General features: G+C 62.1%; 56 protein-coding genes and 3 pseudogenes (2 of these 59 only partly in view). 41 read left to right on the top strand and 18 right to left on the bottom strand.

Features of this window, described 5'->3' with window-relative positions:
- Nucleotides 1–2,349, top strand: the 3' portion of a protein-coding gene (gene cobN, locus AC25BC_RS11835; protein WP_487778556.1) for a cobaltochelatase subunit CobN. The gene continues 1,821 nt to the left of window position 1, outside the view; 2,349 of the gene's 4,170 nt are visible here — the last part of the coding sequence; its start codon lies beyond the left edge, outside the window; the stop codon is at nt 2,347–2,349.
- Nucleotides 2,346–2,996: a cob(I)yrinic acid a,c-diamide adenosyltransferase gene (cobO, locus tag AC25BC_RS11830; protein WP_012757838.1), complete on the top strand. Its 651-nt coding sequence runs from the start codon at nt 2,346–2,348 to the stop codon at nt 2,994–2,996. Before cobN ends, cobO begins: the two co-directional genes overlap by 4 nt.
- Before the next feature lie 5 nt (nt 2,997–3,001).
- On the opposite strand, the gene AC25BC_RS11825 is transcribed toward cobO, so the two are convergent.
- From AC25BC_RS11825 to AC25BC_RS11815, 3 genes and pseudogenes are all read right to left on the bottom strand, one after another.
- Complete coding sequence (locus tag AC25BC_RS11825; protein ID WP_017994374.1) at nt 3,002–3,796, bottom strand: helix-turn-helix domain-containing protein; 795 nt, start codon at nt 3,794–3,796, stop codon at nt 3,002–3,004.
- On the bottom strand, nt 3,796–4,209 hold the full coding sequence (locus AC25BC_RS11820) for a nuclear transport factor 2 family protein (RefSeq protein WP_017988609.1): 414 nt from the start codon (nt 4,207–4,209) through the stop codon (nt 3,796–3,798). The genes AC25BC_RS11825 and AC25BC_RS11820 overlap by 1 nt, the downstream gene beginning before the upstream one ends.
- A 51-nt stretch (nt 4,210–4,260) precedes the next feature.
- A pseudogene (locus AC25BC_RS11815) lies at nt 4,261–4,527 on the bottom strand (TSUP family transporter); the annotation flags it as partial.
- A gap of 100 nt (nt 4,528–4,627) precedes the next feature.
- Here AC25BC_RS11815 and AC25BC_RS11810 point away from each other — a divergent pair.
- The 8 genes from AC25BC_RS11810 to AC25BC_RS11775 all read left to right on the top strand — a co-directional run bounded on the left by AC25BC_RS11810 (nt 4,628) and on the right by AC25BC_RS11775 (nt 11,261).
- Nucleotides 4,628–5,047 carry a cobalamin biosynthesis protein gene (locus AC25BC_RS11810; RefSeq protein ID WP_026157385.1) on the top strand — a complete coding sequence of 140 codons (420 nt, stop codon included), beginning with the start codon at nt 4,628–4,630 and terminating at the stop codon, nt 5,045–5,047.
- 70 nt (nt 5,048–5,117) lie between these two features.
- Nucleotides 5,118–6,071: a nucleoside hydrolase gene (locus AC25BC_RS11805; protein WP_012757836.1), complete on the top strand. Its 954-nt coding sequence runs from the start codon at nt 5,118–5,120 to the stop codon at nt 6,069–6,071.
- 185 nt (nt 6,072–6,256) lie between these two features.
- The gene (cobA, locus tag AC25BC_RS11800) at nt 6,257–7,096 is read left to right on the top strand and encodes a uroporphyrinogen-III C-methyltransferase (RefSeq protein WP_012757835.1); all 840 of its coding nucleotides are present in this window, start codon (nt 6,257–6,259) and stop codon (nt 7,094–7,096) included.
- Nucleotides 7,093–8,403 (top strand): cobyrinic acid a,c-diamide synthase CobB, encoded by a 1,311-nt coding sequence (locus AC25BC_RS11795; RefSeq protein WP_012757834.1) that lies wholly within the window; start codon nt 7,093–7,095, stop codon nt 8,401–8,403. The genes cobA and AC25BC_RS11795 overlap by 4 nt, the downstream gene beginning before the upstream one ends.
- Nucleotides 8,400–9,422, top strand: a complete 1,023-nt coding sequence (gene cobD, locus AC25BC_RS11790; protein WP_012757833.1) for a threonine-phosphate decarboxylase CobD — start codon at nt 8,400–8,402, stop codon at nt 9,420–9,422. The genes AC25BC_RS11795 and cobD overlap by 4 nt, the downstream gene beginning before the upstream one ends.
- Nucleotides 9,419–10,399: an adenosylcobinamide-phosphate synthase CbiB gene (gene cbiB / locus AC25BC_RS11785; RefSeq protein ID WP_012757832.1), complete on the top strand. Its 981-nt coding sequence runs from the start codon at nt 9,419–9,421 to the stop codon at nt 10,397–10,399. The genes cobD and cbiB overlap by 4 nt, the downstream gene beginning before the upstream one ends.
- Before the next feature lie 93 nt (nt 10,400–10,492).
- On the top strand, nt 10,493–10,693 hold the full coding sequence (locus AC25BC_RS11780; protein ID WP_012757831.1) for an ECs_2282 family putative zinc-binding protein: 201 nt from the start codon (nt 10,493–10,495) through the stop codon (nt 10,691–10,693).
- Between the two features lie 139 nt (nt 10,694–10,832).
- Nucleotides 10,833–11,261: a L,D-transpeptidase gene (locus AC25BC_RS11775; RefSeq protein ID WP_012757830.1), complete on the top strand. Its 429-nt coding sequence runs from the start codon at nt 10,833–10,835 to the stop codon at nt 11,259–11,261.
- Between the two features lie 86 nt (nt 11,262–11,347).
- On the opposite strand, the gene AC25BC_RS11770 is transcribed toward AC25BC_RS11775, so the two are convergent.
- Nucleotides 11,348–12,070 (bottom strand): Crp/Fnr family transcriptional regulator, encoded by a 723-nt coding sequence (locus AC25BC_RS11770; protein WP_012757829.1) that lies wholly within the window; start codon nt 12,068–12,070, stop codon nt 11,348–11,350.
- Between the two features lie 146 nt (nt 12,071–12,216).
- On the opposite strand from AC25BC_RS11770, the gene AC25BC_RS11765 reads away from it, so the two are divergent.
- From AC25BC_RS11765 to AC25BC_RS11730, 8 genes are all read left to right on the top strand, one after another.
- Nucleotides 12,217–12,450 (top strand): hypothetical protein, encoded by a 234-nt coding sequence (locus AC25BC_RS11765; protein ID WP_017994367.1) that lies wholly within the window; start codon nt 12,217–12,219, stop codon nt 12,448–12,450.
- A 52-nt stretch (nt 12,451–12,502) separates the two neighbouring features.
- The gene (locus AC25BC_RS11760) at nt 12,503–12,781 is read left to right on the top strand and encodes an acyl carrier protein (RefSeq protein WP_003540486.1); all 279 of its coding nucleotides are present in this window, start codon (nt 12,503–12,505) and stop codon (nt 12,779–12,781) included.
- 203 nt (nt 12,782–12,984) lie between these two features.
- Nucleotides 12,985–13,467 (top strand): 3-hydroxyacyl-ACP dehydratase FabZ family protein, encoded by a 483-nt coding sequence (locus AC25BC_RS11755; protein WP_012757827.1) that lies wholly within the window; start codon nt 12,985–12,987, stop codon nt 13,465–13,467.
- Nucleotides 13,464–14,669, top strand: coding sequence for a beta-ketoacyl-ACP synthase (locus AC25BC_RS11750; protein ID WP_012757826.1), 1,206 nt, complete (start codon nt 13,464–13,466; stop codon nt 14,667–14,669). Before AC25BC_RS11755 ends, AC25BC_RS11750 begins: the two co-directional genes overlap by 4 nt.
- 12 nt (nt 14,670–14,681) lie before the next feature.
- Nucleotides 14,682–15,968: a beta-ketoacyl-ACP synthase gene (locus AC25BC_RS11745; protein ID WP_012757825.1), complete on the top strand. Its 1,287-nt coding sequence runs from the start codon at nt 14,682–14,684 to the stop codon at nt 15,966–15,968.
- 56 nt (nt 15,969–16,024) lie between these two features.
- Nucleotides 16,025–17,053 (top strand): zinc-binding dehydrogenase, encoded by a 1,029-nt coding sequence (locus tag AC25BC_RS11740; RefSeq protein WP_012757824.1) that lies wholly within the window; start codon nt 16,025–16,027, stop codon nt 17,051–17,053.
- Nucleotides 17,054–17,057: 4 nt separating this feature from the next.
- A complete protein-coding gene (locus AC25BC_RS11735; protein WP_012757823.1) occupies nt 17,058–17,993 on the top strand; it encodes a lipid A biosynthesis lauroyl acyltransferase in 936 nt (311 codons plus the stop codon).
- A gap of 263 nt (nt 17,994–18,256) precedes the next feature.
- Nucleotides 18,257–18,973 carry a PAS domain-containing protein gene (locus AC25BC_RS11730; RefSeq protein WP_012757822.1) on the top strand — a complete coding sequence of 239 codons (717 nt, stop codon included), beginning with the start codon at nt 18,257–18,259 and terminating at the stop codon, nt 18,971–18,973.
- Between the two features lie 55 nt (nt 18,974–19,028).
- On the opposite strand, the gene AC25BC_RS11725 is transcribed toward AC25BC_RS11730, so the two are convergent.
- The 3 genes from AC25BC_RS11725 to AC25BC_RS11715 form a co-directional block, all read right to left on the bottom strand.
- Nucleotides 19,029–19,391, bottom strand: a complete 363-nt coding sequence (locus AC25BC_RS11725) for a VOC family protein (protein ID WP_003540467.1) — start codon at nt 19,389–19,391, stop codon at nt 19,029–19,031.
- Nucleotides 19,392–19,790 carry a polyketide cyclase gene (locus AC25BC_RS11720; protein ID WP_012757821.1) on the bottom strand — a complete coding sequence of 133 codons (399 nt, stop codon included), beginning with the start codon at nt 19,788–19,790 and terminating at the stop codon, nt 19,392–19,394.
- 70 nt (nt 19,791–19,860) lie between these two features.
- Nucleotides 19,861–20,652 (bottom strand): helix-turn-helix domain-containing protein, encoded by a 792-nt coding sequence (locus AC25BC_RS11715; RefSeq protein WP_012757820.1) that lies wholly within the window; start codon nt 20,650–20,652, stop codon nt 19,861–19,863.
- A gap of 211 nt (nt 20,653–20,863) precedes the next feature.
- On the opposite strand from AC25BC_RS11715, the gene gndA reads away from it, so the two are divergent.
- Both gndA and AC25BC_RS11705 read left to right on the top strand, forming a co-directional pair.
- On the top strand, nt 20,864–22,315 hold the full coding sequence (gene gndA, locus AC25BC_RS11710; protein WP_171815688.1) for an NADP-dependent phosphogluconate dehydrogenase: 1,452 nt from the start codon (nt 20,864–20,866) through the stop codon (nt 22,313–22,315).
- Nucleotides 22,316–22,399: 84 nt separating this feature from the next.
- Complete coding sequence (locus AC25BC_RS11705; protein WP_012757818.1) at nt 22,400–23,164, top strand: carbon-nitrogen hydrolase family protein; 765 nt, start codon at nt 22,400–22,402, stop codon at nt 23,162–23,164.
- A 75-nt stretch (nt 23,165–23,239) separates the two neighbouring features.
- Here AC25BC_RS11705 and AC25BC_RS11700 read toward each other — a convergent pair whose 3' ends face one another.
- Entirely contained in the window at nt 23,240–23,617 is a 378-nt protein-coding gene (locus tag AC25BC_RS11700) for a VOC family protein (protein ID WP_012757817.1), read from the bottom strand.
- A 251-nt stretch (nt 23,618–23,868) separates the two neighbouring features.
- Between AC25BC_RS11700 and AC25BC_RS11695 the strand changes: the two genes are divergently transcribed.
- From AC25BC_RS11695 to AC25BC_RS11685, 3 genes and pseudogenes are all read left to right on the top strand, one after another.
- On the top strand, nt 23,869–24,363 hold the full coding sequence (locus tag AC25BC_RS11695) for a GNAT family N-acetyltransferase (RefSeq protein WP_012757816.1): 495 nt from the start codon (nt 23,869–23,871) through the stop codon (nt 24,361–24,363).
- Between the two features lie 53 nt (nt 24,364–24,416).
- Nucleotides 24,417–24,925, top strand: a pseudogene (locus AC25BC_RS11690) (GNAT family N-acetyltransferase).
- A 104-nt stretch (nt 24,926–25,029) separates the two neighbouring features.
- Complete coding sequence (locus AC25BC_RS11685; RefSeq protein WP_012757815.1) at nt 25,030–25,647, top strand: class I SAM-dependent methyltransferase; 618 nt, start codon at nt 25,030–25,032, stop codon at nt 25,645–25,647.
- A 43-nt stretch (nt 25,648–25,690) separates the two neighbouring features.
- On the opposite strand, the gene AC25BC_RS11680 is transcribed toward AC25BC_RS11685, so the two are convergent.
- Genes AC25BC_RS11680 through AC25BC_RS11670 form a run of 3 tightly spaced genes read right to left on the bottom strand, consistent with a single transcriptional unit; the run spans nt 25,691 to nt 27,977 of the window.
- Entirely contained in the window at nt 25,691–26,236 is a 546-nt protein-coding gene (locus AC25BC_RS11680; protein ID WP_012757814.1) for an AAA family ATPase, read from the bottom strand.
- Between the two features lie 15 nt (nt 26,237–26,251).
- Nucleotides 26,252–27,328: a D-alanine--D-alanine ligase family protein gene (locus tag AC25BC_RS11675; RefSeq protein WP_012757813.1), complete on the bottom strand. Its 1,077-nt coding sequence runs from the start codon at nt 27,326–27,328 to the stop codon at nt 26,252–26,254.
- Nucleotides 27,329–27,362: 34 nt separating this feature from the next.
- Nucleotides 27,363–27,977, bottom strand: coding sequence for a C39 family peptidase (locus AC25BC_RS11670; RefSeq protein ID WP_012757812.1), 615 nt, complete (start codon nt 27,975–27,977; stop codon nt 27,363–27,365).
- A gap of 174 nt (nt 27,978–28,151) precedes the next feature.
- Here AC25BC_RS11670 and AC25BC_RS11665 point away from each other — a divergent pair, with 174 nt between their 5' ends.
- Nucleotides 28,152–29,060 carry a LysR family transcriptional regulator gene (locus AC25BC_RS11665; RefSeq protein WP_012757811.1) on the top strand — a complete coding sequence of 303 codons (909 nt, stop codon included), beginning with the start codon at nt 28,152–28,154 and terminating at the stop codon, nt 29,058–29,060.
- A gap of 394 nt (nt 29,061–29,454) precedes the next feature.
- Entirely contained in the window at nt 29,455–31,971 is a 2,517-nt protein-coding gene (leuS, locus tag AC25BC_RS11660) for a leucine--tRNA ligase (protein WP_012757810.1), read from the top strand.
- 57 nt (nt 31,972–32,028) lie between these two features.
- On the opposite strand, the gene AC25BC_RS11655 is transcribed toward leuS, so the two are convergent.
- Nucleotides 32,029–33,072: a LacI family transcriptional regulator gene (locus AC25BC_RS11655; RefSeq protein ID WP_012757809.1), complete on the bottom strand. Its 1,044-nt coding sequence runs from the start codon at nt 33,070–33,072 to the stop codon at nt 32,029–32,031.
- Nucleotides 33,073–33,525: 453 nt separating this feature from the next.
- Between AC25BC_RS11655 and AC25BC_RS11650 the strand changes: the two genes are divergently transcribed.
- From AC25BC_RS11650 to AC25BC_RS11585, 14 genes and pseudogenes are all read left to right on the top strand, one after another.
- Nucleotides 33,526–34,761: an ABC transporter substrate-binding protein gene (locus tag AC25BC_RS11650; protein ID WP_012757808.1), complete on the top strand. Its 1,236-nt coding sequence runs from the start codon at nt 33,526–33,528 to the stop codon at nt 34,759–34,761.
- Between the two features lie 183 nt (nt 34,762–34,944).
- Entirely contained in the window at nt 34,945–35,850 is a 906-nt protein-coding gene (locus AC25BC_RS11645) for a carbohydrate ABC transporter permease (protein ID WP_012757807.1), read from the top strand.
- Nucleotides 35,843–36,787, top strand: coding sequence for a carbohydrate ABC transporter permease (locus AC25BC_RS11640; RefSeq protein WP_012757806.1), 945 nt, complete (start codon nt 35,843–35,845; stop codon nt 36,785–36,787). The genes AC25BC_RS11645 and AC25BC_RS11640 overlap by 8 nt, the downstream gene beginning before the upstream one ends.
- 4 nt (nt 36,788–36,791) lie before the next feature.
- Nucleotides 36,792–37,883, top strand: a complete 1,092-nt coding sequence (locus tag AC25BC_RS11635; protein WP_012757805.1) for an ABC transporter ATP-binding protein — start codon at nt 36,792–36,794, stop codon at nt 37,881–37,883.
- Nucleotides 37,884–38,110: 227 nt separating this feature from the next.
- Nucleotides 38,111–40,570: a beta-mannosidase gene (locus AC25BC_RS11630; RefSeq protein WP_012757804.1), complete on the top strand. Its 2,460-nt coding sequence runs from the start codon at nt 38,111–38,113 to the stop codon at nt 40,568–40,570.
- A 37-nt stretch (nt 40,571–40,607) separates the two neighbouring features.
- Nucleotides 40,608–41,369: a sugar phosphate isomerase/epimerase family protein gene (locus AC25BC_RS11625; RefSeq protein ID WP_012757803.1), complete on the top strand. Its 762-nt coding sequence runs from the start codon at nt 40,608–40,610 to the stop codon at nt 41,367–41,369.
- Nucleotides 41,370–41,378: 9 nt separating this feature from the next.
- Nucleotides 41,379–42,512 carry a Gfo/Idh/MocA family protein gene (locus AC25BC_RS11620; RefSeq protein ID WP_012757802.1) on the top strand — a complete coding sequence of 378 codons (1,134 nt, stop codon included), beginning with the start codon at nt 41,379–41,381 and terminating at the stop codon, nt 42,510–42,512.
- A 358-nt stretch (nt 42,513–42,870) separates the two neighbouring features.
- A complete protein-coding gene (gene mgrA / locus AC25BC_RS11615; RefSeq protein ID WP_012757801.1) occupies nt 42,871–43,902 on the top strand; it encodes an L-glyceraldehyde 3-phosphate reductase in 1,032 nt (343 codons plus the stop codon).
- Nucleotides 43,903–43,996: 94 nt separating this feature from the next.
- The gene (locus AC25BC_RS11610; RefSeq protein ID WP_017994343.1) at nt 43,997–45,610 is read left to right on the top strand and encodes a glycoside hydrolase family 43 protein; all 1,614 of its coding nucleotides are present in this window, start codon (nt 43,997–43,999) and stop codon (nt 45,608–45,610) included.
- A gap of 511 nt (nt 45,611–46,121) precedes the next feature.
- Nucleotides 46,122–47,048 carry an ABC transporter ATP-binding protein gene (locus tag AC25BC_RS11605; RefSeq protein WP_012757798.1) on the top strand — a complete coding sequence of 309 codons (927 nt, stop codon included), beginning with the start codon at nt 46,122–46,124 and terminating at the stop codon, nt 47,046–47,048.
- Nucleotides 47,045–47,806 carry an ABC transporter permease gene (locus tag AC25BC_RS11600; RefSeq protein ID WP_012757797.1) on the top strand — a complete coding sequence of 254 codons (762 nt, stop codon included), beginning with the start codon at nt 47,045–47,047 and terminating at the stop codon, nt 47,804–47,806. The genes AC25BC_RS11605 and AC25BC_RS11600 overlap by 4 nt, the downstream gene beginning before the upstream one ends.
- 76 nt (nt 47,807–47,882) lie before the next feature.
- Nucleotides 47,883–48,308 (top strand): hypothetical protein, encoded by a 426-nt coding sequence (locus AC25BC_RS11595; RefSeq protein ID WP_128438406.1) that lies wholly within the window; start codon nt 47,883–47,885, stop codon nt 48,306–48,308.
- A gap of 112 nt (nt 48,309–48,420) precedes the next feature.
- Nucleotides 48,421–48,595: pseudogene (locus tag AC25BC_RS11590) on the top strand (ABC transporter permease); the annotation flags it as partial.
- 113 nt (nt 48,596–48,708) lie between these two features.
- Entirely contained in the window at nt 48,709–49,446 is a 738-nt protein-coding gene (locus AC25BC_RS11585; RefSeq protein ID WP_128438407.1) for an SDR family oxidoreductase, read from the top strand.
- On the opposite strand, the gene AC25BC_RS11580 is transcribed toward AC25BC_RS11585, so the two are convergent.
- From AC25BC_RS11580 to AC25BC_RS11560, 5 genes are all read right to left on the bottom strand, one after another.
- Complete coding sequence (locus AC25BC_RS11580) at nt 49,409–50,332, bottom strand: LysR family transcriptional regulator (protein WP_012757795.1); 924 nt, start codon at nt 50,330–50,332, stop codon at nt 49,409–49,411. The genes AC25BC_RS11585 and AC25BC_RS11580 overlap by 38 nt on opposite strands.
- A 100-nt stretch (nt 50,333–50,432) precedes the next feature.
- The gene (locus AC25BC_RS11575) at nt 50,433–50,870 is read right to left on the bottom strand and encodes an EamA family transporter (RefSeq protein WP_012757794.1); all 438 of its coding nucleotides are present in this window, start codon (nt 50,868–50,870) and stop codon (nt 50,433–50,435) included.
- Between the two features lie 265 nt (nt 50,871–51,135).
- Complete coding sequence (locus AC25BC_RS11570) at nt 51,136–51,837, bottom strand: TIGR02281 family clan AA aspartic protease (RefSeq protein ID WP_012757793.1); 702 nt, start codon at nt 51,835–51,837, stop codon at nt 51,136–51,138.
- The gene (locus tag AC25BC_RS11565; protein ID WP_012757792.1) at nt 51,834–52,052 is read right to left on the bottom strand and encodes a DUF1289 domain-containing protein; all 219 of its coding nucleotides are present in this window, start codon (nt 52,050–52,052) and stop codon (nt 51,834–51,836) included. The genes AC25BC_RS11570 and AC25BC_RS11565 overlap by 4 nt, the downstream gene beginning before the upstream one ends.
- 18 nt (nt 52,053–52,070) lie before the next feature.
- Entirely contained in the window at nt 52,071–52,853 is a 783-nt protein-coding gene (locus AC25BC_RS11560) for an adenosylcobinamide-GDP ribazoletransferase (RefSeq protein WP_012757791.1), read from the bottom strand.
- Between the two features lie 156 nt (nt 52,854–53,009).
- Here AC25BC_RS11560 and cobT point away from each other — a divergent pair, with 156 nt between their 5' ends.
- The gene (cobT, locus tag AC25BC_RS11555; RefSeq protein ID WP_017994336.1) at nt 53,010–54,026 is read left to right on the top strand and encodes a nicotinate-nucleotide--dimethylbenzimidazole phosphoribosyltransferase; all 1,017 of its coding nucleotides are present in this window, start codon (nt 53,010–53,012) and stop codon (nt 54,024–54,026) included.
- Nucleotides 54,027–54,152: 126 nt separating this feature from the next.
- Nucleotides 54,153–54,536 carry a diacylglycerol kinase gene (locus AC25BC_RS11550; RefSeq protein ID WP_017994335.1) on the top strand — a complete coding sequence of 128 codons (384 nt, stop codon included), beginning with the start codon at nt 54,153–54,155 and terminating at the stop codon, nt 54,534–54,536.
- 1 nt (nt 54,537) lies between these two features.
- Here the strand turns inward: AC25BC_RS11550 and AC25BC_RS11545 are convergent, their stop codons facing one another.
- Nucleotides 54,538–55,866 carry the 3' portion of a sensor histidine kinase gene (locus tag AC25BC_RS11545; protein WP_128438408.1) on the bottom strand. It continues 207 nt past the right edge of the window, so only the last 1,329 of its 1,536 coding nucleotides appear in the window; its start codon lies off the right edge, out of view — the gene reads right to left on this strand; the stop codon is at nt 54,538–54,540.

Here is a 55,866-nt window from a genome sequence, read left to right as displayed (position 1 = left end):
TTCTATGCTTTCCTGCGCCGCGAGTTCGGTGCCCATGCGATCATCCATGTGGGCAAACACGGCAATCTGGAATGGCTGCCGGGTAAGGCGCTGGCGCTGTCGGAGACATGTTATCCGGAAGCGATTCTCGGGCCGTTGCCGCACCTCTATCCTTTCATCGTCAACGATCCGGGCGAGGGCACGCAGGCCAAGCGCCGCACTGCCGCCGTCATCATCGACCACCTGACACCGCCTTTGACGCGGGCCGAGAGCTACGGACCGCTCAAGGATCTGGAGGCGCTGGTCGACGAATATTACGAGGCCTCCGGCGGCGATCCCCGCCGCATTCGTCTGCTCAGCCGGCAGATCCTCGAGCTCGTTGCCGATATCGGCCTCGACCGGGATGCCGGGATTGCCAAGGGCGAAAGCGAGGGCGAGGCGCTGAAGAAGCTCGATGCCTATCTCTGCGACCTCAAGGAAATGCAGATCCGCGACGGGCTGCATGTCTTCGGTGTGTCGCCTGAGGGGCGGCTGCTGACCGACCTGACCGTGGCGCTGGCGCGGGTGCCGCGCGGGCTGGGCGAGGGTGGGGATGCGAGTTTGCACCGGGCGATTGCGGCGGATGCGGGCTTGGGCGGCGGCATGCGGGGGATACCCCCCTCTGTCCTCCCCGACATCTCCCCCACAAGGGGGGAGATCGGGGATGAGAGGCCTCGCTTAATCTCATGTGTCGCAGGTGCGGCATCTTCAAACGGTTCTTTTTCGGGAAGCCCAAGCGACTTGCCGATCTCCCCCCTTGTGGGGGAGATGTCCGGCAGGACAGAGGGGGGTGCCTCCATCTTCGACCCTCTCAACACCGAAATGGCCGCTCCCTGGACCGGTCCACGGCCCGCAATCCTCGCAGATATTCTCGATGCTCCATGGCGAACCAACGGAGACACTGTCGAGCGCATCGAACTGCTGGCGGCAAAGTTTGTTTCCGGTGAGATGGAATGCCCGACCCTCTGGTCCCAAACCAGATGTGTACTCTCCGAGATCGAAACCCGCCTCAAGCCCTCCATTCTGGCCTGCGGGCCGGCCGAAATCGCTGGCCTGCTCGCCGGCCTCGACGGCCGCTTCGTCGCGCCCGGCCCCTCTGGCGCACCGACGCGCGGGCGGCCCGATGTACTGCCGACCGGGCGGAATTTCTACTCCGTCGACAGCCGCGCCGTGCCGACGCCGGCCGCCTACGAGCTCGGCAAAAAATCGGCGGAGTTGCTGGTACGCCGCTATGTGCAGGATCACGGCGAATGGCCTGTCTCCTTCGGGTTGACGGCCTGGGGCACGTCAAACATGCGCACCGGCGGCGACGATATCGCCCAGGCCCTGGCGCTGATCGGCGTCAAGCCGCTCTGGGACATGAGTTCGCGGCGCGTCACCGGCTACGAGATCATTCCGCCGGCGATGCTCGGGCGGCCGCGCGTCGACGTGACGCTCCGCATTTCCGGCTTCTTCCGCGATGCCTTTCCCGAGCAGATTGCGCTGTTCGACAAGGCGATCCGCGCCGTCGGCGCGCTTGAAGAGGACGAAGCCGACAATCCCATCGCTGTGCGGATGCGCGGCGAGGCAGCTAGGCTTGCGGCCGCCGGCCTCGACGAGGTGTCGGCTAAACGGCGGGCAGGCTACCGTGTGTTCGGCTCGAAACCCGGCGCTTACGGCGCCGGATTGCAGGCGCTGATCGACGAGAAGGGTTGGGAACGGCGCGCCGATCTTGCCGAGGCCTATCTCGTCTGGGGCAGCTATGCCTATGGCGCCGGCGAGGAGGGCAAGGCCGAACGCGGCCTGTTCGAAGAACGGCTGCGCTCGGTGCAAGCCGTCATTCAGAACCAGGACAATCGTGAGCACGACCTGCTCGACAGCGACGATTATTACCAGTTCGAGGGCGGCATGGCCGCCGCCACAGAACAGCTCACCGGCGCACGGCCTTCGATCTATCACAACGACCATTCCAGGCCGGAGCGGCCGGTGATCCGCTCGCTGGAGGAGGAGATCGGCCGCGTCGTGCGAGGTCGCGTCGTCAATCCGAAATGGATCGCAGGCGTCATGCGCCACGGCTACAAGGGGGCGGCCGAGATCGCCGCCACCGTCGACTATCTCTTTGCCTTTTCGGCGACGACAGGGGCGGTCGGCGAACATCACTTCGATGCCGTCTACCAGGCCTTCGTCGCCGATGACGGCGTGCGCGATTTCATGATCGAGAAGAACCCTGCAGCATTCGACGAGATGAGGGAGCGGCTGCTTGAGGCGATCGACCGCAGCCTCTGGACGCCGCGCAGCAATTCGGCTCGGTTCGACCTGGCCGCCAGACAACAGAATGAGGTGAACCAATGAGCGACGAGACCACGAACGCCGAGATCGGAGAAGCCGGGAGCGGCAAGGACGATGCGCGCCACGCCGAGAAGATGGCGAAGAAGAAGGCCGCGCGCGACAAGATCATGGCCACCAAGACGGATGGCAAGGGGCTGATCATCGTCCATACCGGCAAGGGCAAGGGCAAGTCCTCGTCTGCCTTTGGGATGATCTTCCGCCACATCGCCCATGGCAAGCCGTCTGCCGTCGTGCAGTTCATCAAGGGCGCGATGTGGACCGGCGAGCGAGACCTGATCGAGAAGCATTTCTCCGATCTCTGCCAGTTCCACACGATGGGCGAGGGATTCACCTGGGAAACGCAGGACCGTGCCCGCGATGTCGCCGCAGCCTCTGCCGCCTGGGAAAAGGCCAAGGAACTGATCCGCGACGAGCGCAATTCCATGGTGCTGCTCGACGAGATCAATATCGCGTTGCGTTACGACTATCTCGACATCAACGAAGTCGTCGCCTTTCTGAAGAGCGAGAAGCCCCATATGACGCATGTCGTGCTGACGGGGCGCAACGCCAAGGAAGAATTGATCGAAATCGCCGATCTGGTGACCGAGATGGAACTCGTCAAACACCCCTTCCGCTCCGGCATCAAGGGTCAACCGGGCGTGGAGTTCTGAGGCGGTCAGTTGAGCGCGAGGCTGCGCAGGATGGCAGCCGTTTCCTCATCCGCCGGGAAGAAGGATTCGACCGCGAGTTCCGACAAAGTGATTTCTACGGGCGTGCCGAACACAGTCGTCGTCGAGATCAGGGAAAGCAAGCCGGCCTTGCTCGAAAGCTGAAGGGGAACGGCGATGCCGGCGTAGTCGGTATGGACCTCGCCAGCAGTTTTAGGCGCCGGATAGGACAGCAACTCCTTTAAAAGCTTGTCCAACATTGGATCGCCCGAAGCCGAGAACTGCTGGCGCAGCCTGCCGATAAGGTGGGCGCGCCACTCGGAAAGGTTTTTGATATGGGGCGCCAATCCTTGTGGATGCAGGCTGAGGCGCAGTACGTTGACGGGTGGCGTGAGCAGAGACTGGTCGGAAACGGCTGAGAGCAGCGGAGCGATGGCCGCATTGGCCGCGATGAGTGTCCAATGGCGGTCGACAGCGATTGCTGGGAAGGGCTCGTGCCCTTTCAACACCATGTCGATGGCGCGACGGGCCGGTTCCAATGCGGGATCGTCGAGTGCGCGTTCGGCAAAAACAGGAGCGAAACCCGCCGCGAGCAGCAGCGGGTTCCGATCGCGAAGGGGTACGTCGAGCCGTTCGGCAAGATGCAGCAGCATGTCGCGGCTCGGTGTCGAGCGCCCGCTCTCGATGAAGCTCAGATGCCGCTGCGAGATCTCCGCCTCCAGCGCGAGGTTGAGCTGGCTCATGCGGCGGCGCTGGCGCCATTCGCGCAGATGGTCTCCAAGGGAGCGGGCGGTCGGCGTCATCAGGCGGCTTCCGGCAGCAAATCTATGAAACCGCGGACGGATTTCAGCTTGCCGCCTTCGAGTTCGGCGAAATCCGTGCCCTTGATCAGCGCATCGCCGTTTTCCGGGCCGAGGCCCCAGGAGAAGCGCAGGTTGTCGCCGTAGCCGTCGGCCGCGCCGATCAGGGCGAAGCGGAAGCCGGGGAAGCGGCTTTGTACCGCCTCGACCAGCGAATTGATCTGCTCATGGCCTTCGCCGCGCATCAGTGGGTCGATATAGGTGGCGGCTTTGCTCCAGCTCTCGGCGATGAGAGCGCGACGGCGAGCGGCATCCGTCTCGTTCCAGATGGCGAGATAGCGCTCTGCGTTGGTGTTTGCGTCGTTCATCGGGTCATCTCCTTTTGATCGCCCGTCAGTTCCAGGCAGTCCGATCATGCGGGAAGGCGATGCACCCTATCAATTACGCCAGAGGTAATGGAAGATGGTCGAACCGCCCATGACAGCCATCAGCGCCATCGGCAGTTGTTCCGCAAGCTGCACATGGCCCTTGCGGGTATAGGTGATCGTGGCCGAGGCCGCGCCGAATGGGGACTGCACCTTGTTGGTGCCGAGGGTCTGGAGCGGCGGAATGCCCGCGATCAGCATGATGGGGACGGTGATGAGGCCGCCGCCGCCGGCAATGGAATCGACCAACCCGGCAAAGAAAGCCACGGCGCAGAGCAGCAGAAGCAGATGGAAGGCGATATCGGGCAAGGTGGTTTTCCGGGCAGGGATTTCGAACGGCCTTGTTGCATTTGCCGCCCCAAGCTGCAATGGCTGCAAAGACATGGGCAGGGCGTATTTGACGGTTTCCATGAGCGATATCTCTTTCGATACGGCGAGGCGCCACGTGCTCGGGCTCGGCTGCGAGCGCGGCACGCCGCCTGCCGAGATGCTGGCGCTTGCGATCGAGGCGCTCGACGCAGTCGCTATAAGCGCGGCGGAACTCACAGCCATTGCCTCGATCGACAGCCGAAGACTGGAGCCCGCGATCCTTGCCGTTGCCGCGCATTTTTCCGTGCCCGCCGTGTTTTTCGGCGCGCTGCGGCTCGAGGAGGAGACGCCGCGACTGGCGAATCCTTCCGCGATCGTCTTTGCCCGCGTCGGCTGCCATGGGGTCTCCGAGGCAGCTGCGCTGGCGGCTGCGGGGCCGGATGCCGAGCTTGCTGTCGCCAAGATCAAATCTGCACATGCGACGGCGGCAGTTGCCCGCAGCGGGTTGCAGAAAGCCTAGTGGACGTTATGGTGGCGCCAATTCGCAGCGCCGTTCGGCAGCTTCACGGTTCACATCTAGAGGATATCTCATGCACAAGGTCATCTACGACACTGACCCTGGCGTCGATGACGCCATGGCGCTTCTGTTTCTGCATCGTCATCCCGAAATCGACCTCCTCGGCATCACCACGGTCTTCGGCAACGCCTCGGTCGAGACGACGACGCGCAATGCGCTCTTCCTCAAGCGCGAATGGAATATTGCGGCACCCGTTTCCAAAGGCGCCAGCGTCACCATCGATTCCGCGCGCGCGGAGCGGCCGTGGCCGGCCATGGTGCATGGCGAGAACGGCCTCGGCGATATCGATGTGCCCGAGACGATCGACCTGCCGCTCGATCCGCGCCCGGCGCATCGCTTTATCATCGACACGGTGCGCGCTCATCCGGGCGAAGTGCGACTCGTCGCCGTTGGCCGAATGACCAATCTGGCGCTGGCGCTGAAGGAAGATCCCGAGATTGCGACGCTGGCCAAGGACGTCGTCATCATGGGCGGCAATTTCTATGTGCCGGGCAATGTCTCGCCGGTCGCCGAGGCCAATATCCACGGTGATCCCGAAGCTGCCGACATCGTCATGACCGCGCCCTGGAAGGTCGCCGTCATCGGCCTCGACGTCACCGCGATCACCACGATGAGCCGCAGCTATCTCGGCGAGATGGCGGCTAGGGGTGACAAGGCGGTGAAGCAGCTCGACGCACTCTCGCAGTCCTACATCGATTTCTACAAGCACGCGGTCGAAGACGGCATGATGGTGCATGACAGTTGCGCCTGCGTCTATGTCGTGGTGCCGGAGCTGTTCTCGTCGATATCGGGGGCGGTGCGCGTCGTCTGCGGCGGCATCGCCGATGGTCAGACGATCGTCAGGCCGGATGGGCGGCGTTTTCCGCCTGACGGCGCTTGGGATGGCCTGCCGAGCCAGGTCGTCTGCACCGGTATTGAATCGGAGAAGGTCCTCGACCTCATCCGCAACACGCTGCTTGCAGCCTGAGGGATGGGTGAGCCGGCGCATCGCGCCGGCTTTCGATATATGATAATATATTCATATTGTTGTGCCGGTTTTTCGAGAATTCGAATCCGCCTCTTTGCAAAGTGAGTCATGGTCGTCTTAGCAACTTCAAGTGAGGTGATGGGCGCGGCGTTGACCTTGCCCTTTGCGGGGCCTAGATCAGCAGGATGATCGATGCCGCATTCTCCCATCTTCCGGTGCTTGAGCCGGGCAGCGTCTGGCTCGTCGGCGCCGGTCCCGGCGATCCCGGGCTTTTGACGCTGCTCGCCGCCAAGGGGCTTTTCGAGGCCGACGTCATCGTCCACGACGCGCTGGTCAACGAGGAATGCCTGGCGCTGGCGCGGCCGGAAACGCTGGTGGAATATGCCGGTAAGCGCGGCGGTAAGCCTTCGGCGAAACAGCGCGACATTTCGTTGCGGCTGGTGGAGCTGGCGCGCGCCGGCAAGCGGGTGCTGCGGCTGAAGGGCGGCGATCCTTTCGTGTTCGGGCGCGGCGGTGAGGAGGCGTTGACGCTGGCCGAACACAACATTCCCTTCCGCATCGTGCCCGGCATCACCGCCGGTATCGGCGGACTCGCCTATGCCGGCATCCCGGTGACGCATCGCGACATCAACCATGCCGTGACCTTCCTTACAGGCCATGATTCGTCCGGCATCGTGCCCGACAGGATCAACTGGGAGGCGATTGGCCAGGGCTCGCCCGTCATCGTCATGTACATGGCGATGAAGCATATCGGCGAGATCAGCGCCCGGCTGATCGCCGCAGGCCGGCTGCCGTCGGAGCCCGTTGCCTTCGTCTGCAATGCTGCCACTGGCCGGCAGCAGGTGCTGGAAACGACGCTCGGGGAGGCGACTGAGGCCGTCGCTGTCTCCGGGCTGGAGCCGCCGGCGGTGGTCGTCGTCGGTGAGGTGGTCCGGCTCCGAGCTTCACTCGACTGGCTTGGTGCGCTCGCGGGGCGGCGCCTGCAACCCGATCCATTCCGCCGGTCCGGCAAGGTGCGGGCATGAGCGGCCTCCTGATCGCAGCCCCTTCCTCCGGCGCCGGCAAGACGACGGTGACGCTCGGGCTGCTCCGTGCGCTTCGCCGGCGCGGCGTCGCGGTCGCGCCCGGCAAGGCTGGCCCCGACTATATCGACCCCGCCTTTCATGCGGCCGCAAGCGGCACGCTCTGCCTGAATTTCGATCCCTGGGCGATGCGCCCGGAGCTAATCTCGGCCAATGGCGCCCTTCACCGCTCCGGCGACCGTATCCTTGTCATCGAGGCAATGATGGGGCTTTTCGACGGCGCGGCCGACGGAAAGGGAACGGCGGCCGATCTCGCGGCTCAGCTCGGGCTTTCCGTGGTGCTCGTCGTCGACGCCTCGCGCATGTCGCAGTCGGTGGCGCCGCTGGTTGCCGGTTTTGCCGGCTTCCGCGCCGATGTCCGCGTTGCCGGTGTCATCCTCAACAAGGTCGGCAGTGACCGGCATGAAGCTATGCTGCGACAGGCGCTGGAGGCTATCCGCATGCCTGTCATCGCCGTCATCGGCAACGACAAGGCGCTTTCCCTGCCGGAACGCCATCTCGGCCTCGTCCAGGCCGGCGAACATGCGACGCTCGACAATTTCATCGACCATGCAGCGGATGCGGTCTCCGAGGAATGCAATTTCGAATTTCTGCTACGCATTGCGAAGCAAGGGCTCAACCGGCCGTCGGCCGCCAATATCGACCGGTTGCCGCCGCTGGGCGCACGCATCGCCGTGGCGCGCGATGTCGCCTTTGCCTTTTCCTACGAGCATATGCTGCTCGGCTGGCGTCGCCGGGGTGCTGCGATCTCCTTCTTCTCGCCGCTTGCCGACGAGGCACCAGCTAACGACGCCGATGCGATCTATCTGCCTGGCGGTTATCCTGAGTTGCACGCCGGACGGCTCGCAGAGGCGCAGAATTTCCGCGCCGGCATGCTCGACGCGACGGCGCGCGGCGTCCGGATTTACGGCGAGTGCGGCGGCTATATGGTGCTCGGCAACGGGCTGATCGATGCGGAGGGCAAGCGCCATCAGATGCTCGGCCTGCTGCCGGTCGTTACCAGCTATGCCGAGCGAACGCGCCATCTCGGCTATCGCCGTGTCGTGCCGCTCGACGGCGCCTTCTTCGCGCGGATGATGACGGCCCATGAATTCCACTATTCCAGCGTCGTCTCCGAGGGCGAGGGCAAGCGGCTTTTTCAGGTGCAGGATGCGCTCGGGACCGATCTGGGTGCAGCCGGGCTCCGGTGCGGGCAGGTGGCGGGGTCCTACATGCATCTGATCGATCTGGCCGGAGCAACGGCTGCATGAGCGCACCGATCGTCCATGGCGGCGGCATCACCGCCGCTGCCACCGCTTTCGGCGGCAGGCCGGAAGATTGGCTCGATCTTTCCACCGGCATCAATCCGTGCCCCGTCGCCCTGCCGGAGATTCCTGCACGGGCTTGGCACCGCCTGCCGGACAGGCATTTGGTCGACGCGGCAAGGTTTGCAGCGCGCGACCATTACGGCAGCGGCGAGATTCTGCCGCTGCCCGTGCCCGGTACGCAATCGGTCATTCAGCTTTTGCCGCGGTTGGTCGGCGCGGATGAACGCATCGCCGTGACGGACGATAGGATCGCCGTGGTGTCGCCGACTTACGGTGAATATGCGCGTGCCTTCACCTCGGCCGGTTTTGCCGTCGATGCGGTCAACGATGTTGCCGCGATCGGAGCCGCGCATCGGCTGGCCGTCGTCGTCAATCCGAACAATCCGGATGGGCGGATATGGCCGGCCGAAACGCTGGTCGCCCTGCACGACAGGATAAAGGCTGCAAACGGGTTTCTTGTCGTCGATGAGGCCTTCGGTGATACAAATCCGGCGCTGAGCCTTGCATCCCGTGCGCCGCAGCTTTCCAATCTGGTGATCTTTCGCTCCTTCGGCAAGTTCTTCGGGCTTGCCGGCCTGCGGCTCGGCTTTGCGATTGCGGGGGAGAATATTCTCGAACGCTTCGAGGATTGGCTCGGCCCCTGGGCCGTCTCCGGCCCGGCGCTTTCGCTGGCCGCTTCGCTGCTGCGTTCGGACGTTTCTCCGATCCACAGCCGCATCGAGGAGCGCAGCATCGGCCTGCATACGGCGCTGGATGGTGCCGGGTTGCGGATAGCAGGGGGCACGGCGCTGTTTACCCTTGTCAATGACGCCAGGGCGAGCGACATTTACACATATCTCTGCCAGCATCATATTCTCGTCCGCAAGTTCGATAATGCGCCGGATTGGTTGCGTTTCGGGCTTGCTCCCGATCCGGCGGCGGACAGGCGGCTTGGCGAAGCCCTTCAGAGATTTAAGCGATGACGATCGACCAAAACCTTCTCGTGCTGCTTTTGGCGCTGCTGCTCGACCGGATCGCCGGCGATCCACAATGGCTGTGGTTGCGGGTGCCGCATCCCGTCGTCATGTTCGGCGCGGCGATCTCCTATGCCGACCGGCAGCTCAATCCCGCAAGCCTCACGGGGTCGCAACGCCGGATGAACGGCGTCGCTGCCATCCTGGCGCTGCTTCTTTTGGCGCTGGCCGCAGGCTTCGTGTTCAACCGGTTCTTCGCGCTGTTCGGCCTTGTCGGCATCTTGCTGGAGACCGGGCTGGTGGCGATCTTCCTGGCGCAGAAAAGCCTTGCCGATCACGTCGCGGCCGTCGCCGTCGCGCTACGCGACGAGGGGCTTGCCGGCGGGCGGACCGCCGTTTCCCGCATCGTCGGGCGCGATCCCGAGACGCTGGACGAGCCTGCCGTCTGCCGCGCGGCGATCGAAAGCCTTGCCGAGAATTTCTCCGACGGCGTCGTCGCACCGGCGCTCTGGTATGCAGTCTTCGGCCTGCCGGGGCTTTTCGCCTACAAGATGCTGAACACGGCGGATTCGATGATCGGCCATAAGTCGGAAAAATACATCGACTTCGGCTGGGCGGCCGCTCGGCTCGACGATGTCGCCAACTGGCCGGCCGCGCGCCTCTCCATCCTGCTGATTGCCGCCGGAGCCTGGATCCGGCGGGGAACAAGCGCCGGCCGTGAGGCGATCCGCGTGGCGATGCGCGACGGGGCCTTGCACCGTTCGCCGAACTCCGGCAGGCCGGAGGCGGCCATGGCAGGCGCGCTGAACGTCCAGCTCGCCGGCCCGCGCATCTATGGCGGCGTCATCGTGCGTGAACCGATGATCAACGACGCCGGCCGCGACGTGGCGACCTCGGGCGACATCGAGGACGGCGTATCGGTGTTTTATGCCAGCTGCATGGTGCTCGCCGGTGTGACGTTCGGGCTTTTCTTGTGTTTTCTGTAGAGGCGGCACGGTACGACCACGCCTCGGTAGACAGCTCCCACTCAAACGTTTATGCGAAACGCCTCCTACCTCCACCAGACCGGAAGCAGAGTGATGACAGTTCAGGTTGAATTACCGTGCCCGAAGTGCAAGAGCACCAAGATGAAGTTCGAGCGTCCCGAGATCCGGGAGACCGACATCATCACCTGTGCCGCCTGCGGCCATAATCTCGGCACCATGGCCTCGATCCGCGAGAAGATGAACAAGGCCTACCAGCAGCTCAATCAATTTGGGGCGAAGCGTAAGCTTCAGTAAGCCTGCGGCGCACCCGCTTGCTGCCATGCGCCGTTAGAGTTGTGATTACCATTCGGATTAAAGCAATATAATAAGTATTGCCGTAGTCTCTCTTTCGTGGGGGCGCAATTAAACTGCGCCAAGGCGATAAGAGGGTATCATGAGGCGGGTTTTGGCGGCTGCGGCCGCAAGTTTATTGCTGCAGTTTTCTCCCGTTGCCGCTCAGGCAGCAACGCTGGTCGCCAATATCAGCATCGGCAAGCAAACGATGACCGTTTCCGAGAACGGCTTCGTCAAGTACCGCTGGAAGGTTTCGACCGCGCGCAACGGCTATGTCACGCCAACCGGTTCGTGGAGCGCCAAGTGGCTGTCGCGCGATCATCGCTCGCGCAAATACGACAATGCGCCGATGCCGTACGCCGTGTTCTTCAACGGCGGTTACGCCGTTCACGCCACTTTCGACCTGAAGCGCCTGGGCCGGCCGGCCTCGCATGGCTGTGTTCGCCTGCATCCCGACAATGCCGCCCAATTCTTCTCGCTGACGCGGCAGGCCGGCCTTGCCAATACCCGCGTGGTCATTACGCGCTGATCTCGGATCAGCAAATCGACAGCTGATCCCTTTTATGCGCTGATCTCAGATCAGCGCCTGACCCGAAATCGGCAGCTGATCCCAGTTTACGCGCTGATCATCCTCTCCAGCTCATCCATGTCGGGGACGATGATACGTCGGAAGTTCTCGATGCGAATGACGCCGCTCTTGCGCAGCCTGGTCATCTGGCGGCTGACGGTTTCGATCGTCAGACCGAGGAAATCGGCGATCTCGGCGCGGGATAGTGGCAAGTCGAAGGCGGTGCTTGTGGCCGTTTGCGGTTCGGCATGGGTGGCGATGAGGTGGAGCAGGCTTGCGACCTTCTCTTCGGCGGTGCGTCGGCCGAGCGTCAGCATCCATTCGCGCGCGGCATCCAACTCCTTCAGCGCCTGATCGTGCAGGCTGCGCTGTAGTTCCGGCGTCGCCGATATCATGCGGTCGAGCAGGTTGCGCGGGAAGACGCAGATTTCGGAATCGGTCGCAGCCTCGGCCGACAGCGTGCTTTCACGCACGAATGGCCTGCCGACGAAATCGGGGGCGAATTGCAGGCCGACGATCTGCTGGCGCCCGTCCGGCATCACCTTGCAGAGCTTTACCACCCCGCGCATGATGTTCGAATAGAAGGAGCTTTCCGAGCCTTGAGCGATGATCTCGCTGCCGGCATCGACCTTGCGGCGCAGCGAGTGGCGGCCAAGCTCCCGGAGCTGGCTGCTCGACAGCGCGCCGCAGACGACGCCGTGCCGCGCCTGGCAGGAACGGCAGGCGGCGAGAGTGCCGGCGTCGGAAACCTCACTGCGTGCGACGTCCATGTCCTGATCCCTTCGAAATCCGCATGTGCCGGGTGTGGTTGCGCATGCCGGGCATACCCTAGACGATTACGCCGCGATTGCGGGTTCGGCTATCCCGATTTCTTCCAGCGCGGCTTGATGATTATCAATTTTGGCCGGATCGCGATTTGATCCAGATCAAAGTTTGCGTGCCCTGGCTGTTATTGGAAGTGCGGCGTCGAGACGAGGCCGTCCGCGGGTTTGATTCGGACGGCTTCTTCGCCCTCGCCGGCGAGACGGGTTTTCTGCAGCAGCGTCGCCTCGCGCCCTGGGTGACGGCAAAGGCCGGCATTCCATTGCTGTTTAGGCAACACCCAGCCGGCAAATTGCCGCAACGCCGGGACGAAAGCATTGGCTTTTGAAATGGATTTGCCTATGAGGGGGTTTAAATCGTCATTTCATGAGGTACAGCGCGTGACCGCTACATTCGATAAAGTTGCCGACATTATTGCAGAAACCAGCGAGATCGACCGCGCGACGATCACGCCGGAGAGCCATACGATCGACGACCTCGGTATCGACAGCCTCGATTTCCTCGACATCGTCTTTGCGATCGACAAGGAATTCGGCATCAAGATCCCGCTCGAAAAGTGGACGCAGGAAGTCAACGAAGGCAAGGTTTCCACCGAAGAATACTTCGTGCTGAAGAACCTCTGCGCCAAGATCGACGAGCTCAAAGCAGCCAAGGCCTGAGCGATATAACAGTCTTTTTTGAACGCCCTGCCGCCGTGAATATGGCGGCCGGGCGGTTTCGTTCCTAACTAGTGCATGCCGGCCAAAAGTGCGCAGCGGTTTTGGGACAACGGCATGCATAAAACAAAGACCTAAAGTGCGAACCAGACGCGCTTTAGGCGTCACCGGCGGGCGGATCTTGCCTGTCGGGCCGGAGGATCCGAATGCTGCTGGAATATTTCCAGATGATTGACCGCGTCGAAGCGGTGGACCTGAAGAAGGGCACGCTTAAGGCGCGATCCGTCGTGCCGGCGAAGAGCCCCGTCTTCGAGGGTCATTTTCCCGGCATGCCGCTCGTTCCCGGCGTGCTGCTGATCGAGACCATGGCCCAGGCCTCCGGCATGCTGGTGCTTGCCGTCACCAATTTTGCCGCCATGCCCTTCCTGATGACGGTCGACGGCGCCAAGATGCGCACCTTCGTCGAACCGGAAGCCGTGCTCGACATCGAGGCGGTGCTCGAGCATGACGGTTCGGGTTTCGCGGTCACCAAGGCTAGAATCACCAGCGGCGGCAAGAAGGTCTGCGATGCGCAGCTGAAACTGCGCACCATGCCGTTTTCCGAGGTGCCGCTCGGCGATATCGTGAAGAAACGTGCCGGCGAGATCGGGCTTCTCGAGGCGATCGCGGCGCAGGGAGTGATTGGATGAGCAAGGCTGCAAACGACGTCGTCATCTCGGGCATCGGCATCGTCACCTGTCAGGGCGTTGGCAAGGATGCGCATATCGCGCTGCTTTCGGCCGCCAGTGCGCCCAAAGCGATCGTCGAGACCGAAAAGTTCAAGCCCTATCCGGTGCATCCGCTGCCCGAGATCGACTGGTCGCAGCAGATCGCCAAGCGCGGCGATCAACGCCAGATGGAGAACTGGCAGCGCATCGGCGTCTTCGCCGCCGGCCTTGCGCTCGACGATGCCGGTTTCAAGGACGATATCGAGGCCTGCGGCACGATGGACATGATCGTGGCGGCCGGCGGCGGCGAGCGCGACATCAATGTCGACACGCTGATCGTCGACGAGGCGCTGAAGCGCAATGACCGCGAGTTGCTGCTCAACGAGAAGCTGACGACCGAGCTGAGGCCGACGCTGTTCCTCGCCCAGCTTTCCAACCTGCTCGCCGGCAATATCTCGATCGTGCACAAGGTCACCGGCTCGTCGCGTACCTTCATGGGCGAGGAAGCAGCCGGCATATCCGCCGTCGAGACCGCCTTCTACCGCATCAAATCAGGCGAATCCTCACATGCACTTGTTGGAGGCGCCTTCGCGGCCGAACGGCCCGACATGATCCTGCTCACCGAGGCGATCGGCGCTCATGCGCGCGGCGACTGGGTGCCGCTCTGGTCGCGCAGGCCGAGCGACGGCGGCGGCATGATCACCGGTTCGGCAGGCGCCTTCCTGGTGCTGGAATCGCGCAAACACGCCGAAGCCCGCGGCGCCCATATCTATGCCGTCATCGATGCAGTCGAGGGCGACCGCGGCAATCGCAATTCCGGCAATCTCGAAGTCCGGCTGGAGCGGCTTTTGGCGCCGGCTGCCGGGCTTGCCACTGAAAGCACGGCGATCTTTTCCGGATCGACCGGCATGCACGATCTTGCCGCCCGCGAGCGGGCGGTGCTCGAGCATCAATTGCCGGACGTTGCGATCCGCGGCTTCGGCGGCGTCACCGGCCATACGATCGAGACGCAGTTTACGCTGGGTCTTGCGCTCGCCGCCCTTGCCGTCGACGGCAAGGCCAAGGTTCCGCCATTCGACGCCGCCCATGAGGCGCCGATGCGGGCAGGGATCACCGCCGCCGTCGTGACCATGGTCGGACACCAGCGCGGCGAGGGCGTTGCCGTTCTTTCCGCAGATGCGTGAGGAGTGAGAGATATGACAGCTTCCGCTTACCAGGATCATCTCGGCCGTCCGATCGTCGCCGTAACCGGCATGGGCATCATCACTTCGCTCGGCCAGGGCCTCAGTGACAACTGGGCAGCCCTTACCTCCGGCACATCGGGCATCCACGAGATCAACCGCTTCCCGACCGAGGGCCTGTCGACGCGGATCGCCGGCACCGTCGATTTCATCGGCATTCCGTTGCCGAACGCCGTCGAGCGCTCCTATGCCTTCGCCCGCGAAACGACGATCGAGGCGCTCGCCGACGCCGGCCTTTCCGGCGATTTCAACGGCCCGCTATTCCTCGCCGCCCCGCCGATCGAGCCGGAGTGGAGTGCGCGCTTCGAGCTTGCCGACCGTTCGCCGGCTTCCGACCATCCGGGGGATGCCTATGAGCGCTTCCTGACGGCGCTGCGCCAGCGTCCGGATCCGGCCTTCCATGAGGCGGCCCTGTTCGGTGCGATTTCCGAGCGCCTTGCCGACCGGTTCGGCACCCGCGGCCTTCCCGTCACGCTGTCGACCGCCTGCGCCTCCGGCGTCACGGCGATCCAGCTCGGCATCGAGGCGATCCGCCAAGGCCGCAGCGATCGCGCACTGACGGTCGCGACCGATGGATCGCTGAGTGCCGAAGCGCTGATCCGCTTCTCGTTGCTGTCAGCTCTTTCGACACAGAACGATCCGCCGACCAAGGCTTCCAAGCCGTTCAGCAAGGATCGCGACGGCTTCGTCATCGCCGAAGGCGCGGCGACGCTGGTGCTGGAATCGCTGGAATCAGCGGTCGCCCGCGGCGCCAAGGTGCTCGGCATCATGAAGGGCGCTGGCGACAAGGCCGACAGCTTCCACCGCACCCGGTCGTCGCCCGATGGCGGCCCGGCAATCGCGACGATCCGCGCGGCCCTTGCCGATGCCGGCATCGACGAGAGCGGCATCGGCTACATTAATGCGCACGGCACCTCGACGCCGGAGAACGACAAGATGGAGTATGGCGCGATGTCGGCCGTGTTCGGCGATCGGCTTGTCGGCATTCCGGTTTCGTCGAACAAGTCGATGATCGGCCATACGCTGACAGCGGCGGGTGCCGTCGAGGCGGTGTTCTCGCTGCAGACGATGTTGACTGGAACGCTGCCGCCGACGATCAACTACAACAACCCCGATCCGTCGATCGTTCTCGATGTCGTGCCGAACAAGAAGCGGGAAGCCCAGGTTTCAGCCGTGCTTTCCAACTCCTTCGGCTTCGGCGGGCAGAATGCCAGCCTTGTCATGGCGCTCGAACCGGCTTAAGCGGTTCGCGACAATTTCAAAACAAGAAGACCGTCTTGAAGGCGAGGGATTTTGCCATGCGCGCTTTGCAACTGATCGATGACCGCAAGCTTGAGATCACCGACCTGCCGGAACCGGACGCTCCTGGTGCCGGCGAGGTGACGCTGCGCGTCAAGGCGGTGGCGCTCAACCATATCGACGTCTGGGGCTGGCGCGGCATGGCATTCGCCAAGCGCAAGATGCCGCTGGTTATCGGTGCCGAAGCTTCTGGCGTCGTCGAGGCGATCGGGCCGGGCGTTGCCAACGTGCTGCCGGGCCAGCTCGTCTCCATCTACGGCGCGCGCACCTGCGGCCTCTGCCGCCCCTGCCGCGAAGGCCGCGACAATCTCTGCGAACATGTCTCCGGCGTGCACGGCTTCCATCTCGACGGCTTCGCCCAGGAGAAGGTCAACCTGCCGGCGCGCCTGCTGGTGCCAGCCCCTCCCGGCGTCGACGCGATCGGCGCGGCGCTTGCTCCGGTCACTTTCGGCACGGTCGAGCACATGCTGTTCGACAATGCCAAGCTTGAGCCGGGCGAGACGATCCTCGTCCATGCCGGCGGCTCCGGCATCGGCACGGCGGCGATCCAGCTTGCCAAGAAGATCGGCTGCACCGTCATCACCACGGTCGGTTCGGACGACAAGATCGAGAAGGCCAAGGCGCTCGGCGCCGATCACGTTATCAACTACCGCACCGACCGTTTCGAAGGCGTGGTGCGCAAGCTCACCAAGAAGAAGGGCGTCGACGTCGTTTTCGAACATGTAGGCAAGGACACCTGGGCAGGCTCGATGCTCTGCATGAAGCGCGGCGGGCGCCTCGTCACCTGCGGCTCGACCTCGGGTGTTTCCACTGAGATGAACCTGATGATGCTGTTCCAGCAACAACTCAAGCTCTTCGGTTCCTTCGGCTGCCGCATGGAGAACATGGCGAATGCGATGCAGAAGATGGGCCGCGGGCTCGTCCATCCCGTCATCGATACCGAGGTCAGCTTCAGCGATATCGACCGGGCGCTGGAGCGGATGGAATCGCGCCAGATCTTCGGCAAGATCATCCTGAAGATGGATTGACCGCGTGAAGCTTTTCATCACCCGGATCGTTCTGGCGCTCAGGAATTTCCAGCAATGGCTGGTGGCTCAGCTGATGTTCGGCTTCATGAATTTCCTGAAGCTGTTTCCGGCCGATGGCGCGATCCGCTTTGCCGACAGGATGATGCGACGCCTCGGCCGGCTGACCGGCCGCCACAGATTGATGCTGACCAATCTGCGCAACGCCTTTCCCGAGAAGCGCGAGGCCGAGATCGAGGAGATCGCGCTCGCCAGCTGGGGCAATATGGGCCGGCTTGCTGCGGAATACGTCTTCCTCGACCAGTTGTTCGACTATGATCCTGAAAAGTCGGAGCCGGGCAGGGTGGAGGTGTCGGGCGTCCCGATCTTCCTCGACCTGCGTGACAATCCGCGCCCCTTCATCGTCTTTACCGGACATACCGCCAATTTCGAGCTGCTGCCGGTGGCGGGAGCCGCCTTCGGGCTCACCGTGACCGTGCTCTTTCGGCCGCCGAATAATCCTTATGTCGCCAAGAAGGTGTTCGACTTCCGGAGCGCCCGCATGGGCAAGCTGGTGCCCTCGCACGCAGGCTCGTCTTTCGCGCTCGCCCGTCAGTTGGAAGCAGGTCAGGGCGTGGGCGTGCTGGTCGATCAGAAATTCCGCAAGGGGCTGAAGGGCACCTTCTTCGGGCGCGACGTCAAGACCAATCCGCTGCTGCCGAAGCTGGTGCGTCAGTTCGACTGCGAAGTCTATCCAGCGCGCTGCATCCGGCTGCCGGGAAATCGCTACCGGCTGGAAATCGAGCCGCGGCTGGACATGCCGCGCGATGCCAAGGGCAACCTCGACCTGCCGGCCGCCGCCCAGCTGCTCAACGACAAGGTGGAAAGCTGGGTGCGGGAATATCCGGAACAGTGGCTCTGGTATCACGACCGCTGGCAGATCAAGCAGACGCTCGCGCCTTAGAATAGGATGCTCCAGAATAATAGTTGGAGCATGATGTCGCCCGAAAACCGCTGACACTTTTCGGCATCATACTCCAAAAAAAGGTCCACCCCCATTTATCAGCGGTGAAAAGCGGCAGGTGCTCTCGGATTGAATCTGAGGGCACTTCATGTTACCCGTCACCACCAAGACGCGAATAATGTCTACCGGAAGGCGCATTTTTGGGAAATGCAGCCATGTGAGGTTTCGGACTCGTCTCTTGGGACAATGGGAGTGGAGGCGTCTTGCTGGAGCTTTTTCGAGCTTTTTCCTTGCGTTGCGTGCAAATCGAGGAAGCCATACGCCTGGGCGACGATCAACGTGTCACGGCGCTCGACCGCCATGTCGAGCCGCTGGTCGAGGCAATCCTCGCCTACCGGGCAGTCAATCTGCTCGAAGTCTACATGCAGCTACAGTTTGTGAGCCATCTGATCAGCCAGGATGCCGACGACAGCGCCAGCGTCACGGAGCACACGTCGGTGCTTTCCTACCTGCTCGACCGCTATTTCGGGGCACATGGGCCGGACTGGCGCGTGCCTTCGCCGCAGGATGTGCGCATCGAGCCGCCGCCAGCCTATGTGCCTGATACCGACAATGGCCAGTTCCTCAACGCGGTAATCCTGGAAAGCCTACCGGATCGCGTGGCGGTGCTGACAAGGGACTATCGCTACCTCTATTCCAATCCAGCCAACAGCGCCCATCTCAACAGGAAGCCGATGGAGCTCATCGGCCGTCACCTTTCCGAATTCATCGGCGAGGAGCGGTTTGCCGAATGCGCCAAGCATAAGCTCGACGCCTGTTTTGCCGGCGAACAGATCGACTATTCCTATGAGCGCTCGGCGGGCAGCGGCAAATCGCGGCAGGTGCGCTGTCGCATGTCGCCGCTGCGCGATGCGGGCGGTACGGTGATCGGCGCCCTGCTCGTCATGGAAGATCTCGATCGGCTGTCGCAGACTGCCTGATCTAGGTCGGCAGCCTTAGGCAGCCTGACCAACTCGGCTGCCTCGGGCAGTCTGGCTAAGCAGCCGCCCAGACGGCGAGCTCGTAACCATCGCGGTCGAGGAAGTGGAAGCGACGGCCGCCGGGAAAATCGGTGATCGGCCGGCAGATCGTGCCGCCGGCTCTTTCGACTGAGGTCAGCACTTCTTCCAGATCACTGGCATAGACGACGACGAGCGGGCCGCCGCCCGGCCGCACCGGTCCGAAATCGGAAAAGCCGCCCTTCAACCGGCCATCGTCGAATTCGCAATAATTGGGGCCGTAATCGGTGAAGCGCCAGCCGAAGGCCGAGCCGTAAAAGGCTTTGGCGGCGGCGATGTCGGCGACGTTGAATTCGACATAGTCGATGCGGCGGTCGTGGTTTTCTGTCTTCTCGGCCATCTATCTCTCCATCAGGGCTTTCAGCATGGCGAGATCCTTCTCGACATGGGCGGCATCGGCGGAAAACTGTGTGTCGGTCATGCCGGGTAGGCGCAGCAGCGTGAACATGACCTCGCAGCCATCGCCGTTCGGCACGATGCGCAGAGCATTATAAACCCTGAGGCCGGATTCGATCGTCACCGTATGGTCGATCACGCCGAATTCATTGGCAGGAACGAAGCTCACCTTGACGCTGCCGAGAGCGCCGTGGGCGATCCAGTCGGCGCCGTGAGTCTCTAAGCCGGTCGCAAGGCCGGAGGCCCAGAGCGGCATGTTCTCTGGCTTGCCGGCGAAGTCATAGACGTCGCGCCAGTCGCGCTCTATCGACAGGTGTAGGATTTTCGCGGGCATTGTCGACATGGCTTGCAGGTCCCTGGCATTTGGTTTCGTCAGAATAACAGACCGGCCAGCAGCGTCTTGAACAAAACGGTCAATCGGCTCTTTGCCGTATGCTGAGCTGGCCGAGAATGACGGCAGGTGTCAGCGTCGAGAGCTCGCCGACCTCGCGTGTCATGTGGGGCTGGTCGGCAAAGCCCGCTTCGAGCGCAAGGCGGGCAAGCGGCATAGCGCCCGACCTGCGGCAGAGGTCGAGGAAACGCTGGAACCGGCGAATCCGTTCCAGCGTCTTTGCGCCGTAGCCGAAATGGTGGTGGCAGCGGCGGCGCAGCTGCCTTTCACTCATGCCGAGGCGGTCGAGCAGGCCGGACACCGGGCGAGCATTGTCGGCGGCGGCGAAGATCATGGCGGCGTCGCGGGCTGGCTCCTCCTCATTGCGCGCGGTCTCTTCGAGCAGGCGGCTAAACAGCGCCGTGGCGGCCGGGGGGTCGAGACAATCCGCAAGCCGCGCTTCGAATTCGGCGGTGTCCTTTCGGCCGATGTCAGCAAGGGGCACCGAGCACCCGACCAGTGCCGAGAGCGGCGTTTTCAGCCAGGGTGCTGCGGCGCCGGGCGCAAAACGTGCGCCGATGACAGTCGCGCCCGGCCGGATGACGGGAAAGGCCGCTGTCCGGTCAGGGCCGGCGACGACCAGCCGGCCGTCGATCCAGAGCAGGTCGCAATAGCCGTCCGGCACGATCGCCACCATTGCCGGCGGTCCGTCATGCAGCGCATGCGACCAGAGGCGGCTGAAATGGCGTCGCAGCGCCGGCGGCGGCATAGCCTCGCGGTACTGGCCGGCGCGGGCCGCCAGGAGAGCCGTATCTTTTCGTCTTCCCGATGACAATGTGATATCTCCCGATGCCCTGATGATAACATGAGATAGGGCATTGCGGGCAGGGCGCACGAAAAACTCAGGGCTTCCGGACTGGGCGCCAGCCGGCGGGTTGTCGGACAAGCGGCGATATTGCAAGCTTCATTTCATTGGCTTTTGCGAACCGATTAGACCCTTGCGAGACTTGCCGTTTGACCGAGACAGTGCCACAACACCGGTCCAAATGACACATCGGAGGTTTGTCGTGGAAAAGGCAGAAATCGGACTGATCGGCCTTGCGGTCATGGGCTCCAACCTGGCGCTCAACATCGCGGAGAAAGGCAATAAAATCGCGGTCTTCAACCGCACGCCGGAGAAAACCGACGAATTCTACGAAAGCGCCGGCGATCTGAAGAAGCAGATCATTCCTTGCAAGACCATCGAGGAATTCGTCGATGCGATCCGGCCGCCGCGCCCGATCATCATCATGATCAAGGCGGGCGAGCCCGTCGACCAGCAGATGGAGCTGCTGCGCCCGCATCTCTCCAAGGGCGACATCATGATCGATGCCGGCAACGCCAATTTCCGCGACACCGTCGCCCGCTTCGATCGGCTGAAGAATACCGATCTGACCTTCATCGGCATGGGTGTTTCCGGCGGCGAAGAAGGTGCGCGCCACGGCCCGTCGATCATGGTCGGCGGCACTGAAGAGTCCTGGAAGCGCGTCGAGAAGGTGCTGACCTCGATTGCCGCCCGTTACAATGACGAGCCCTGCGTCGCCTGGCTCGGCAATGACGGCGCCGGCCATTTCGTCAAGACCATCCACAACGGCATCGAATATGCCGACATGCAGATGATCGCCGAAATCTACGGCATCCTGCGCGACGGCCTCGGCAAGAGTGCCTCCGAAATCTCCGGCATCTTCGGCGAATGGAACAAGGGCCGGCTGAACTCCTACCTGATCGAAATCTCCGAGAAGGTGCTTGCCGCAACCGATCCGGTTTCCGGCGGGCCGATGGTCGATATGATCCTCGACAAGGCCGGCCAGAAGGGTACCGGCAAGTGGTCGGCGATCGAGGCGCAGAACATGGGCATTCCGGCAACGGCGATCGAAGCCGCGGTCGCCGCCCGCAGCCTCTCCTCGATGAAATCGCAGCGCGAAGCCGCCGAAAAGATCTTCGGGACGCAGGCCGTGTCCTTCCCGATCGCTTACGGCCCCGAGCTCAACAAGGATCTCGAACTGGCGCTGTTTGCCGCCAAGATCGGCGCCTATGCGCAGGGCTTCGCGGTGATGGCGGAAGCGTCGCGCGAGTTCAACTGGTCACTGCCGATGCCGACGATTGCCAGGATCTGGCGTGCCGGCTGCATCATCCGCTCGCAGTTCCTCGACGAGATCACCTCGGCCTTTACCAAGGCGCCTGATGCTGCAAACCTCATCGTCACGCCAGCCTTCTCCGACATGGTCAAGGAATCGGTCCCGGCGCTGCGCCGTGTCGTCGGTGCCGCGATTGCCGCCGGCCTGCCGGTGCCGGCGCTGACCTCGGCGCTGACCTATTTCGACGCCTATCGCCAGGGCAGGGGAACGGCAAACCTCATCCAGGCACAGCGCGACTTCTTCGGCGCCCACGGCTTCGACCGCCTTGATGGTAGGGATTTCCACCACGGCCCCTGGGGCAGCGGTGCCTCGACCTTCTGAGGTTTTCCGATTTTTCAAGGAGAGGCCCGGCCACAGTGCCGGGCCTTTTGCTGAGATGCCGCGGCCGAGAACCCGGAGATCTAAGTGACGAGCATTCGGATAGCCGCCGCGCAGACGCCGGAATTTCGGGAGAATGTCGGAGCGGCCTTGGATTATGCGGTTAGGGTCGCGGCGCTCGCCGAGGCTGATGGCGTGGTCCTGCTGGTCTTTCCAGAAGGTTTTCTGCAGGGCTACCTGACCGATGAACGATCGGCGCGGTGTGTTGCCTTCGATCTCGCATCGGCCGAGTTCGCGGCGGTCCTGGATCGGTTGCCGAAGTCGGGACCGGTGCTGGTCATGGGGCTGATCGAGATCGATGACGGGCGATTGTTCAACACCGCCGTCGTCGTCGAGCGCGGCGTTCTCCTCGGCCGCTACCGGAAGGCCCACCTGTTGCGTGGCGAACGGGCTTTCGAGGCAGGAAAAGACAGTCCGCTCTTTGCGATCGGTGCCCTACGCTACGGGATCAACATCTGCTACGACACCAATTTTCCGGAAGCGGCCGCAAAGGTCGCCGCGTCTGGCGCGTCGCTGATCCTATGCCTGTCCAACAACATGATGCCACGGGAAAAGGCGGAAATATTCAAGCCGCTGCATAATGCCGTTCGAGGTGAAAGATGCCGCGAGACAGGCTTGTGGCTGATATCGTCCGACGTGACGGGGGAGCACGACGGGCGCATCGCCTGGGGGCCGACGGCGGTGCTGAACCAGGAAGGGCAGGTCGTGGCGCAACTGCCGCTGGAGGAGCCCGGCTTGCTGGTCTTCGACTTTCCCTGTGATGGACAAGATGCAGGTGCTCGACTCAAATGACGAGCACTGCGAAATCCGGGAATGTGCCCGAAAGTTGGATGGGGACAGTATCCCCATCCACTTCTCATGGCTGGCTTAGATCGGTTGGCCAACGTCAATACGGTTGCCGTCGGGGTCTTCAAACACGAAGGCCCGCAATCCGTAGTCCTTGTCCTGAAGGCTCTTGATGATTCTCAGCCCATATTGCTGGCAAACCGTGTGCAGGGCATCGACATTGTCGACCATCAGGTGGGCAACATTGAAGTCTGCAGCCTTGTGGTTCGGCTGCAAGGTGAGATGCACTTCACCCTGATCGCGCTTCAGGATCATGAAGCCGACAGGATTGCCGTTCTCGAATGTTTTCTTGAAGCCGAGGATATTGGCGTAAAAATCATAGGCCTTGGTCATGTCCTTGACCGGCAGCATGGCGGCAATTCGTCCGAAACGAACACCGTGATCGGCGATATCATTCATCGCAGAACCTCTGATTGCGAAGACGCAAACCACCTTCCGGACGGTGCCGACAGAGATGGTACGCTCCGATGTTTCGATCAGCAGGACGGTGCCCACGAGCTTAGGTCTATAGCCTCGGAATCCTCTTCGGAAGAGGGGGTAGCGGAATCTCCGCGAGATTTTCGTGGGATCTACGACACTTCGTTTCAATGGGATAAGACATTGTTTGTACGGGCAGCCCTGACGACAACGCGCTTGAGGAATTGACAGAGATGCTTATCCGAGACGAAACGCCTGATGATATCGATGCGATTCATGATCTGACCTCGACCGCCTTCAAGCCGATGCCCTACAGCGACGGTACGGAAGCGGAAATTGTCCGAAGACTTCGTGCGGCGGGCGATCTCAAGATATCGCTGGTGGCCGAGCAGGGCGGCGAGATTCTCGGGCATGTGGCGTTTTCGCCGGTGACGATCAACGGCGCGCATGACGGCTGGTTCGGGCTGGGGCCGATATCGGTCAAGCCGGAGAGACAGCGGCAGGGCATCGGCAAGGCGATGATTGCACGGGGTCTCGAATTGTTGAACGAGATGGGCGCCAGCGGATGCGCCCTGATCGGCAATCCCGAGATCTACAGCCGTGTCGGTTTCAGCAGCGATGGACAACTGGAGTATCTCGACCTCGATACGCGGCTCGTGCAGAGGATTGTTTTTCGCGGATCTCCGCCAAGCGGGACGTTGCAATTCGCCTCGGCATTTGAAAGCTAGAATATTTCGTTCAACGGCCGAAACTCCAAACCCAACCTGACAGAGAAGGCGACTTGTCCGAAGCGGGCGCGATAACCATTCGAACCGAGCGTCTCAGGCTCCGCATGCCTGACATCGCGATTTCGCCGCCTATGCGCAGATCATGGCGTCGCCGCGATCGATCGGAATGGGTGGTCCGTTCGATCTGCGCGCGGCGTGGGGGATGTTCTGTCACGACGTCGCTCTGTGGCAGCTTTTCGGGCACGGAGCGCTGACGATCGAGCTTGGCGAAACCGGCGAATGCGTCGGTCAGGTGGGGATCAATCACGGACCGCTCTTTCCCGAAAAGGAATTGGGCTGGTTCGTCTACGAGGAATACGAGGGCAGAGGCTATGCGACCGAAGCGGCCTTGGCGCTGCGCAACTGGGCCTTCGCGACGCTCAAGCTGCCGTCGCTGGTCAGCTATATTGCTCCCGGCAATGCTGCATCCGCTGCCGTTGCCGAACGGCTGGGCGCACGCCTCGATCCTGCTGCACCCAGAGATGACCCTAAGGATCTGGTTTATCGTCACTTCGCTTCCTGAACGGAGAACATGGTCCTGGGTACACTGCGACTGGTTGCAGACGTCTCAGTCCCTACATGTTGATCGGTTAGGGAATCGGGCTCTGCAAGAGATGGGGATATCGGATGACAGGCGAGAAGCGGGAACACTGGGACGAGGTCTATCGGACGAAATCTGCCGACAGCGTCAGCTGGTATCAGCCGACGCCCGGGCCTTCCTTGCAGGCGCTTGACGCGCTGCAACTGCCGGCCACGGCCTCGCTGATCGATGTAGGCGGCGGCGCATCGAGCCTTGTCGACCGTCTTGTCGAGCGCGGGTGGTCCGACCTCACCGTCCTCGACATAGCCGCGCCGGCGCTCGAAGTCGCCAAGGCGCGGCTGCGGGATGAAGCCGCCCGCATCGCCTGGGTGGTTGCCGACGTCACGTCATGGCAGCCCGACCGCCATTACGATGTGTGGCACGACCGCGCCGTCTTTCACTTCCTCACCGAGCCAGAGCAGCGGCTGGCCTATCGTCGAGCACTCGAAACCGGCACGGCGCCGGGCAGCGTCGTGATCATCGCGACCTTCGCGCCGGACGGGCCGGAACGGTGCAGCGGCTTGCCGGTCCAGCGTTACGACGCGGTGGCGCTTGCGACCGAATTCTCGTCCACCTTCGCGCTTCAGCATGACTGGCGGGAGGAACACACGACACCGGGTGGCGGCCGGCAGTCGTTCCAGTGGTGCGTTTTTCGGAGGCGCTGAGCCCCTTCGAGAAGGCGGCCGAGAGAGACCCTAACGATCTCGTCTACTGCTGCCTCGTTTCCGGAGAGAGGCAGTCGAGGATGAAATCCGCCCGGTCGGCGACCACGATTTTCGGCAGCGTGACGACGTCGTAGCCGAGCGTCGGATAGACGGCGGCAAGTCGATCATATTCGGCGACCGCCTCGTCGAAGCCATGGCGCCGCTCGGGGTCGGTCGTGTAGATTTCGGGCCATGGCGGCGTGAGAAAAACCCTCTGGTGATAGCGGTGGGCGGCGCTCAATTTCTCCAGGACCTGTTCTCCGGTCAGGTGCTGCAGCGCTGCCGCCGCATCGATCAGCCCACGATCGAAAAACGTCCAGCCGGACTGCTCACGCGCCGCCGTGTGGTCGGCCATCGCCATCTCGATTGCGCGGCGAGCAAAGGCCGCCATGTCGACCCAGGGCAGGGCTGCGCCGTCGCCCTCGAGTTCCTGTTTGACGATCCGCCGGCCGGGTTCTTCGACGATGGAATGACCGCGGGCGGCAAGTTCTGCAAGCAGTGTCGATTTTCCGCCGCCGGAACATCCCGAAATCAAGACCAGCCTGTTCATGATCAAGCTCCCGTCTCAGGCGGCCCGTCGGCTCCGCGCCAGGCCGTGATCCACCAGGCGGTCGATGATTTCGGCGTAGGTGACGCCGCTTGCCGCCATCGCCTTGGAATACATGCTGATATCGGTAAAGCCGGGGATGGTGTTGATTTCATTGACGAGGAACTGCATGTCATCCGTCAGGAAGAAGTCAATGCGGGCCATGCCATCGCAGCCGACGGCTCTGAAGGCTTTTGAGGCCACGTCGCGCATGGCGGTCTCGATCTCCTGCGGCAGTTCGGCCGGCACTTTCAGCACAGCACCTTTCTCGTCGATATATTTGGCATCGTAACTATAGAAGCCGTGGCTTTCGGCCGGCACGATCTCGCCCGGCCGAGAGACGAAGAGTTCTCCTGCCGTATCTTCCAAGACGCTGAATTCGATCTCACGGCCGCGCACGAATTCCTCGGCGAGCAGCGTGCGATCGTGGCGGAAGGCCTCAGTAAGGGCGGGCGCGAATTCCTGGCTGGCATGGACCTTGGCGACGCCGACCGACGATCCCTGGCGCGCAGGCTTGATGAAGAGCGGCAGGCCGAGCTCACCTTCCAAGGCTGCCAGTGAAGGGGCGGCACCCTCATGGATCGTCACCGCGCGCGCCACCGGCAGGCCCGCTGCCCTCAGCAGGCGTTTGGCGATGTCCTTGTCGAGCGCTGCGGCCGAACCGAGGATGCCGCAACCGGCGAGTGGGACGCGGGCCACCTCCGTAGCGCCCTGCACCGATCCGTCCTCGCCATGCGGGCCGTGCAGCACGGGAAACAGGATGTCGATCCTCGCCAGCTCATGCGGCGCGCCATGAGCCGGCATCGCCAGCATCCGGCCGTGCCCACCCGGCACCAGGCAGATTTCCGTGCCCGATGAAGGCGTCGCCAGTATACCGTCCTCGAAATTGCTCAGCAGCCATTGCCCCTCGCGCGTGATGAAGACAGGGACGGCGTCGTATTTCTCGGGCTTGAGTGCACCCATGACATTGGTTGCCGAGAGCACGGAAACCTCATGCTCGGCCGAGCGGCCGCCGAAGAGCACGGCAATGCGCAGCCTGTTTGGGGATGGGGTCATGAAAGGCTCCGAAACGATCTGGTGTTGAAAAAGGTCAGGCGTCGACCGATATGCCGCGATTGGCGAAGAAACGGTCGAAAATGGCGAGCGGCAGTGTGACATCGGCCTGGCTCGCTTCGTCATGACCGGACGGGTTGTGAAAGCGGATTGTCGCGTCGCTGGCTGCCGTCACCAGCACCAGATGTCCGCCTTTCGACGGCGGCTCGCGCTCCGGCCAGCGGATGCCCGAGTTCACCGAGGCGATGAAAAACCGGCGCTTCGACAGAAGCTCGGGAATGGCCGATGTCTCGACGCCGGTGATCGTCTCCGCGCTAAGCCCGAAACGGTCGGCGGCGAATCGGACGAAGGGTGCGTAGATCAGTCCTTTGATCGTTGCATCGATCTCGTTGACGACATAACCGCCATAGGCGGTGCAGGCGCGGGCAAGCTCGAGGGTCGGATGGATTTCGCCACGCGCGGCAAGGATCATCTTCAGGCAGGCCATGCCGCAGACATTGACCGCCCAGCGCGCATACTCCTCGATCGTCGCGGCTCCCGAATGGCGCCAGAGTGGATCGCCGAGCAAGGCCTGCGATCCCTCGGCAAGCACCGGCAACGTCATGCCGGGTGTTTCCCATTGGCTGAAATAGGGCACGCCGCTCTGCTGCATCCTGTCGATATCCCCGTGACTCGTCTCTTGAGATGGCGGGCAATCTTGGCTTTTTTCGAACCGATGCCCCGCTTGCGAATGTAAGGCTAAGGTGCCGTTTTCTTCAGGTCCACTTAATTAAAATAAGCATATAGGTTAGAAATTATGGCCGATTGATCAACCGGAGAAACGGGCTTGGATTTCTTCCGATTGCGCACACTTCGCGAGCTCTCGCGCCGCGAGACGATGGCAGCGGTTGCTGATGCGCTCGGCATTTCCTCGTCGGCCGTGTCCCAGCAGATCGCCCAGCTGGAAGACGAAGTCGGCATTGCGCTCGTCGAGCGGCGTGGGCGAGGGGTGACGCTGACACCGGCCGGCCGGCGGCTCGTCCTGCATGCCGACCGGATCTTCGGCATCGTCGAGGAAGCCAAAACCGATATTGCCGAGCTGCAGAACGTCGTCGCCGGCGACCTCAGGATCGTCGCCCAACCCTCGGCGGCCTCGTCCTTCATCCCCGCCGCAATACGGCAACTGGCGATCGACCATCCGCATCTCAACATCGTCATGACGACGATGGGACCTGCCGAAGGCCTGGCAGCGCTCCGGGCCTGGCAGGCCGATATCGTCGTTGCCGACGACATATCGTTCGATCCGCATACGCTGGAGGGCACGGCCGACACGCTCTTTCTGTGCCGCGACCAGCTCTACGTGCTTCTGCCGGCTGGCCACAGGCTGGAGAACGAGCCCGTCATCGAACTCGCACAGCTGAGGGATGAACATTGGGCGCTTGACGTCGCCTCCAGCGCCTATTCCATGGCCATCCGCCAGGCCTGCCGCGACATCGGTTTCGAGCCCGTCATCAACGGCTTCAGCGACAGTTTCGAAGTGGTGTTCGCACTGGTAGAAGCCCGGTGCTCGATTTCGGTGATGCCCGGGCTGGCGCTGAGAGATTTCGGCGGAGCGCTGTTCGTCAAACCCTTGGTGCCATCCGTTTGCCGTGGTATCCATGCGATTACCCGGCGTAGCGAGGCGCGTAACCCGAAGATCGCCGCGGTGCTCGATCAACTGGTAAAGAGCGCGCCACGGGATTTGAACAGATCTTGATTTTCGCGCGAATGCACTCTTGGCAGGAGCGATCATATCGGGCACTCTTGGTTCATGATTGTGGCAACCCAAGCAGCAGACGCTCGCGCACGCGACGCACGACTTACCACCGCGGCCTCCTGATCGGAGCCGGGTTAACACCGTCGTTTGCTTTCTTCTTATTTTCCTTGAGCCACCGTCCATGGACACCAGATCGTTTCCAAAGCCACATCGCGCTTTTTTCGTCCGGAGCTTCGCGCAGACGTCCTGCGCCGCAACTCCGCACGCGTTTCGACTTAGCTGCGGCTGCCGGACGTCACCGGAGCACCGGCAGCCGTAGCTGCTCCTGAACCAAAGAACGCCTCCATTTTTCAGGACACGCCGCGGCAAAGCCGACCGGCGCCAGGAGTGATGCATGCCTTATGATCCCAAGACGATCGAACCGAAGTGGCAGGCCTATTGGGCCGACCACCATATCTTCCGAGCGGAAATCGATCCGGCCAGACCGAAATTCTACGCACTCGACATGTTCCCATATCCTTCGGGTGCGGGCCTGCATGTCGGCCATCCTCTCGGCTATACGGCCACTGATATAACGTGCCGCTACAAACGCATGCGCGGCTTCAACGTCCTGCATCCGATGGGATGGGACAGTTTCGGCCTGCCTGCGGAGCGCCACGCGATGCGGACAGGTGTGCATCCCGATATCACGACGAAGCGCAATATCGAGACGTTTCGCGGGCAGGTGCAGAGGCTGGGTTTCTCCTATGACTGGAGTCGCGAGTTTGCCACGACCGACCCCGCCTATGTGCGCTGGACGCAGTGGATCTTTCTGAAGCTGTTCGAGAAGGGCCTCGCCTATCAGGAGGAGATCGCGGTCAACTGGTGCCCGGCCCAGAACGCGGTGCTTGCCGACGAGGAGGTCAAGGACGGGCGTTATGTCGAGACCGGCGATCCCGTCATTCGCCGCAGGATGCGCCAGTGGATGCTGCGCATCACGGCCTATGCCGACCGGCTGCTGCAGGGATTGGACGGCCTCGACTGGCCCGAAAACCTGAAAACCATGCAGCGCAACTGGATCGGACGCTCCGAGGGCGCCGAAATCCGGTTTCCGCTCGAGCACGGCAAAAAGGTCATCACCGTCTTCACGACGCGCCCCGAAACCCTGTTCGGAGCAAGCTATATGGTGCTCGCGCCGGAGCATCCTGCCGTTGCCGCCATCATCGAGCCGGAAATGCGCGAGGCAGTGGCCGCCTATATAGCCGAGGCCGAAGGATTGGAAGAGACGGTGCGGGCCGATGGCAGGCGCGAGAAGACGGGCGTCTTCACCGGCGCTTATGCGACCAACCCTGCCAACGGAGCCCGGCTGCCGGTTTGGGTGGCCGATTACGTGCTGGCTGGCTACGGCACCGGCGCCCTGATGGCGGTGCCGGCTCATGACGCGCGCGACTACGCTTTTGCCCATGCGCACGAGCTGCCGATCATTCGCGTGGTCGACAGCGAGGACGATATCGAAAAGGTGGCTTATGAGGGCGAGGGGGCGATGGTCAACTCCGGCTTCCTGGATGGCCTGGGCTCGCCGGAGGCGAGATCCGCCATCATCGCCTGGCTGCAGGCGAACGGCGCGGGCTGGCCGAAGGTCATGTACCGCCTGCGCGACTGGCTGTTTTCCCGCCAGCGCTACTGGGGTGAGCCGATCCCGGTGCTGCATCTGGCGGATGGCTCGGTGATGCCGCTGCCTGAAGAATGCCTGCCGCTGTTGCCGCCTGAACTGGACGACTACGCTCCGGCGCCGGATGGCGAACCGCCGCTTGCCCGTGCGCAGGCCTGGGTCGAAACGATCGTGCCGGGCACCGATATTCCGGCACGGCGGGAGACCAACACGATGCCGCAATGGGCGGGCTCCTGCTGGTATTATCTCAGATTCCTCGATCCGGAGAACACCAGCGAACCCGTCGGGCGCGAGGCCGAGCGCTATTGGATGCCGGTCGATCTCTATGTCGGTGGTGCCGAGCACGCGGTCCTGCATCTGCTCTATGCCCGCTTCTGGCATAAGGTGCTCTACGACATCGGCGTCGTTTCGACGGAAGAGCCGTTCCAGCGGCTGTTCAACCAAGGCATGATCCTTGCTCATTCCTACCGCGATGCGGCGGGCCGGTATTACGCGCCGTCTTTCGTCGTCGAAGAGGAGGGCAGATGGTTGGCTGGGTCGGTCGAAATGCAGCGCGCCGTAGAGAAGATGTCGAAGTCGCGGCTGAACGTTGTCAATCCCGACGATGTCGTCCATCAGTTCGGGGCCGACGCCTTGCGCCTGTACGAGATGTTCATGGGGCCTCTGGACGCGGCAAAACCCTGGCAGACCGCTGGCGTGATCGGCGTGCGTCGGTTTCTGGAGCGTGCCTGGCGTATTGTCTGCGACGAGAGCGACGGACTGTCCGCAGCGGTGCTGGAGGCGGCCTCCAGCCCGCAGCTTCTGCGCTTGCGCCACCAGACCGTGAAGGCCGTGACGGCGGATATCGAAGCAATTCGGTTCAATACCGCGGTTTCCCGGCTGATGGAACTGGCCAACGCATTGACGGCGGAAGCGGTGCGTCCGCGCGAAGTGGTGGAGACACTCGTGCTGTTGCTCGCACCCTTTGCGCCTCACATCGCGGAGGAGTTATGGAGCAAGCTTGGTCACGGGGAAACGCTGACATGGGTTTCCTGGCCCACCTTCGATCCTGCAATGGTCGGGATGGAGACCCGCGAATATGTCGTGCAGATCAACGGCAAGGTTCGCCACCGCTTCGAAGCCGCCGCCGATCTCGGCGAGGCGCTGCTTGCAGCGGCGCGATCCGAACCTTCCATCATGGCCTTGCTCGACGGCAAAACGGTGGTCAAGGAAATTCTGGTCCCGGGGCGACTGGTGAATTTCGTCGTCGAAGACCTGTGAAGATCCAAAGCGGATCGTCGGATTTGAGCCCGACGGTCCGTTCCTTCAACCGACCGCCTACCTGCCACTCTCCGGCCAGGTCGGCTGACTAATGCTCTGCAACAGTTCTGGTTCGACGCCGTCGATGCGGGCGATGACGGCTTTGGCCATTTCGCGGCCGGCATGGCGGACGTCTTCCTGGGCGGTGATGATCTCGGGGCGGATCCAGTTCAGGATCGGTACCGATTGCTTGGAGACCATGTCGAGATCGCGGCCGAGCGCCTTGCCGGCGGCTTCGATGCCGGCATTGACGGCGATTGCAGCACTGCCGGCCGAACAGACGATGCCGTCGGGGGCGTTGGCCGAGCGCATCATCACCTCGACGACGTCGCGGATATCGGCGAGCGGGGCGTCGGTGTTGATGCGCAGCGGCACTTCCTCGGCGCCGTAATCATGCAGGCCGGTCTGGAAGCCGATGCGGATATGGGCGTAGTAAGTGAGCTTGCTCGGCGGCTGCAGCAGGGCGATGCGGCGCCGGCCGCGCTTGACCAGCTTTTCCACCGCCTTATGGGCGAAGGCCTCGTTGTCGAAATCGTGGAAGGGATGCGTGAGACCCGCATCGGTGCGCCCATGCGTGGCAAAGGGCATGCCGCGCTCGCTCAGCAGCCTTACGCGCGGATCGTCCGGCTCGATGCGTGAGATGATGACGCCGTCGGCCGAGCCGGTATCAAGGATATAGCGCACCGGCAGCATTGGGTCCTTGCTGTGCGAATGCGGCGTGATGACGATATGATAGGGCGTGCCGGATAGCACCTCGGAGATGCCGAAGACCATCTGGCTCGAGAAGCCCATGATTTCCTCGTCGATGCTGAGGACGAGGGCGATGACGTTGGTCTTGCCGGTACGGAGGCGCACACCCGCCCTGTTCGGCTGGTAGCCGAGCTGGCGGGCGACCATGCGCACGCGCTCCTTGGTTTCGGCCCCGATATCCGGCGCATCCTTCAGCGCGCGCGACACCGTCGTCACGCCAAGGCCCGTCATGAAGGCGATCGTCTTCAACGTCGGGCGCTCGCGCGCTGCCGGCGTCGATGCCGCGTTCCCGAAATTTCCCTTGTTTTCCATCCCTTTAGGCCGTCCTGCGCGAATTGGTGTCGCTTATAGAGGCTTTTTCCAGCGTCGTAAGCCCGCCGCATGCCAAAATCGCACCTCCTGAGGAATGCAATCTGTAACGATACAGTAGAAATGTCGAGTGCTTTTTGTTGTGTGCATTGCAACATTGTACGTATAGGTTGAATCGGCAATCCATGCTCTGTTTTATTGCGATTGCGAAGAGACTGAATTGCAAGACTAAATTTCTTGTGTAAAATTATGACGCAAATTCAAATTGATAAATAGGCAACGCATGTGCGAGAACGCCCAGCCCTGTATAGTTTCAAGGGGATGCAGTGCTCCTGATGTAAACAGGCAGAAGTAGCAATTCCGGTTATCACGGAAAAATTTGCCTGCGGGCAGTTGCGTGGAGAAATCGATTGATCTAAGTTTTTCCGGCAACGTTTCAGTGAGGGAGGAGAACTCATGAAAATCCGTATATTGGCGGCCGTACTTGCCGCTTCGGTCGCGCTTCCGTTCGGCGCCGCAAATGCCACCGATCTCGAAGTCACGCATTGGTGGACTTCGGGCGGCGAATCAGCTGCCGTCGCCGAACTGGCAAAGGCATTCGACGCTACCGGCAACCACTGGGTCGACGGTGCTATCGCCGGTTCCGGCGGCACTGCCCGTCCGATCATGATCAGCCGCATCACCGGCGGCGACCCAATGGGCGCCACCCAGTTCAACCATGGCCGCCAGGCCGAGGAACTCGTTCAGGCCGGGCTGATGCGCGATCTGACGGATGTGGCGACTGCCGAGCACTGGAAGGACATCGTTCGTCCGTCGAGCCTGCTCGATTCCTGCACCATCGACGGCAAGATCTATTGCGCTCCCGTCAACATCCACTCCTGGCAGTGGTTGTGGCTGTCGAACGCCGCCTTCAAGAAGGCCGGCGTCGAAGTTCCGAAGAACTGGGACGAGTTCGTCGCCGCCGCTCCGGCGCTCGAAAAGGCCGGCATCATTCCGCTCGCCGTCGGCGGTCAGCCGTGGCAGGCGACTGGCGCCTTCGACGTGCTGATGGTTGCCGTCGCCGGCAAGGATACCTTCAACAAGGTCTTCAAGGACAAGGATGCGGAAGTTGCCGCCGGTCCCGAAATCGCCAAGGTGTTCAAGGCGGCCGACGACGCTCGGCGCATGGCCAAAGGCAGCAACGTCCAGGATTGGAACCAAGCCACCAACCTTGTCATCACAGGCAAGGCCGGCGGTCAGATCATGGGCGACTGGGCGCAGGGTGAGTTCGCGCTCGCCGGTCAGAAGGCCGGTACCGACTATACCTGCCTGCCGGGCCTCGGCGTGAACGAGATCATCTCGACTGGCGGCGACGCCTTCTACTTCCCGCTGCTGAAGGACGAGGAAAAGTCCAAGGCGCAGGCCGTGCTTGCCAAGACCCTGCTCGATCCCAAGACCCAGGTTGCCTTCAACCTGAAGAAGGGTTCTCTGCCGGTTCGCGGCGACGTCGATCTCGCCGCCGCCAACGATTGCATGAAGAAGGGTCTCGAAATCCTGGCCAAGGGCAACGTGATCCAAGGTACCGACCAGCTGCTTTCGGCCGACAGCCAGAAGCAGAAGGAAGACCTCTTCTCCGAATTCTTCGCCAACCCATCGATGACGCCGGAAGACGCTCAGAAGCGTTTCGCCGGGATCATCGCTTCTGCTGACTGATCGGCAGATTCGCTGCCCTTGCGGTCCGGCTCCCATGGGGGCCGGATCGTTCCGGACGATCGGTGATGGTCCGGCGCGCGGCGGCGTCTCTCTGGTACCTTCAGCAGGTTTCGGAGGTGGAGACGACAGGCGGCGTTTTGCCGTTCTGTTACTTGTCGCAGTGGCGATTGAGGAGAAGTGTTTATGACGGGTCAAGCGCGAGCAGGCCGGCCAAACAAGTTACTGCGCAATCTGAATGCCAAGATTGCGTCTATCCCGATGATCCTCACAGCGCTGGTGATCTTTGTCGGCGGCACGTTTTGGACGATCTTTTATTCTTTCACTAATTCCAAGCTCCTTCCGCGGTTGAGCTTTGTCGGATTCGATCAGTACCAGCGCCTCTGGGCGGCACCCCGCTGGGTGACGGCGATCGAGAATCTGGCAGTCTACGGCATCCTCTCGCTGATCTTCAGCCTGGTCATCGGTTTCATGCTCGCCGCGCTGATGGACCAGAAAATCCGCTTCGAAAACACCTTCCGCACCATCTTTCTTTATCCCTTCGCGCTGTCCTTCATCGTGACGGGCCTCGTCTGGCAATGGGTTCTGAACCCTGATTTCGGCATTCAGGCGGTGGTGCGCTCGATCGGGTGGACGAGCTTCACCTTCAATCCGCTCTATACGCCTGAAATCGTCATCTACGGCATTCTGATCGCGGCACTCTGGCAGGGAACGGGTCTCGTCATGTGCCTGATGCTCGCCGGCCTGCGTGGGATCGACGAGGATATCTGGAAAGCGGCGCGCGTGGACGGGATTCCGATGTGGAGGACCTACCTCTTCATCGTCATCCCGATGATGCGGCCGGTCTTCATCACCACGATCGTCATCATCGCCTCCGGCATCGTCAAGGTCTACGACCTCGTGGTCGCCCAGACATCGGGCGGACCGGGCATTTCCTCGGAAGTGCCGGCGAAATATGTCTACGATTACATGTTCCAGGCGCAAAACCTGGGGCAGGGCTTTGCTGCCTCGACCATGATGCTCGTCACAGTCGCGATCATTATCGTTCCGTGGGCCTATCTGGAATTCGGCGGAGGGCGCAAGCGTGGCTGATGTAGGAACTCTCAACACCACCGCCGCCGGCATCGACGCCGTGGCGCCTAAACTCGGCGATGGCCCTAGCGGCCCCAGGCCGCGCCCGGCGGTGTCGGCGCGTAACATCATGCTCTACGGCACGCTGATCATCGCAGCGCTCTACTATCTGTTGCCGCTCTATGTGATGGTGGTGACTTCGCTGAAGGGCATGCCGGAAATCCGGCTCGGCAACATCTTTTCGCCGCCGATGGAGATCACCTTCGAACCCTGGGTGAAAGCCTGGGCGCAGGCCTGCACCGGGCTCAACTGCGATGGCCTGTCGCGCGGTTTCTGGAATTCGGTGCGCATCACGGTGCCGTCGGTGATCATCTCGATCGCGATCGCCTCGGTGAACGGTTATGCGCTGGCAAACTGGCGCTTCAGAGGATCCGAGCTTTTCTTCTCGATCCTCATCGTCGGCGCGTTCATTCCCTACCAGGTAATGATCTATCCGATCGTCATCATCCTGCGCGAAATCGGCATCTACGGCACGCTGACCGGCCTCGTCATCGTGCATTCGATCTTCGGCATGCCGATCCTGACGCTGCTCTTCCGCAATTATTTCGTGTCGCTGCCGGAGGAACTGTTCAAGGCGGCGCGTGTCGACGGGGCGGGCTTCTGGCAGATCTTCCTGCGGATCATGCTGCCGATGTCGCTGCCGATCTTCGTGGTCGCGATGATCCTGCAGGTGACCGGCATCTGGAACGACTTCCTGTTCGGCGTGGTCTTCACCCGGCCGGATACCTATCCGATGACAGTACAGCTCAACAACATCGTCAATTCCGTCCAGGGCGTGAAGGAATACAACGTCAACATGGCGGCAACGATCCTGACGGGTCTGGTGCCGCTCATCGTCTACTTCGTGTCGGGGCGGCTTTTCGTCCGCGGCATCGCCGCCGGCGCAGTGAAGGGTTGATCTCATGAATATGAATGCAAGCGTCTCCATCAAGGATCTGTCCCTGAACTTCGGTGCGGTCAGCGTACTGAAGGACCTCAACCTCGACATCAATGACGGCGAATTCCTCGTGCTCCTCGGCTCGTCCGGCTGCGGCAAGTCGACCTTGCTGAATTGCATCGCCGGCCTGCTCGATGCCTCGGAAGGGCAGATCTTCATCAAGGGCAAGAACGTTACCTGGGAAGAGCCGAAGGACCGCGGCATCGGCATGGTGTTCCAGTCCTATGCGCTCTATCCGCAGATGACCGTCGAGAAGAACCTGTCCTTCGGTCTTCGCGTCGCCAAGGTGCCGCAGGCAGAGATCGACAAGCGGGTGGCGCGTGCCTCCGAAATCCTGCAGATTCAGCCGCTGCTGAAGCGCAAGCCGGCTGAGCTATCCGGCGGCCAGCGCCAGCGCGTGGCGATCGGCCGGGCACTGGTGCGCGATGTCGACGTCTTCCTGTTCGACGAGCCGCTGTCCAATCTCGACGCCAAACTCCGCTCGGAGCTGCGTGTCGAGATCAAGCGCCTGCACCAGTCGCTGAAGAACACGATGATCTACGTCACCCATGATCAGATCGAGGCGCTGACGCTTGCCGACCGCATCGCCATCATGAAGAGCGGCATCATCCAGCAGCTCGACGATCCGACGACGATTTACAACAGGCCGCGCAATCTGTTCGTTGCCGGTTTCATCGGCTCGCCGTCGATGAATTTCCTGCACGGCGAGCTGGTCAAATCAGGCGACGGCATTGCTTTTTCGGCCAATGGCGTCATTTTCTCGCTCGCTGACTACGACGCTGGCGAGACGCTGCAGCCCGGCCGCAAAGTGGTGCTCGGCGTTCGTCCGGAACACATCAAGGTCAACGAGAATACCGGCGGCGAAGAACATGACGCCACCGTCGATATCGAGGAGCCGATGGGCGCGGACAATCTGCTGTGGCTGAAACATGCCGGTCACACGATGTCGGTACGTGTCAACGGCGCACGCCGCTTCAACGTCGGAGCCAAGGTGAAGCTCAGCTTCGACATGACGGTCGCCTCGGTCTTCGATGCCGAAAGCGAGCTGCGTCTCTAGAGAACTCTGCGGGCGGGGCGAATTCGGCGAGAGGCCTCCACTCTCTGTCATCCTCGGCCTTGTGCCGAGGATCCATGCCCGTGGCTGCTGGTGGATGCGGTCTGGATCCTCGGGTCAAGCCCGAGGATGACGAGAGTGAGGCGGGCAGAAGGAGCCCTGACGAACGACAACGACCGGACGACGACCAAACGCCGTCTCTTTCAAAATCATAAATCGGAAACGATATCGTGACGCATCGATCAACTACTCCCAACATCGACCTTTCCGGTTCGTGGCAGCTCGCCTCCGTCGACGGCAAGATCCGCACCGCGATCATGCTGCCGGGCGACGTGCACACGGCGCTCCACCGTGCAAGCTTGATCCCCGATCCCTATTTCGGCCGCAACGAGGAAAAGGTGCAGTGGGTCGCCGAGCGCGAATGGGCAGTCGAGCGCAGCTTCACGCTTCAGGAGATCGAGGGCGACTGGTATCTCGATATCGACTATCTCGACACGGTTGCCAGCGTCCACGTCAACGGTTTTCTGGCGCTCGAAGCCGACAACAGCTTCCGCCGCTATCGTCCTGACGTTTCCAGCATGCTGAAATCAGGCGACAACAGCATCCGCATCGTCTTCGCCTCCAACGTCGCTGTCGGCGCTGCGCGACAGAAGCAGCAGCCCTTCTACATCCCCTACAGCACGGGCAACTCGCCGATCCCCGACGGCAACATGCTGCGCAAGCCGCAATGCCATTTCGGCTGGGACTGGAACATTGCCATTGCCCCGCTCGGCCTCTACGGGACGATCGCGCTGAAGAAGCTCGAAACCGCGCGCATCGAACATGTGGTCACCCGCCAGACCCACAATAACGACGGCTCGGTGGACCTCAAAGTGACGGCAACGCTGTTTTCAAAGGGGCCAGACATTGCCCAGGTCTATTTCGACCTCGACGGCGAGCGGGTGCGCCTGGATGTCGGCGTCAACGGCGAGACGCATGTCAACCACCTCTTCCATATCGACAATCCGCGCCTCTGGTGGCCCTCCGGCAGTGGCGAGCAGGCGCTCTACAGGCTTTCCGTCGAATTGCCGACTGATGAGGTGACCAAGCAGATCGGTCTTCGCACCATCGAGCTGATCACCACGCCGGATGCATCAGGCAGTCGCTTCGCCTTCGAGGTCAATGGCCGCGAGATCTTCTGCCGCGGCGCCAACTGGATACCGGCCGACGCGCTGTTTTCGCTGTCTTCGCCCGAGAAGACCGAAGACCTGCTGCAATCGGCCAAAGCCGCCAACATGAACATGATCCGCGTCTGGGGCGGCGGCTTCTATGAGCAGGATCATTTCTATGATCTCTGCGACCGGCTGGGCCTTATGGTCTGGCAGGACTTCATGTTCGCCTGCAACCTTTATCCCTCGACCGAGGACTTTCTCGACAATGTGACGATCGAGGTCGATTTCCAGGTGCGCCGGCTCTCCTCGCATCCGTCGATCGTGCTCTGGTGCGGCGACAATGAGCTGGTCGGAGCACTGACCTGGTTCGAGGAATCCCGTAAAGACCGCGACCGCTATCTCGTCTCCTATGATCGCCTCAACCGCACGATCGAGCAGGCAGTGAAAAAGGCGCTGCCCGGCGCGCTCTGGTGGCCTTCGAGCCCGGCTTCCGGTTATCTCGATTTCGGCGATGCCTGGCATGCGGACGGATCCGGCGACATGCATTACTGGTCGGTCTGGCACGAGAACAAGTCGTTCGACAACTACCGCTCGGTGCGTCCACGCTTCTGCTCGGAATTCGGCTTCCAGTCCTATACGTCGCTGCCTGTGATCAAGACCTATGCCGAGGCGAAAGACATGAACATCGCTTCCCCGGTCATGGAGCTGCACCAGAAGAATGCCGGCGGCAACGAGCGCATCGCCGGCACGATGTTCCGTTATTTCCGCTTCCCCAAGGATTTTCCGAACTTCGTCTATCTCTCCCAGATCCAGCAGGGGCTGGCGATCAAGACGGCGGTGGAATACTGGCGGTCGCTCAAACCCCATTGCATGGGCACGATCTACTGGCAGCTCAACGACACCTGGCCGGTCGCCTCCTGGTCGAGCCTCGACTATGGCGGCCGCTGGAAGGCGATGCACTATCTCGTCAAGCGCTTCTTCCAGCCGGTCGCGGTCGCGGCCATTCCTTCCGACGACGGCAAGACGATCCGTTTCTCGCTGGTCAACGACACGCTTGCCGATGTCAGTGTCGACCTTTCGATCTCGCTGCTGACGACGAAGGGCGAGCGCCGACACCTGAGAGACGTACGGGCCATATGTTCGCCGGATGCGGCCGTCACTGCCACGAGCATCGACGTTTCCGATATTCCCGAGGGAACGTTGCTTGCCTGGCGTTTCACCGCGTCGAACGGCACAGGCGGCGAGGGGCACCATGTCAACGGTACCTACAAGGCGCTGGAGCTGGAACCTGCGGGGCTGACAGTCACCCACGACTATGTCGAGGAGAATGGCTCCGTCGACATAAACGTCACCGCTAGGGGACTTGCGCTTTTCGTGATGATCGAAACCGAGACCGACGGCAAATATTCCGACAACGCCTTCGATCTTGCGGCCGGCGAGAGCCGCCGCATCACCTTTACCCCGGCACGGCCGCTTGATCGTGGCGCGCTTCCGGAGTTCCGGTTCTACGACCTGTATTCCTGCCAGTCGGCGGATTGATCTTGCAAGAATGGGCACGAGGCCCAAGGAGAACATGATGACGAAACTCAGCTACCAGCTCTATAGCGCCCGCAACTTCCAGCCCTATTCGGCGATCTTCGAAAAGCTCGGCAAATCAGGTTATGCCGAAGTCGAGGGCTTCGGCGGTATCTATGCCGATCTCGACGATGCCGGGCTGAAGAGCCTTCGCGCTGAACTCGACAAGAATGGCCTGGTCATGGCGAGCGGCCATTTCAGCCCCGATTTCCTGGAGAAGGAAGTTCAGAAGTCGCTGAACATTGCCAAGATCCTCGGCATGGATTCGATCTATGCGCCGCATCTGGCGGCCGAGGAACGGCCATCCGACGCTGCCGGCTGGGCCGCCTTCGGCAAGCGCCTGCAGGAAATCAGCAAGCCTTACAAGGCTGCCGGCTACGAATTCGGCTGGCACAATCATGATTTCGAATTCTTCAAGCTGCAGGACGGCTCGCGGCCGATCGAGCACATCTTCGAAGGCGCGCCCGACATTTCCTGGGAAGCCGATATCGCCTGGGTCATCCGCGGCGGCGCCGATCCCTTCGCCTGGATCGCGAAGCTCGGACCGCGCATCACCGCCGTGCATGTCAAGGACATCGCACCGGCCGGCGAAGCGACGGATGAGAGCGGATGGGCCGATGTCGGTCACGGCAAGGTCGAGTGGGCCAGGCTGATGACAGCGTTGCGCGCCACCAAGGCCAAGCACTACGTCGTCGAACACGATAACCCGAATGACATCGACCGCAATATCAGCCGCTCGATCGCATCCTTCCAGAGCTACTGAGGCTTCATCATGACCAGGGAACTTGGCGTCGGCATCATCGGATGCGGCAACATCTCCACCACCTACTTCTCGCTGGCACCGCTCTTCAAGGGGCTTAAGGTGCTGGCTTGCGCCGATATCAACGCGCAGGCGGCCGAGGCGCGCGCCAAGGAATATGGCGTCAAAGCGCAGACGATCGACGAGCTTCTCGTCAATGACGAGATCGACGTCGTCGTCAATCTGACGATCCCGGATGCGCATTTCCGGGTATCGAAGGCGATCCTCGAGGCCGGAAAACACGTCTATTCCGAAAAGCCGCTGGTGCTCTCAGTGGAAGAGGGCGAGGAGCTTCGCCGCATTGCCAAAGAAAAGAACCTTGCCGTCGGCTGCGCGCCCGACACTTTCCTCGGCGGCGCCCATCAGCTCGCCCGCAAGTTCATCGATGACGGCGGCATCGGCCGGGTGACCTCGGGCGCCTGTTACGTGATGAGCCCTGGTATGGAAATGTGGCATCCGAACCCGGACTTTTTCTTTCTGCCGGGCGGCGGCCCGATCCTCGATCTCGGCCCTTATTACATCGCCAACCTGATCAACCTGATCGGCCCGGTCAAACGTGTCGGCGGCATGACCTCGATGGCGTCGCCCACCCGCACCATCACCAGCCAGCCGCGCAACGGCGAGATCATCCCGGTCAAGACGCCGACGACGATCCAGGCGCTGCTCGAATTCGTCAACGGCGCCACCGTGACGCTGACGGCGAGTTGGGACGTGTGGTCGCATCGGCATGCCAATATGGAGCTCTACGGCACCGACGGCTCGCTCTACGTGCCGGACCCGAACTTCTTCGGCGGCACCGTTGAGGCAAGCGGCCGCGACAAGGACATCAAGCCGCTCGATGCCTGGGAGCATCCGTTCGGCAAGATCAACCAGGAAAGCCCGAACGGATCGCGCGCCAACTACCGCACCGCCGGCCTTGCCGACATGGCGATGTCGCTGATCGAGGGACGCGACGCGCGCTGCTCGCTCGACCGCACGCTGCACGGCGTCGACGTCATGACCTCGATCCTGAAATCGGGCGAGGAGGGCCGGTTCATCGACCTGACCACGACCTGCACGCAGCCGGCGGCTCTCGGCATCGAAGAAGCGCAGGCGCTTCTGAAGTAGAGAGCACGCGCGCCTTGGGCTTGCCGTATCGGCGCGCTTGTTACAATAGTTTCGTCAACCTCGGGCCTGTCCCACGGCTGTGCGGTTCGCGCCGATGGCTGCCCCTCACCCTAACCCTCTCCCCGTAAAAAAAACGGGGAGAGGGGACGTGCCAAACGCAGCGTCGAGGTTGAGGTTGAGGAAGACGGCGCGGCATGTCCCTTCGCCCCGTTTACGGGGGTCCGAAGGGCGGGTCGGGACACGTGGCTCGACCCAGGCAAAGGTGGCGGCAGCCGGATGAGAGGCAGGTGTCGGCAATCTCTTGGGCCGATAATGTCGCATGACGACCATATAGCTATTTTATCAAGGAGACATTCAGATGAGCTGGCAACCAGCCGCAGACCGCTATTCGAAAATGAAATATAACCGCACGGGCCGTTCCGGCCTGAAGCTGCCGGCCGTCTCGCTCGGCCTTTGGCACAATTTCGGCGGCGACACGCCGCATGACCGCAAAATCGACATGTGCCGCACGGCCTTCGACCTCGGCATCACCCATTTCGACCTCGCCAACAATTACGGCCCGCCTCCCGGCAGCGCCGAGACCGCCTTCGGCGAAATCATGCGCACCGAATTTGTCGGGCTTCGCGACGAGCTGATCATCTCCTCCAAGGCCGGCTACGACATGTGGCCCGGCCCTTACGGCGAATGGGGCAGCCGCAAGTATCTGATCGCCTCCTGCGACCAGAGCCTGAAGCGCATGGGCCTCGACTATGTCGACATCTTCTATTCGCACCGCTTCGACCCGGAAACGCCATTGGAAGAGACCTGTAGCGCGCTCGACCATATCGTCCGTTCCGGCCGGGCACTCTATGTCGGCATTTCCTCCTATAATTCGCAGCGCTCGCGCGAAGCTGCAAAGATCCTGAAGGATCTCGGCACGCCGTGCCTGATCCACCAGCCGAGCTATTCGATGCTCAACCGCTGGGTCGAGGACGACAGGCTGCTCGATACGCTGGATGAGGTCGGCATGGGCTCGATCGTCTTCTCGCCACTCGCCCAGGGCATGCTGACGACGAAATATCTCGGCGGCATTCCCGAAGACAGCCGAGCGGCGCAGAACCACTTTCTCAAGCGCGACTACATCCGCCCTTCAATTATCGACAATATCCGCAAGCTCAACGAGATCGCCGAAAGGCGCGGCCAGACGCTGGCGCAGATGGCGATCGCCTGGGTACTGCGCGGCGGCCGTGTGACCTCGGCTCTGATCGGCGCCAGCCGCTCGTCGCAGATCGTCGATTGCGTCAAGGCGCTCGACAATCTCGAATTCACCGTCGAGGAACTGGCTGAGATCGACGTCTATGCCCGCGAGGCCGACATCAACCTCTGGGCCAAGTCCGCCGAACGCGAATAGTCATCTCAGGCCCGGAGGCAAGTCTTCCGGGCCTTTTTCTGCTATAATCTGATGTACGTACAGCAAAGCACCGCCGGTCGGAGGAGACCCTGTCATGATCCGCAATCCCATCCTGCCCGGGTTCAATCCCGATCCGTCGATCTGCCGCGTCGGCGCGGATTATTACATCGCCACCTCGACCTTCGAATGGTATCCCGGCGTGCAGATCCACCATTCGCGCGACTTGGTGAACTGGACGCTGGTGCGCCGGCCGCTGGAGCGCAGATCGCAGCTCGACATGCGCGGCAATCCCGATAGCTGCGGCATCTGGGCGCCGTGCCTGTCCTATGCCGACGGGCAGTTCTGGCTGGTCTATACCGACGTCAAGCGCTACGACGGCAATTTCAAGGATGCGCCGAACTACATCGTCACGGCACCTACGATCGAGGCCGATTGGTCCGAGCCGGTCTATGTGAATTCCTCCGGCTTCGATCCCTCGCTCTTCCACGACGATGACGGCCGCAAGTGGTTCGTCAACATGCAGTGGAACCACCGCACCGAAAGCTATGGCGGCTCGCCGAAATCGCCGGCCTTCGACGGCATCCTGCTGCAGGAATGGGATCCGGTGGCAAAGGCGCTGAAGGGGCCAATCAAGAACATCTTCGCCGGCAGCCCGCTCGGCCTCGTCGAAGGCCCGCATCTCTTCAAGCGCAATGGCTGGTACTATCTGACCACCGCCGAGGGCGGCACCGGCTACGACCATGCCGTCACCATGGCGCGGTCGCGTAATATCGACGGGCCCTATGAGATGCATCCGAACATGCATCTCATCACCTCCAAGGATCATCCAGGCGCGGTATTACAGCGGGCAGGTCATGGCCAATATGTCGAAACGCCGGAGGGCGAGGCCTATCACACCCATCTCTGCGGCCGGCCGCTACCGCCGAAACGACGTTGCACGCTGGGGCGCGAGACATCCTTGCAGAAATGCGTCTGGCGCGACGATGACTGGCTCTATCTTGAAAACGGCACCTCGGTGCCCGATGTCGATGTGCCAGGCCTCTTTGGCGCGGCGCCGGTGGAAAAGCCGATGCGCAGCGAATACAGCTTCGATGGCGGCACGTTGCCCGCCGATTTCCAATGGCTGCGCACGCCAGAGCCCGCGCGCATCTTCAACCTGACGGATCGTCCCGGCCATCTGCGCCTGATTGCGCGCGAAAGCATCGGCTCCTGGTTCGAACAGTCGCTGGTTGCCCGCCGCCAGGAGCATCACAGTTTCCGCGCCGAGACCGTGATCGACTTCTCGCCCGACACCTATCAGCAGGTTGCGGGGCTGACGCATTACTACAACCGCCACAAATTCCACGCCGTCGCGGTGACGTTGCACGAAACACTCGGCCGCTGCGTGACGATCCTCTCCTGCAACGGCGACTACCCGAACGGCCGGCTGAGCTTTCCCGCCGACAGCGGGGTTTCGATTGCCGCCGATGGCCGCGTCCAGCTTGCCATGGAAATCCGCGAGAACGACCTGCAATTCTTCTGGCAGACCGAAGGCAAGGGCGCCTGGCAGCCGATCGGCCCGGTCCTCGACGCCGGCGTGATTTCCGACGAAGGCGGCCGCGGCGAACACGGCTCCTTCACCGGCGCTTTCGCCGGCGTGTTTGCCTTCGATACGTCGGGCCGGGCGAAGGCCGCGGATTTTGACTGGTTCAATTACGATGAGTTGTGAGGGGCACCTAGTCGCTTTCATCCACGGTGGACTACAGAAAGAATGAGGTGGGGAACGAAAAAAGAAAGCCGGCGCAGGGCCGGCTAAGACGAACGCGGCTGAACAGGGGATACTGGCCGGTTCCAAGCACTTCGTGACTGAACAATAACTTTGACTACATGGCCGAGGCAGCAAAAATGGGGCGCAACGAGAACACCCGGAGACGGCTCCGCAAAGGGGTGGCGGTGGGGCGGATGCCGGTGCTGACCTCGGCTCTCTTATCGGACACGAAGATCACCGGATGATGACATCTGAAAGCGGCAGCCGCCTTTCTTTTCGCCGTAAGGGGCTTCTCCTCGCGAAAACCCGATGCCGGCTACTTCGCCGCGTCAGCAGGTCAGCAGGTCAGCGGGTCAGCGGGCCAACTGTGTTAGCAGCGTGAATGCAGTGTTCATGGCTTAAGGATGTTAAAGCGTTACAAAGGGACTATATAGCGGCCGAAGTAACTTCCGAGAATCCGCAAGAGTACCGCATGGCCCCCATCATTTCCGTTCAGAACCTCACCAAGACCTATGCCAATGGGTTCGAGGCCCTGAAGGGCATCAATCTCGACGTCGAAAAAGGCGAGATCCTGGCGTTGCTCGGGCCGAACGGTGCGGGCAAGACGACGCTGATCTCGATCATCTGCGGCATCGCCAATCCGAGCCGCGGCCGGGTGCTGGTTGCTGGCCACGACGTCGTGAAGGATTTCCGCGCCACCCGCGGGATGATCGGGCTGGTGCCGCAGGAGCTGACCACCGATCAGTTCGAGACGGTGTTCAATACGGTGAGCTTTTCGCGTGGACTGCACGGCAAGAAGGCCAATCCTGCCCATATCGAGAAGGTGCTGCGCGCGCTCTCGTTGTGGGACAAGAAGGACAATATGCTGCGCCAGCTCTCCGGCGGCATGAAGCGGCGGGTGCTGATCGCCAAGGCGCTTTCCCATGAGCCGGAAATTCTTTTCCTCGACGAGCCGACCGCCGGCGTCGACGTGACGTTGCGCAAGGACATGTGGCATGTCGTTGAAGAGCTTCGGGCCTCCGGCGTCACCATCATTCTGACTACCCACTATATCGAAGAGGCCGAGGAAATCGCTGACCGTGTCGGCGTCATCAATGGCGGCAAGTTGCTGCTCGTCGAGGACAAGGCGGCGCTGATGGCCAAGCTCGGCCGCAAGCAACTCATCCTCGATCTCACCGAACCGCTCAGCCGCCTGCCGGATTGTTTTGCCGGCAATGGGCTGACGCTGGAAGCAGACGGCAACCGGCTGACTTATGATTTCGACGCTGGCAACGAACAGGAAAGCATCGCGGCCCTGCTGACCCGGCTCGGTGAGAACAATATCCATTTCAAGGATCTCTCGACGCGGCAAAGCTCGCTCGAGGACATCTTCGTGGCGCTGGTGGGAGCGGAAAAATGAACATCGAGGCCGTCAAATCGATCTATTTCTTTGAGATGGCGCGCACGCGCCGCACGCTGCTGCAGAGCGTCATCTCGCCCGTGATCTCGACCTCGCTCTATTTCATCGTCTTCGGCGCCGCTGTGGGATCACGCATTCAGGAGGTAGAGGGCGTGTCCTACGGCGCCTTCATCACGCCCGGCCTGATCATGCTGACGCTGCTTGGCCAGTGCATCAGCAATGGCTCCTTCGGCATCTATTTCCCGAAATTCACCGGCACGATCTACGAGGTACTTTCCGCGCCGGTGGCGATGACGGAGATCCTGCTCGGTTATGTCGGGGCGGCGGCGACCAAGGGGATGCTGATCGGCTTCATCATTCTCCTGACTGCCAATCTCTTCGTCGACGTCAGGATCGAGCATCCCTTCATGATGATCCTGTTCTTCCTGCTGACGGCGATTACCTTCAGCCTGTTCGGCTTCATGATCGGCATCTGGGCCGGCAATTTCGAACAGCTGAACCTCATTCCCATGCTGGTCGTGCCGCCGCTGACCTTTCTCGGCGGCAGCTTCTATTCGGTCAGCATGCTGCCGCCCTTCTGGCAGGCGGTCAGCCACCTCAACCCGGTGCTCTATCTCGTCAGCGGCTTCCGCTGGAGTTTTTACGGGATCGCCGATGTCAATCCGGCGATCAGCCTGGCGATGATCACGATGTTTCTGGTGATCTGCCTGGGAACACTCGCCTGGATCTTCAAGACCGGTTACCGGCTGCGCAACTGATCCGGCCCTCAGGAAGTGCCGCAATTTCAACATGAAAGATTGCTCAGCAAGAGGTCATCGGTCATGGGGCAATCTGATGGTCAGCAGCAATGTGCTTGGATGCCTCGCAATCGCATCCATCTATTACCTAGCACCGCAGCAAGGCCCATCGCAGGAGGCCGCCCATCCCGTCAAGGTTACCTTTGCTGTGGTGGTCGAGGGAAAAGAGCCTTTCTCTGCCGAGGTGTCATGCCTTCCCGACGACACATGCAGTCTCGCCAAGCATGACGATCTCGGCATTAATCTTGCAATTACAGTGTTTTCGGGCTCAGAGGCGCATGGTGAATTGAGCATCCATTGCTCACCCAATTCTTGTTCCTTCCGGAATTTGCGATCACGGATCGAGTTCTTCGGTCGGCGTGCTACCGTCGATATTTTGTCCGGTGAGGCTGACTCTGGTGTCACGACTCTGCTGGTTGCAAGGCAACGCCCGAGGATCGGTGAAGTCCTCATCTCGTACTGAGCGCATTGCGCCAGTTTTCCGTCAGGCGCTGCTGACGAGAAGGGCGCCCGAGATGATGAGGAGGATGCCGGCGACGAGCTTCATTATGTCGAGCTCGGAGGCTTCGCCGAGTCGTGCCGCCAGCCACTTCAACCCGGTGCCCTATCTTCAGCGGCTTCCGCTGGAGTTTTTACGGGATCGCCGACGTCAACCCGGCGATCAGCCTGGCGATGATCACGGTGTTCCTGGTGATCTGCCTGGGAACGCTCGCCTGGATCTTCAAGACCGACTACCGGCTGCGGAACTGATCAATCACCCGAACACGCGCCATCGGAAAACCCGATGACGCCATCGGTTTCTTCCGTTTTTCTTTCGCTCTGATCCGAGGCATCTGCTGCATCAGCCGAGAAGGAGATGGCAGATGACGGATATCAGGATCGAAGGCGCGAGGATCATTATTGTTGGCGGCAGTTCCGGAATGGGGCTGGCGCTGGCGAGGCGCTTGCTCGGGGAAGGGGCGGCGGTAACGATCGCAGGACGCAGTGAAGATAAGCTAGCGGCGGCCCGCCGCGATCTCGGCGAGCATCCTGGATTGGCGACGGTCGCCGTTGATATATCGCGCGAGGAAGAGGTCGCGACGCTGTTCCGCAATAGTGGGCGGGTCGATCACATCGTCAGCACGACGGCCGATATCGAAGGCGCCTATCAGCTACTGCCTAAGATCGAGCTTGCGGCGGCGCAAAGGGTGGTCGAAAGCAAAATCTACGGGCCGCTGCTGCTGGCAAAATATGGTGCCGCCCATTTGCCGCCGTCAGGATCGATCACCTATACGTCAGGTGTCGCGGCCTACCGGCCGGCGGCGCGTGGATCGGTGGTCGCAGCCGTCAATGCGGCGCTCGAAGGCATGGTCAGGGCGCTTGCTGTTGAACTGGCGCCGATCCGGATCAACGCGGTGTCGCCCGGATGGGTGGACACGCCGATCTGGAGCTTCGTCGCCGGCGAGGCCAAGCAGGCAACGCTTGATGCGATGGCACAGCGCCTGCCGGCCGGACGCGTTGGACGGCCCGATGATATTGCCGATGCGATCCGCTTCCTGATCGGCAACGGCTTCACGACAGGCACTATCCTGCATGTCGAAGGCGGGCATCGGCTGGTCTGAGCGGCGAGAGTTCTTCGCTTGCCGATTGCAGCAAGAGGGTAAGCGCCGGCGGCTGCACGCGCCTGCGCCGCCACATCATCACCAGTGAAGCGGCAGGTGGATTGCCCGGCCATGGTAGTTCGACGACGTCGCCCCGTGTTGCGGCCGGGCCGACCGCAAGGCGCGGTACGAGGCCATAACCGGTGCCGGATGCGACGAGCCGGATGATCGTCGCGATGCTGCCGGCTTCGGTGACGATTGATGGTGCTGCAATCTGCGCTTCGGCAAAGGCAGTGTCGAACAGGTGACGGTAGACGCAGCCGGTTTCGGTGGCGACGAAGGGGGCGGTGCTCAGTGCCGCGAGGCTTGCAGGTAGCCGAGCTTGCGAATCGCGACCGCCAATCAGCACCAGCGGTTCGCTGCAGATGCGGCGCGTCAGGAAGCGCTCATCCTGCTGCCCGCGATCGAAGGTGAAGGCGACGTCGATCGAGCCGTGCTGCAATTGCGCAAGTAATTCGCCGCTGCCGCCGACCTTGAGCTTGAGGCCGACGTCTGGGTTCTTCTTGCGAAAGAGTGACAGCCACGGCGCCAGTCTTTCGGCGGCGATGGTTTCGAGCGTGCCCAAGGTGACGGACTGCTCCGCACTGCCGGCTGCGGCGCTGACGGCGGCATTCGCTTCGTCGTTCAGCGCCAGTATCTCTTCGGCGTAAGCCTTGAGGACCGAACCTGCCGCTGTCGGGACGACGCCCTGCCGGGAGCGGAGGAAGAGTTCTGCGCCCAGTTCCTCTTCCAGCGCCTGTATCTGGTCGCTGAGGCTTGACTGAGCGAGATTGACCTCGGCAGCGGCGCGCGTGAGATTTTCGTGCCGGATCACCGCAAGGAATGTCTTCAATTGTCGTGGGTTCATGTCGAGCTCCGGTACGGCGCGCAGAGGCGCCTGGACGCAGGATATCAACAAAGCAGAAGGCGCTGCAACGCAGGAGCATGTGGCGGCGCACCAGTCCCCGTCAAGCGCTGCTGACGAGAAGGGCGCCCGAGATGATGAGGAGGGTGCCGGCGACGAGCTTCATTACGTCGAGCTCGGAGGCTTCGCCGAGAAAGACGGCGCCGATCGCCAGCGTCACCAGTACGTTGCAGCTCCAGATCGGCGCGAGTTTCGAGACGGGAACACCGTAAGTGAAAAGCGCAAAGCTGATCAGGCCGGTGCCGACGGCAAAGCAGGCGCCTGCGGTGGCGGCAAAGCCGAGACCTTCGGCGGTCCAGGGGGCAGGGCGCCAAATCAGGGCGGCAATTAGCCCAGCCAACGCACAGGCGGCGCCGAAGGCGATCAGGTAGACAGCGGAGCCGGTGGCTGATGTGGCGCTCTGCTTCTGGAAGATGGCGGTAATGCCCCAGAACAGGGCCGGCAGAGCGCCGCCGATGACGATCGGCCAGAGTGAATTCATTGCGAAGCTCCTGTCGCACCCATGGGTCAAGGCCTCGCCGCGGGCGAAGGCCGGTCGAACATGCGGTGCCACCAGACTACAGCGCCGCGCGTCTTTTCAGACGCGCAAAGGACGCTGTAGCACTTTGAATTGTTGCATAATTCCTTAAATCGATTCCGATTTAAGGAATTATGCGGCAGGAGTTTCTTATTGTTCTTTGTGGTCTTGTTGTTCTTGCGCTCAAGCTGCCAGATCCGCTCGTCGCCGTAAAGCGGTGGAGCCGCAATTAGTTGCGCATGCGGAGTTCGTCGGTCTGCATCTGCAGCGAGCCCAGCGTTTCCAGGAAGCTCATACCGAGCAGGCTCTGGTCGAGCCGGCCATCCTCGGAGACGCTGGCTGCGACATTGTTGCGGACGATCGGGCCGATCGCTACCTGGTCGAGCGTGACGGGTGCTGCGCGGCCGCGGCCGTTGGCGGTCATGACCGTCATGGAATAGGTGAGGCGGGAGAGGTCGATGCCGATGCGTTCGGCATCTTCGCGCGACAGCGCCACCATGCTGGCGCCGGTATCGACAAGCATCTCGATCGTCTGGCCGTTGACTGCGACATCGGCTTGGAAATGGCCGTTCAGCAGCTTGTGCAGGATGATCTCCTGGCCGCCCTCGCTTGTGGTGACGACGACGGCGCGGCCGGGAACGAGGCCGGCGAGCAGCCTGTTGCCGACGCCGAGCGCTTCCTGGCGATAGAGGTAGACGGTCACGAGCGCCAGGATGATGACCAGCCAGATCATCATCTGGCGCATCGTTTCGCCGATGCTGCGCCGGCTCGCCCAGATGCCGGCCGACAACATCAGCGCGATCGGCAGCAGATAGACGACGCGGCCGAAGTCATCGCTCTGCAGACCAAGGATGCGGCTGTTGTCATTGTTGACAATCAGCACGGCAAGGCCGATGCCGATCACGACGAGGAAGACGGTCAAACGGATCATAAAGGCCGCTCCGGCCCACCGGCGAGGCTCGTTTTCATACGGTTCGACGGCGTGGCGGCGCCTGCGAGCCTTGCCGGCAGCAGCGCCATGATCCGTCTTCGCTCGGTGTCGGAATAACTCATCCAGCTGCCGATTTCCTGAAGAGTCCGGCCGCATCCGGCGCAAAATCCGGTGGTGGGTTCCAGCGAGCAGACGTGAATGCAGGGTGTTTGCATGAGCGATATATCGGAGTTTCAAAGGGCCGTGGCAAGGGCGCAAAGAGTGGCGATCTCGCAAATTTGCTGCGTCGCGCCCAGCGTATCGCCGGTGTGGCCGGCAAGCTTGCGGCGGATGAAGGCGGTGAAGGCAAACCCTGCGATGCCGGTGGCGAGCAGGCTTGCGACCAGCGGCCGCAGGCCGAATGCCGGCCAGATCAGAAGCGCTGCGACGAGGCCGGCCGAGGCGAGCGCAAACTGCATCGCCGCCTCGTCCGGCTGGCCGGTCGAGGCGGCCACGCCATCGGCCTTTGCCGGTGCCAACCGCTGCCAGTGCCAGGCGATGGCGCCACGGCTGAGAGCCGCGACGGCGGGAATGGCGAGGGCAGCAGTGAGCGGCGAGGAATGGCGGGCGATGGCGGCAAGTGCGGCTGCGCGGATCGCGAAGGAGAGGATCAGGGCTATCGCGCCATAGGTGCCGATCCGGCTATCCTTCATGATGAGCAGGCTCTGTTCGCGGCTCTTGCCGCCGCCGATGCCGTCGGCCGTATCGGCCAGACCGTCCTCGTGCAGCGCGCCGGTGACGAGGACCTGGACGGAAAGCGCGATCAGGGCTGCCATCAGCGGATCGGCGCGCAGCCCCAAAAGGAGGAAGAGGGCGAGTGCGGGGATGAAGCCGATGACGATGCCGGCAAAGGGAAAGGAGCGCACCAGCGGGCCGAGCCTGCCGTCATAACCTTTGAACAGCGATTGCCGCATGGGAATGCGGCTGAGGAAGGCGACGGCGCGGGCGGTATCGACCGCATAGTCCTTGATCTTCATTCTGTTTCGTTCTGCCGGAGGTCTCGGCTTATGGTCTCGGCTGCGCTTTTGGAGTTGTTCGCCTCGTCCGCCCGCTTTAAGAGAGTTTCCATCCGCAAAGAAGCTGATTTGCGGGGAAAAAACAAGAATACCCGGATTTATAGGAAAACCGCACAGATGAGCGTTTCAGGCCTGCCGTTCGACGATTTCCGTACCCTGCTCCGCGACCTGCCGGGGCCGGACGCCCGCGCGCTGGTGGCGGCGCGCGAACGTGACGCGCAGCTGACCAAGCCGCCGGGTGCGCTCGGACGGCTCGAAGAGATCGCCTTCTGGCTTGCCGCTTGGACGGGCCGCACACCTGCCGTCAACCGGCCGCTGGTGGCGATCTTTGCCGGCAATCACGGCGTCACCAGGCAGGGGATCACACCTTTTCCGCCAACGGTGACGCAACAGATGGTCGAGAACTTTGCAGCCGGCGGTGCGGCGATCAACCAGATCTGTGTCGCCTATGATCTCGGATTGAAAGTCTTCGATCTGGCGCTCGATTATCCCACCGGCGACATCACCGAGGAGGCAGCACTTTCCGAGCGCGATTGCGCCGCGACCATGGCCTTCGGCATGGAGGCGATCGCCGGCGGCACCGACCTGCTCTGCATCGGCGAGATGGGCATCGGCAATACGACGATTGCGGCGGCGATCAACTATGCGCTTTACGGCGGTTCGGCGCGCGACTGGGTGGGACCCGGCACCGGTTCGGAAGGCGAGATGCTGGAGCGCAAGATCGCGGCAGTGGAAAAGGCGGTGGCGCTGCATGGCGACCATCTCGACGATCCGCTGGAGATCATGCGCCGGCTCGGCGGCCGCGAGATCGCTGCGATGGCCGGCGCCATTCTTGCGGCCCGCATGGAGCGCATCCCGGTGCTGATCGACGGTTATGTCGCGACCGCCGCGGCGGCGATCCTGAAGGCCGCCAATCCGTCCGCGCTCGATCATTGCCTGATCGGCCATGTCTCCGGCGAGCCCGGACATCTTCGCGCAATCGAGATGCTCGGCAAGACGCCGCTTCTGGCGCTTGGCATGCGGCTCGGCGAAGGCACCGGTGCCGCACTTGCCGCCGGTATCGTCAAGGCGGCCGCCGCCTGTCATTCCGGCATGGCGACCTTCGCCCAGGCGGGTGTGTCGAATAAGCATTAAGGCCGCAGTGGGCGCCGTCGATCCGCGCGCGTTCGCTTGCGCCGCCCAAATGGATTCGGTATTTGCGTATTCGCTCATTGATGGGGAGGCTCCCCGGTTTGATGCAACAGGAAGAGGAAGGGCATCTTGATGAAGCCTGCGGTGACGAAAGAGACCGGACTTCGGCATTTCATCGCCGCCGCCAGCTATTCCTGGGCAGGCTTTCTGCGGGTGCTGAAAGAGGCGGCCTTCCGTCAGGAACTCGGTTTTTTCATCGCTTCGATCGCGGCGCTGGCGCTGGTGGGAGCCACTGCGGGCGAGATCGTCGTCGCGGTGCTTCTGTTTCTCGGGCTCTTTTCGATGGAGGCGATGAATACGGCCGTTGAAGAGGTGATCGACCGGATTTCGCCGGAGATTTCGATTGTCGGCAAACATGCCAAGGATCTCGGCTCCTTCGCGGTAACCTGCATGATTGCCGCCTGCTGCCTCTATCTCGGCTTCGTCCTCGGAAAGCAGCTGTTCTTTAGCTGATTCAGGCAAAACTCTTGCGCTTGCGCGCAACGGCGTGAGCCTCCTCGACGGCCGGCAGGCTCTGGAGCACACGCTTGGCGGGCAGGATGGCGATGACCTCGGTGCCCTCGCGCAGTTTCGATTTCAGCAGGAACTGTCCGTCATGTTTGGCAAGGATCGCCTGGACGATCGGCAGGCCGAGGCCGGTACCCTGTTCGGCGCTCTTGATGGCGATCGAGCCCTGGCCAAAGGCCGACAGGACGACGGGAATCTCTTCTTCCGGAATGCCGGGGCCGTTGTCCTTGATCGAGATGTACTGGCCGCCGCCAGCTGTCCAGCCGACCTTAACGTGGATCTCGCCGCCCTGCGGCGTGAACTTGACCGCATTGGAGAGAAGGTTGAGCACCACCTGGCGCATCGACTTCTCGTCGGCCCAGATGGCCGGCAGCTGCCGCTCGAACTGGTCCGAAATGGCAATGTTCTTGGCGCGGGCGCGCAGCTGGACCATGCCGATGCAATCTTCGGTGATATCGAGAAGCGAAATCGCCTCCTCGCTCAGCTCGTATTTGCCGGCCTCGATGCGCGACAGGTCGAGGATCTCGTTGATGAGATCGAGCAGATGCTGGCCGGAGCGGTGGATATCGCCGGCATATTCCTTGTAGGTCGGATTGGCGAGCGGCCCCATGACTTCGGCCGACATCACCTCGGAAAAGCCGAGGATGGCGTTGAGAGGCGTTCGAAGCTCGTGCGACATGGAGGCAAGGAAGCGCGACTTGGCGAGGTTCGCCTCTTCGGCGCGGCGGCGAGCCTCGTCCGACATCGATTTCGCCACTTCCAGCTCTGCGATCAGGTCGTCCTTCTCCGACTGATATGAGAGAATCCTGAGGTTCGACTTGAAGAGCCGGTCGCTGATATAATTGAAGAAGACAAGAGTGGTGGTGAAGGCCACCGTCAGGCTGATTTCGAGCAGGTCGCGCGACAGGCCGCTCTTGGCGGCGAGCGCCAGGACCGCCGGTGAGAAGGCGGCGAGCACGGCAGGCGTCAGCATGAAGTTCGACATCGCCGTGACGGAGAGCGCGATCAGCAGCGTCGCGCCCTTATAGAGAATGAAACTCGATGGCTCGCAGGTGTCGCAGCCTTGCAGCGCGAAGACGGCCCAGCAGCAGCCGAGCAGGAACTGGCCGGAGAGCAGCAGGCGGCGCCATTCGCGGGCGTTCTCGGAGGTGATTTCCTGCCGGCGGGCGCGGCGCGCCAGCAGGATATTGCCGGTATGACAGGTGAGCGTCAGCAGCGCCCAGAAGAGCAATTGGGTGTTCTGGGTGAAATAGACGCCAAGCGCGGTGATGATGAC

This window comes from Rhizobium sp. WSM409 (assembly GCF_057653825.1).
Note: the sequence above shows the minus strand (reverse complement) of the source record. Positions and strands in the feature narration are given on the sequence as shown.

Excerpts from the sequence above, each read along its gene's own strand:
- cobO (WP_012757838.1), top strand. The coding sequence starts at position 2,346 with ATGAGCGACGAGACCACGAACGCCGAGATCGGAGAAGCCGGGAGCGGC.
- AC25BC_RS11825 (WP_017994374.1), bottom strand. The coding sequence starts at position 3,796 with ATGACGCCGACCGCCCGCTCCCTTGGAGACCATCTGCGCGAATGGCGC.
- AC25BC_RS11820 (WP_017988609.1), bottom strand. The coding sequence starts at position 4,209 with ATGATCGGACTGCCTGGAACTGACGGGCGATCAAAAGGAGATGACCCG.
- AC25BC_RS11810 (WP_026157385.1), top strand. The coding sequence starts at position 4,628 with ATGAGCGATATCTCTTTCGATACGGCGAGGCGCCACGTGCTCGGGCTC.
- AC25BC_RS11805 (WP_012757836.1), top strand. The coding sequence starts at position 5,118 with ATGCACAAGGTCATCTACGACACTGACCCTGGCGTCGATGACGCCATG.
- cobA (WP_012757835.1), top strand. The coding sequence starts at position 6,257 with ATGATCGATGCCGCATTCTCCCATCTTCCGGTGCTTGAGCCGGGCAGC.
- AC25BC_RS11795 (WP_012757834.1), top strand. The coding sequence starts at position 7,093 with ATGAGCGGCCTCCTGATCGCAGCCCCTTCCTCCGGCGCCGGCAAGACG.
- cobD (WP_012757833.1), top strand. The coding sequence starts at position 8,400 with ATGAGCGCACCGATCGTCCATGGCGGCGGCATCACCGCCGCTGCCACC.
- cbiB (WP_012757832.1), top strand. The coding sequence starts at position 9,419 with ATGACGATCGACCAAAACCTTCTCGTGCTGCTTTTGGCGCTGCTGCTC.
- AC25BC_RS11780 (WP_012757831.1), top strand. The coding sequence starts at position 10,493 with ATGACAGTTCAGGTTGAATTACCGTGCCCGAAGTGCAAGAGCACCAAG.
- AC25BC_RS11775 (WP_012757830.1), top strand. The coding sequence starts at position 10,833 with ATGAGGCGGGTTTTGGCGGCTGCGGCCGCAAGTTTATTGCTGCAGTTT.
- AC25BC_RS11770 (WP_012757829.1), bottom strand. The coding sequence starts at position 12,070 with ATGGACGTCGCACGCAGTGAGGTTTCCGACGCCGGCACTCTCGCCGCC.
- AC25BC_RS11755 (WP_012757827.1), top strand. The coding sequence starts at position 12,985 with ATGCTGCTGGAATATTTCCAGATGATTGACCGCGTCGAAGCGGTGGAC.
- AC25BC_RS11750 (WP_012757826.1), top strand. The coding sequence starts at position 13,464 with ATGAGCAAGGCTGCAAACGACGTCGTCATCTCGGGCATCGGCATCGTC.
- AC25BC_RS11745 (WP_012757825.1), top strand. The coding sequence starts at position 14,682 with ATGACAGCTTCCGCTTACCAGGATCATCTCGGCCGTCCGATCGTCGCC.
- AC25BC_RS11740 (WP_012757824.1), top strand. The coding sequence starts at position 16,025 with ATGCGCGCTTTGCAACTGATCGATGACCGCAAGCTTGAGATCACCGAC.
- AC25BC_RS11725 (WP_003540467.1), bottom strand. The coding sequence starts at position 19,391 with ATGGCCGAGAAGACAGAAAACCACGACCGCCGCATCGACTATGTCGAA.
- AC25BC_RS11720 (WP_012757821.1), bottom strand. The coding sequence starts at position 19,790 with ATGTCGACAATGCCCGCGAAAATCCTACACCTGTCGATAGAGCGCGAC.
- gndA (WP_171815688.1), top strand. The coding sequence starts at position 20,864 with ATGACACATCGGAGGTTTGTCGTGGAAAAGGCAGAAATCGGACTGATC.
- AC25BC_RS11700 (WP_012757817.1), bottom strand. The coding sequence starts at position 23,617 with ATGAATGATATCGCCGATCACGGTGTTCGTTTCGGACGAATTGCCGCC.
- AC25BC_RS11695 (WP_012757816.1), top strand. The coding sequence starts at position 23,869 with ATGCTTATCCGAGACGAAACGCCTGATGATATCGATGCGATTCATGAT.
- AC25BC_RS11685 (WP_012757815.1), top strand. The coding sequence starts at position 25,030 with ATGACAGGCGAGAAGCGGGAACACTGGGACGAGGTCTATCGGACGAAA.
- AC25BC_RS11680 (WP_012757814.1), bottom strand. The coding sequence starts at position 26,236 with ATGAACAGGCTGGTCTTGATTTCGGGATGTTCCGGCGGCGGAAAATCG.
- AC25BC_RS11675 (WP_012757813.1), bottom strand. The coding sequence starts at position 27,328 with ATGACCCCATCCCCAAACAGGCTGCGCATTGCCGTGCTCTTCGGCGGC.
- AC25BC_RS11670 (WP_012757812.1), bottom strand. The coding sequence starts at position 27,977 with ATGCAGCAGAGCGGCGTGCCCTATTTCAGCCAATGGGAAACACCCGGC.
- leuS (WP_012757810.1), top strand. The coding sequence starts at position 29,455 with ATGCCTTATGATCCCAAGACGATCGAACCGAAGTGGCAGGCCTATTGG.
- AC25BC_RS11655 (WP_012757809.1), bottom strand. The coding sequence starts at position 33,072 with ATGGAAAACAAGGGAAATTTCGGGAACGCGGCATCGACGCCGGCAGCG.
- AC25BC_RS11650 (WP_012757808.1), top strand. The coding sequence starts at position 33,526 with ATGAAAATCCGTATATTGGCGGCCGTACTTGCCGCTTCGGTCGCGCTT.
- AC25BC_RS11645 (WP_012757807.1), top strand. The coding sequence starts at position 34,945 with ATGACGGGTCAAGCGCGAGCAGGCCGGCCAAACAAGTTACTGCGCAAT.
- AC25BC_RS11635 (WP_012757805.1), top strand. The coding sequence starts at position 36,792 with ATGAATATGAATGCAAGCGTCTCCATCAAGGATCTGTCCCTGAACTTC.
- AC25BC_RS11625 (WP_012757803.1), top strand. The coding sequence starts at position 40,608 with ATGACGAAACTCAGCTACCAGCTCTATAGCGCCCGCAACTTCCAGCCC.
- AC25BC_RS11620 (WP_012757802.1), top strand. The coding sequence starts at position 41,379 with ATGACCAGGGAACTTGGCGTCGGCATCATCGGATGCGGCAACATCTCC.
- mgrA (WP_012757801.1), top strand. The coding sequence starts at position 42,871 with ATGAGCTGGCAACCAGCCGCAGACCGCTATTCGAAAATGAAATATAAC.
- AC25BC_RS11610 (WP_017994343.1), top strand. The coding sequence starts at position 43,997 with ATGATCCGCAATCCCATCCTGCCCGGGTTCAATCCCGATCCGTCGATC.
- AC25BC_RS11605 (WP_012757798.1), top strand. The coding sequence starts at position 46,122 with ATGGCCCCCATCATTTCCGTTCAGAACCTCACCAAGACCTATGCCAAT.
- AC25BC_RS11600 (WP_012757797.1), top strand. The coding sequence starts at position 47,045 with ATGAACATCGAGGCCGTCAAATCGATCTATTTCTTTGAGATGGCGCGC.
- AC25BC_RS11595 (WP_128438406.1), top strand. The coding sequence starts at position 47,883 with ATGGTCAGCAGCAATGTGCTTGGATGCCTCGCAATCGCATCCATCTAT.
- AC25BC_RS11585 (WP_128438407.1), top strand. The coding sequence starts at position 48,709 with ATGACGGATATCAGGATCGAAGGCGCGAGGATCATTATTGTTGGCGGC.
- AC25BC_RS11580 (WP_012757795.1), bottom strand. The coding sequence starts at position 50,332 with ATGAACCCACGACAATTGAAGACATTCCTTGCGGTGATCCGGCACGAA.
- AC25BC_RS11575 (WP_012757794.1), bottom strand. The coding sequence starts at position 50,870 with ATGAATTCACTCTGGCCGATCGTCATCGGCGGCGCTCTGCCGGCCCTG.
- AC25BC_RS11570 (WP_012757793.1), bottom strand. The coding sequence starts at position 51,837 with ATGATCCGTTTGACCGTCTTCCTCGTCGTGATCGGCATCGGCCTTGCC.
- AC25BC_RS11565 (WP_012757792.1), bottom strand. The coding sequence starts at position 52,052 with ATGCAAACACCCTGCATTCACGTCTGCTCGCTGGAACCCACCACCGGA.
- AC25BC_RS11560 (WP_012757791.1), bottom strand. The coding sequence starts at position 52,853 with ATGAAGATCAAGGACTATGCGGTCGATACCGCCCGCGCCGTCGCCTTC.
- cobT (WP_017994336.1), top strand. The coding sequence starts at position 53,010 with ATGAGCGTTTCAGGCCTGCCGTTCGACGATTTCCGTACCCTGCTCCGC.